Origin of the sequence: Ensifer sp. Root423 (genome assembly GCF_001426275.1) — a bacterium.
Classification (GTDB): Bacteria; Pseudomonadota; Alphaproteobacteria; order Rhizobiales; family Rhizobiaceae; genus Ensifer; species Ensifer adhaerens.
Map to the genome: position 1 here is coordinate 225,617 of NZ_LMEG01000045.1, position 43,321 is coordinate 268,937.

A 43,321-nucleotide genomic window follows, 5' to 3' on the forward strand; every position below is an offset into this window, starting at 1 on the left:
ATCGAGGACTTCAAGCGGCCCGACCGCATCGTCATCGGCCTTTCGGGCGACGACGCGCGGGCACGGGACGTGATGACCGAGGTCTATCGTCCGCTCTATCTCAACCAGTCGCCGCTGGTCTTCACCTCGCGCCGCACGTCCGAGCTGATCAAATATGCCGGCAATGCGTTCCTCGCGATGAAGATCACCTTCATCAACGAGATGGCGGATCTCTGCGAGCGGGTCGGTGCCAATGTCCAGGATGTCGCCCGCGGCATCGGCCTCGATGGCCGAATTGGCTCGAAATTCCTGCATGCCGGTCCAGGTTACGGCGGATCGTGCTTCCCGAAGGACACCCTGGCGCTGGTGAAGACCGCGCAGGATTATGACAGCCCGGTGCGACTGGTCGAGACGACGGTGGCCGTCAACGACAACCGCAAGCGGGCCATGGGCCGCAAGGTCATCGCAGCGGCCGGCGGGGACGTGCGCGGCCGCAAGATCGCGATCCTCGGCCTCACTTTCAAGCCCAACACCGACGACATGCGCGACAGCCCGGCGATCGTGGTCGTCCAGACGCTGCAGGACGCTGGCGCCCATGTCATCGGCTATGATCCGGAGGGCATGGAAAACGCGAAGAAGGTGATCGACGGGATCGACTACGCCGGCGACCCCTACGAGGCCGCCAACGAAGCCGATGCGCTGGTCATCGTTACCGAATGGAACGAGTTCCGGGCGCTTGATTTCCGCCGGCTCAAGACCGTGATGAAGACACCCATTCTCGTCGACCTCAGGAACATTTACCGCGAGGACGAGGTGGTGAAGCACGGCTTCAGCTATTCGAGCGTCGGCCGGTCGCTCTGACAGGAGCGGCTGCGCCCGCTCAGCCCCAAGAAGCTAGGCTTTCGGTATCGGCAAGGGTGGCAGGGTTTCCCAGCTCTTGCCGGCGAGGATGACGCAGCTTCGCCCATTGACGTCGGTGACGATCAGCGTCCAGCTGCCGTTGTCGGCAGCGTAGATCTCCATGATCGCCTGCTGGTTGATCAGCGCGGTTGCCGCCTGCTTCTCTTGATATTGCCGCGTCAGAAACGCGATCACTTCGGACCGGTCGGCACAATTGACCGGAGCCTGGGAGATCGCGGGAACGGGACGCGCCGCCACGCCCGCCGCCAAGAGGGCGACCAATGCCAGGCCGCGGATCGCACTGCCCACCATCACCGAACTCCTTTCACCGGACGCCCGGCGAAGGAGTTTGCGTTGACCTTTCCGTCGCCGGCCGGCTGCGGCATGGGCACAATATGTCCGCGCCGCCCTGCGGTCAGTATGGTGGAAAGGCCGGATTATTACAATTAGCTAATTTATAGAGCATGCGGCCGCAGGCGCCGGATGCGCCCGCGGCGAAGGCCTGCCCTATTTGCGCTTCATCGCTTCCATCAGCGCCGCACCGAAGGCGCCCTGAGCCGGTTGCTTCGGCTTCTGCTGGCGCGGGGCGGGACCACGATTGTTGTTGCCGCCCGGCGCGCCCGACCGCGGCTCGCGGCCCGTCTCGGCGCCACCATCCTTGCGCATGGTGAGGCCGATCCGCTTGCGCGGAACATCGACCTCCGTGACACGAACGGTCACCACATCGCCGGCCTTTACCACCTCATGCGGATCCTTGACGAAGCGGTCCGCGAGCTGGGACACGTGCACGAGGCCGTCCTGGTGCACGCCGATGTCGACGAAGGCGCCGAAGGCGGCGACATTGGTCACGGTGCCCTCGAGCTGCATGCCGACCTTCAGGTCCTTGATGTCGTCGATACCGTCGGCGAAGGTCGCGGTCTTGAAGCTCGGGCGCGGGTCGCGACCGGGCTTTTCCAGTTCCGCAAGGATGTCCTTGACCGTTGGCAAGCCGAAGCGCTCGTCGACGAAAACCTTCGGATCGAGGCTCTTCAGCGCGACGCTGTCGCCCATCAGCGCACGTACGTCGCGACCACAGGCAGCAACGATCTTCTTGGCGACACCATAGGCCTCCGGGTGGACCGACGAGGCGTCGAGCGGCTCTTTGCCGTTGGGAATGCGCAGGAAGCCCGCGCACTGCTCGAAGGTGCGCGCGCCGAGCCGTGGCACGTTCAACAGTTCCTTGCGGCTCGCAAACGGGCCGGTCGCATCGCGATGAGCGACGATCGCCTCGGCGGAGGATTTGCCGAGGCCTGAAACGCGCGCCAGCAGCGGCGCAGAAGCCGTGTTGACGTCGACGCCGACGGCATTCACCGCGTCTTCCACCACCGCATCCAGCGAACGGCTGAGCTTCGACTGGTCGACATCGTGCTGGTACTGGCCGACGCCGATCGACTTCGGCTCGATCTTCACGAGTTCGGCCAACGGATCCTGCAGGCGGCGGGCGATCGAGACCGCACCGCGCAGCGAAACGTCAAGACCCGGGAATTCCAGGGCGGCGGTTTCGGAAGCCGAGTAAACCGAGGCGCCGGCCTCGGAAACGATGACCTTGGTCGGCTTCGGCGCCGGGAGCTGCGAGAGCATGTCGGTCACGAGCTTTTCGGTTTCGCGGCTGCCGGTGCCGTTGCCGATGGCGATCAGCTCCACCTTGTGCTTGCGAATGAGCGAAGCGAGTTCCGCCTGGGTGCCACGGACATCGTTCTTCGGCGGAAACGGGTAGACGGTTGTGGTTTCGAGCAACTTGCCGGTGCCGTCGACGATGGCGACCTTGACGCCGGTGCGGATGCCCGGATCAAGCCCCATGGTCGCCCGCGATCCCGCAGGTGCGGCCAGCAGCAGATCCTTGAGGTTGCGGGCAAAGACGTGGATCGCCTCTTCCTCGGCGCGCTCACGCAGTTCGCGCATGAGATCGAGCGACAGCGACATGGAGAGCTTCACGCGCCAGGTCCAGCCGATTATCTCGGCAAGCCACTTGTCGCCCGGCAGGTGGCCACCGACATTGTAGGCGGCGGCGATCATGCGCTCGACCGGCTTGACCGGCGAGGTATCGTCCTGGTCGACGACGATATCGACGGACAGCACCTCTTCGTTCCAGCCGCGCAGCATGGCCAGCGCGCGATGGCCTGGCGTCGTCGCCCAGCGCTCGGAATGATCGAAGTAGTCGGAGAACTTGGCACCGGCCTCCTGCTTGCCGTCGACGACCTTGGCGCGCAGGAAGGCGGCCCCCTTCATGTGGTTGCGCAGGCGGCCGAGCAGATCGGCATTCTCCGTCATGCCTTCGGCGATGATATCGCGCGCACCATCGAGCGCCGTCTTCACATCGGCCACCTCTGCAGTCAGGAAGGCCGCGGCGCGGTCGGCAGGTGCTATGGAGCGATCAGCAAGGATCGCTTCTGCCAGAGGCCCGAGGCCACGCTCGCGGGCGATTTCCGCCTTGGTGCGGCGCTTTGGCTTATAGGGCAGATAGATGTCCTCGAGTTCGGCCTTGGTTTCGACGGCGGCGATCTTGGCTTCGAGTTCGGCGGTCAGCTTGTCCTGGCCGCGGATCGATTCGAGGATCGATGCACGGCGCGCCTCGAGTTCGCGCAGATAGGTCAGCCGTTCCGAAAGCATACGCAGCTGCGTATCGTCGAGCCCGCCCGTCACTTCCTTGCGGTAACGCGCGATGAACGGCACCGTGGCGCCCTCGTCGAGCAACTCGACCGCCGCAACGACCTGCGAAGGTGTCGCCTTGATTTCGCTGGCGATGATGGCGGCGATGGGTTTTGCAGGGCTGGCCATATGGGAATTCCGTCTTTGCTGTTGATCGGCGACCATAAAGGCGCAGACCTTGAAGGCCAAGTGAAGGCCTTCAGCGGAAAACCGGAACTCCACAGAAGATGGATCGACCGCCCCGCTTTCAGGCGGGACGGCCGATGGTTCAGCACGCCATGGCGGCAGGCTCGACATGCTCCTGCTCGGGCACGACGTCCCAGGTGTTGACTGGCTCGAGCGGCGGCCGGCGCTTTTCGAACTCGATCAATTGCCGCTCCCTCTCCTCGATATAGCCGCGCGAGGCCGGGACGGCACCGAGAGACGGTGAGATCTGCAGCTGGAAGATGAAGTGCTTGTCGTAGAGGAAGGCCGTCTCAGACGCAGCCAGATAGAACTCCCACATGCGGAAGAACCGCTCGTCATAGAGCTTGATCGCCTCTTCGCGCCGGGCGACGAAACGCTCGCGCCAGGCTTTCAACGTCCAGGCATAGTGCATCGGCAGGATTTCGACATCCTTCACCAGCAGCCGCGTGCGCTCGACGGAAGGCAGGACCTCCGAAATCGCCGGGATATAGCCGCCGGGGAAGATGTACTTCTCGATCCACGGGTTGGTGGCCCAGGGCTTGTAGATCTGGCCGATCGAATGTAGCAGCATGACGCCGTCGGGCTTCAACAGCGCGTTCATCTTGTCGAAAAAGTTGCCGTAGTTGCCGATGCCGACATGCTCGAACATGCCGACCGAGACGATGCGGTCGAACTGCCGGCCCTGCAAAGTGCGGTAGTCCTGCAGTTCGAAGCGGACCCGATCGGAGAGCCCACGCCTGGCGGCACGATCCCGCGAGACCTTCAGCTGCTCTTCGCTGAGCGTGATGCCGGTGACCTCAACGCCCGAGGATTCGGCCAGATACATGGCCATGCCGCCCCAGCCGGAGCCGACCTCCAGCACCTTCTGGCCCGGCTCCAGCAGGAGCTTTGCCGCGATATGCCGTTTTTTGGCGAGCTGCGCGGCATCGAGCGATATGCCCTGCGGTTGAAAATAGGCGCAGGAATATTGCCAGTCCTCGTCGAGGAACAGGTCGAAAAGCTTGCGATCAAGGTCGTAGTGATGGGCGACGTTGTGCCGGTTACGATTGACCGGGATTCGGCTCAGCAATTGCTGACGCAACACATGCCACAGGCCGGTCATCGTGTTGGTGGCATTGGCCGCGTTCTCGATGCCGTTTTCCTTGACGATCGAGAGCACATCAAAGATGTCGCCCTTCTCGATGACGACACGCCCGTCCATATACATTTCACCGAAACGAAGACCGGGATCACGAACGATCGCCGCCTCCGCCTCCGCATCGATGATGCGGATTGATGCCGGCTTTCCGCTGCCGTCACCCAGGATCACTTTTTCACCGGAAGAAAATACAACCGTCAGGTTACCGTTGCGCACCAGACGGCGAAGCAATGTCAACAATGCTGCATTCATATCCCACCCCTACCAGAGCTACCGAACGTGTCCTGGTGCATGAGAGATGCGAAGGGTCGGCTCTTTCGGGGCTTCAGGAGTGGTTGCGCGGGGCGCATCGGGAACAGGCGCCAGCGCGTCCGGAAGCGGCGAGAACCGGCACGGGCGTAGCCTCACGGGTATCCGGCGGGCACATCGCCGCGAATTCGTCAGGCAGCCGCCATCGGGCTCCTATCCATCAGAACTCAAAATAAGGTAGGAAGCTTCGATCGATTGACAATGGGTTCTTTATGGCCCCTCATAAATTTGTTTCCTTAGCAAATGCTGAGAAACAAACCTAGATTTCAGCGACGCCTAGACCGGGTAGACGCGCGCGGTCATGGGGCCGGTCAAAATCGAGCAGCGGGCCTGCCGGAACGATGCGCGTCGGGTTGATGTGGACGATGCCATAGTAGCCGCGCTTGATATGGTCGATGCGTACGCTCTCGCGGATACCTGGCCACTGGTAGATCTCGCGGAGGTAATTCGACAGCGCCGGATAATCCTCGATCCGGCGGATGTTGCATTTGAACGCCCCGTGATAGGCCGCGTCGAAGCGAACGAGGGTGACGAAGAGGCGGATGTCGGCCTCGGTCAGGTGCTCGCCGGCGAGGTAACGATTGTCCGCAAGGTGGGCCTCCAGTTCGTCGAGCATGCCAAAGAGGCTTGCCACCGCCTCGTCATAGGCGCCCTGGGTCTTGGCGAAGCCGGATCGATAGACGCCGTTGTTGACACGCTCGTAAATCGGGCCGTTCCAACGGTCGATCTCGGCACGCAACGCCTCGGGGTAGAAGTCGAGCCGGTTGCCGGTGAGCCCATCGAAGGCCGAGTTCAAGATGCGGATGATATCGGCGGACTCGTTGTTGACGATCCGCCCTTCGCGCATGTCCCAGAGCACGGGAACAGAGACCTTACCGGTGTAGGTCGGATCGCTCGCCACATAGAGCTCGTGATGGAAGCGGATCTTGCCGACGCGCGCGCCGGCATCGACAGGCTCGTCATAGACCCAGCCATCTTCGCCCAGTTCCGGATTGGAAACGGTCAAGCCGACAATGTCCTGCAAGCCCTTGAGATTGCGGAAGGCGATCGTACGCGAGGCCCAAGGGCAGAGATAGGAAACGAACAGGCGGAAGCGCCCGGCCTCGGCTGGCAAGGCCTCCTGCCCTTCCGGGCCCGGCCTGCCATCGGGCGTGATCCAGCGATGAAACCGCGTCGGCTCGCGATGGAACGCGCCGCCCTTCATCTCGCTCGCCGCAACGTCGCCCTTGACCCATTTTCCCTCGACGAGCTGCGGCATCTCTTTCTCCTGGATCGCAAGTCTGGACGGCTACCTCTCACGGGGCCCGGACCACGGTCAACCGCGCGCGCGGGTGACACATTGTTCGCAATCCGCGACACGCACGCACGCGATACGTGCAAAACAACATCGTCGCGCCACAATGTCGGGCAATCCCGATTCCCAGAGGAGAATCAGGATGAAGAAAGCGCTTGCCATTTTCGTGCTGTTTGTCGCGGTCGTGTGGTTGCTGAACACATCGTTGTTCGTCGCGCCGCCGGCGGGCACCGCAAAACTGCTTGCCCACCGGGGCATGCATCAAACCTATCCGAAGGACAACGTCGGCAGGGACACGTGTACGGCAACGATCATCAGGACGCCGGAGCATCCCTATCTCGAAAACACGATCGCCTCGATGCAGGCCGCCTTCGACGCCGGCGCAGATGTCGTCGAACTCGACGTGCATCTGACGCCCGACAGACAGTTCGCCGTCTTCCACGACTGGACGCTCGATTGCCGGACCGAGGCCAAGGGCGTCACCGAGGAAACGCCGATGACGGCGCTGAAGTCTCTCGACATCGGCTATGGCTACACGGCGGACGGAGGCAAGACCTTCCCGTTCCGCGGCAAGGGCGTCGGCCAGATGCCGACGCTCGAGGAGGTGCTGGCCGCCCTGCCCGACCGCAAGTTCCTGATCAACTTCAAGAGCCGGCGCGCCGAGGAAGGCGCTGAACTCGCAACGCGTGTCGACGCGCAACCGCAATGGCGGGAGGCCGTGTTCGGCGTCTATGGCGGCGAGGAGCCGACCCGCGAGACGCTGAAACGCCTGCAAGGGATGCGAGGCTACGACCGGACGTCGACGATGGCGTGCCTGACCCGTTATCTCGGCTACGGCTGGAGCGGCCTGATGCCGGACGCGTGCAAGAACACGTTTGTGATCGTGCCCGGCAATTATGCGCCGCTTCTCTGGGGCTGGCCCGACCGTTTCGCTGCACGGATGAAGGCGGCCGGGAGCGAGATCATCCTGCTCGGTCCCTATGGCGGCGGCGATTTCACCACCGGCATCGACACGATGCAGGATCTGGAAATGGTGCCGCCAGGGTTCTCCGGCTACATCTGGACCAACCGGATCGAGATGATCGGCCCGGCGCTCGCAAAGCGGCAGGTCGCTGACGCCGGTACGAACTGACACAGGCGGCCGACTTGCCTGCGGCAAGCTTCGACCCTATGGCTTTGAGCAACCGTCGAAGCTGGCCGCAACGGCGGTCTCAACACCGCGGAAGGCAAGCGTATGAACGTCACGATCTACCACAACCCCGCCTGCGGCACCTCGCGCAACACGCTGGCGATGATCCGCAACGCCGGTATCGAGCCGACGGTGATCGAGTATCTGCAGGCCCCGCCGTCGCGGCAGGCGCTGGAAAAGATGATTGCCGATGCCGGCCTGACGGTGCGGGACGCACTCCGCGAGAAAGGCACGCCCTATGCGGAACTCGGGCTTGGCGAGCCCACGGTCAGCGACGAACGGCTGATCGACGCAATGATGGCCCACCCGATCCTCATCAACCGCCCCTTCGTGGTGACGCCGATCGGAACGCGGCTCTGCCGTCCATCCGAACGGGTGCTCGACATCCTGCCGGACACGCACAAGGGCCCGTTCTCGAAGGAGGACGGCGAACCGGTTCTCGATGCAAAAGGAAAGCTGATAGCGGGCGCCTGAGGCCGCCTGCGTTTGATACGGCACCCGTTTCAACGGGTGCCGTAAAACATCACACCAAACGGTGTGCGTGCGGCCTTATCGCGGAAATTCCAGACCCATTTCGCGGAAGCGCTCGGGGTCGTCGCCCCAGTTTTCGCGTACCTTGACGAACAGGAACAGGTGCACCGGCTGCTCAAGGATCTCGGAGATCTCCTTGCGCGATGCGGTCGAGATCGCCTTGATCGCATCGCCGCCCTTGCCAAGCGCGATCTTCTTCTGGCTCTCGCGCTCGACATAGATCACCTGCTCGATGCGCACCGAGCCGTCCTTGCGCTCTTCCCACTTCTCGGTTTCGACATGCGAGGCATAGGGAAGTTCCTGGTGCAGCCGCAAGAAGAGCTTTTCGCGGGTGATTTCAGCGGCAAGCTGGCGCATCGGCAGATCGGAGATCTGGTCTTCCGGATAGTACCAGGGGCCTTCCGGCAGCGTCTCAGCCAGGTAATCCATCAGATCCGTGCAGCCCGAGCCGTTCAGCGCCGAGATCATGAAGGTGCGCTCGAACTTGATCGTCTCGTTGGCGGCAGCCGCCAGCTTCAAGAGGTCTTCGGGACGCACCTGGTCGATCTTGTTCAGCACCAGGATCTTCGGCTGGTGCACTTCCTTCAGCCCCTCGAGGATCGCTTCCGCATCACCCTTCAGGCCGCGTTCGCTGTCGATCAGGAACATGATCACGTCCGCATCCTTGGCGCCGCCCCAGGCGGTCGTGACCATGGCGCGGTCGAGCCGGCGGCGCGGCTTGAAGATGCCGGGCGTGTCCATGAAAACGATCTGGGCGTTGTCATGAATGGCAATGCCACGCACGATCGCGCGCGTCGTCTGCACCTTGTGGCTGACGATCGAAACCTTGGCACCGACGAGGCGGTTGACCAGGGTCGACTTGCCTGCGTTGGTCGCTCCGATCATCGCCACGAAGCCCGAGTGGGTCGGCGCGCCTTCGGCGGCCGTATCTTTTTCCATGTCCGTCATGTTTTCCGTCAATTTCCGGCGGAACTCTTCCGCCACACGCCTTCGCGTTCCAACAATTTCGTCGCGGCCACCTGCTCGGCTCCGCGCTTGGATCTGTCCGTTCCGGTCTCCGGCGCGACACCCGTAACTTCGACGGTTACCGTGAAGCGGGGGTCGTGGTCGGGGCCGGAGCGCTCATCCGTCCGGTAGGCCGGCGCGATGCCGAACTTGGCATGCGCCCATTCCTGCAATTCGGTCTTTGCATCGCGGCGCGCCCCATCGGCACGCACCGCGCGATCTTTCCAATGGCGCAGCACGAAGCCGCGGGCAGCTTCGAGACCGCCGTCGAGATAGATGGCGGCGATCAGCGACTCTACCACATCCGCCCGCACATTCATCATCGCCTTGCCGGTTATCTTCTTGACGTCCGAGCCTGTGCGGATGAATTGGTGCAACTCCAGGTCGTCGGCGACCTTGGCGCAGCTTTCGGCGCTGACGAGCTGGTTTAGTCGGACCGAAAGCTCGCCCTCATTGGCATCGCGAAAGGTCTGGAACAGAAGCTCCGCCACGCAAAGCCCGAGCACCCGGTCACCCAGGAATTCGAGGCGCTGATAGTTGGAACCCTTGGCGCTTCGCGCGCTGGAATGGGTGAGCGCCCGATCAAGGCGCTCCTTCTCCGTGAACTGATAACCGATCACGGCCTCAAGCTTTACCCGATCCTCCGCGCCCAGCGACCGCGACTTCATCATTCGACCGCCTTGAACAGACGGTCGTAGCGCAGGTTCGTCGGCCACTTCCACACTTCGCGGAACGAGGTGTCGTGACCGAGCGAGAAGAAGATCATGCTGGCGCGGCCGACGAGGTTTTCGGCAGGCACGAAGCCGACGTCGAAGCGGCTGTCAGCCGAGTTGTCGCGGTTGTCGCCCATCATGAAGTAATGGCCGGCGGGCACGATGAATTCGCGGGTATTGTCGCCGCGCGCATCCGGGAACTGGTCAAGCGTGTCATAGGAGACGCCATTGTCCATCGTTTCGCGGAAAACCGGAACGTCGCCGCCGGTGTCGTACTGGTCGTCGGCGCGGAAGCCGCCATCCGGCGTGCGCTCGACCGGCTTGTCGTTGATGTAGAGGGTGCTGTTGCGCACCTGGATGCGGTCGCCCGGCAGGCCGACGAGGCGCTTGATGTAGTCGATATCCGGGTTCGGCGGGAAGCGAAAGACGACGATATCGCCGCGCTTCGGCTCACTTGCGAAGATGCGGCCGGAGAACAGATCGGGCGAAAGCGGCAGCGAGTACTTGGAGAAGCCGTAGGCGAACTTGTTGACGAAGATGTAGTCGCCAACCAGCAGCGTCGGCATCATCGAGCCGGACGGAATGGTGAAGGGCTGAAAGAGAACCGTACGGATGACCAAGGCCAGGAGCAATGCCTGGATGACGACCTTCACGTTCTCCCAGAGGCCGCTCTGCTTCGCTTCTGTCTTTTCTGCCACGCTACTGTGTTCCTTTATCATCGCAACGCCCGCGCGGGCCTGCTCTCAACTTTTGTCCGTACTCTCGGTCCGGCTTTGGACTGCGCGCAATCCCGGTCTCATATGCTGCAAACCGCCGCCCCTTCAATCGGTCAGGGCCGGTTTTTCCAGCGGAATGCTCTAAACCGTTCCCTCAATCGGGGCAACGGGCAGCGCCTCGATAATCACGAAGGCCTGGGCCAGTGGAAAATCATCGGTAATCGTCAGATGAATGGCGGCGCGATGATGCGGCGGCAACATCTGCTCCAGACGCGCGGCGGCACCGCCGGTCAGGTTCATTGTCGGCTTGCCGCCCGGCAAATTGATGACCCCCATGTCCTTCCAGAAGACGCCCTGCGCGAGGCCTGTGCCGAGCGCCTTGGAACAGGCTTCCTTGGCGGCGAAGCGCTTGGCGTAGGATGCCGCGCGGTTCTTCCGCCCTTCGGACTTGGCGATCTCGATTTCGGTGAAACAGCGCTGAACGAAGCGCTCGCCGAAGCGGGAAAGCGAGTTTTCGATCCGCCTGATATCGATCAGATCGCTGCCTATGCCTATGATCATGAAGAGGATCCGAGCTCTTTGGTGCGTGCCCGGCGGCGCTTTTGGAAGAGCCGGGCCGCCTGGTAGGCCGCAATATAGGAAAGGACGGCGCCGCCTGCCGCGAGCGGCAATGAGCCGACCAGCATCGGCTTGAACACCGGACCCCAAAGGGCCGGAAGGTCGAGGTGCTCGACCATGCGCATGACGTCGGCCGAGCTCGCAGCGTGTGCGCTCTCGACGCCGAGGATTGCCGTCCCGAGTTCGTAGGACGCCGTCAGGATCATCGGGATCGTGACGGGATTGGCGAGCGCGGTCGTGATCGCCGCCGCCACGAGATTGCCCGAGAACAGGAAAGCGAGCGCAACCGCTATAAGGATGTGCAGACCGAAAAACGGCGTGAAGGACGAAGCGGCACCCGCCGCCACGCCGACGGCAATCGAATGCGGTGTCGATGAAAGGCGCAACACACGCAGCGTCACATAACGCAGGCCGCGTGCAAAACCCTTGCGCGGCCAAACGAGGGACCGCAGCCTTTCGGAAATCGTAACCGGTTTTCTGCGCCTGAATAACATATGCCGTCATGACCGCGTCTTGAAGCCGTCAGCCGGCACAAGACCGCGCGTCCGCCTGTTTTCTGGCCGCAAGATAGGCGTCCTGCCTGTCGCTTGCAACCCGCACAGGCGCCGCGCGCATGTCGCAGGCGAGCCATCCACCGAACGCATGGCTCGGCATCCCGCCAGAAGACGGGACGCAGCGGGCTTAGTAGTTACGGAACAGGCCGCGATCGATCTGGCGCTGGCGGTACTCGAGGTCGATACGGTCGACCGAGTTATTGAGATAGGCGAGCTCGCGCTCTTCCTGAGTGGGGACGCGCAGAGCGCGGGTGATCTTCTTCAACTGACTAAACATGGCAAACCTCTTTGTTTACCTCCCGACCGAGAAGATAGTTTAGAGGTCCCTGTTCCACCAGACACAGGAAATAGCGGCAGCCATGCGCTGATGGCATGGCTTGCCATTTCGCCCCGCGCAGGCTGCCTGTTTTGCAGGCATTTGCGCAAGGCGCGGCCAGTCGGCTCATTCGAACAGGCGCTTCACCATGGACACGCTCGGCAATTCCTTGAGCTGCGTGATCAGGTGGTTGAGCTGGCGCAGGTCCCAGACTTCGAGGTCGAACTGCAGTTCGCTGAAGTCCGCAGCCACGCGCCCCATCGACAAAGTCCGGATGTTGACGTCGCTGGTGGCGATCGCCTGAGCCACCTCGGCCAGCGTCCCCGGCTCGTTCAGGGCGCTGATCGCGATGCGGGCGATGAAGCGGCTGCTGTTGGCCTCGTCCAGATCCCAGCGCACGTCGATCCAGCGCTCCGGCTCGTCATCGAACTTCTGCAGGATCGGCGACTGGATCGGGTAGATGGTGATCCCCTTGTCCTTCTCCATGATGCCGACGATGCGGTCGCCCGGGATGGCCCCGGCCGGGCTGAAATGAACCTCGGCATTGCCCGAGAGACCGCGGATCGGCAGGGCCTCCGGCCCCTCGACCTGGGCGACACCGTTGGCATCCTTGCCGCGGCCCGGCAACTTGAACACCATGCCGGCGGCACTGCGCATATTGAACCAGCCGTCGTCGGCACTGGGCTTCACCGTGACCCGCTCGTCCTGATGATCCGGGAAGACCGCACGCAGCACGTCGAGCGAGGAAAGCTCGCCACGGCCAACGGAGGCGATGGCGTCCTCGACTTCCTTCTGACCGAGCCGATGCAGCGCCGGCTTCAGCGCCTCGCGCGAAAAGCTCTTGCCGGCGCGCTCGAAGGTGCGCTCAAGAATGCGATAGCCGAGGCCGGCATATTGCTTGCGGATGGCCGCACGCGTCGCGCGGCGGATCGCCGAGCGCGCCTTGCCGGTAACGACGATTTCTTCCCAGGCCGGCGGCGGCACCTGGATGCCCGAGCGGATGATCTCCACTTCGTCGCCATTATTGAGGCGGGTGACCAGCGGCATGATACGGCCGTTGATCTTGGCGCCGACGCAGGTGTCGCCAATATTTGTGTGAACGGCATAGGCAAAGTCGATTGGCGTCGCGCCGCGCGGCAGTGCGATCAACTGGCCCTTGGGCGTGAAGCAGAATACCTGATCCTGGAAAAGTTCGAGCTTGGTGTGCTCCAGGAACTCTTCCGGGTTGTCGCCTTCCGCGAGCGATTCGATCGTGCGCCGGAGCCAGGAATAGGCGTTCGACGTCGGCGACAGGGCCGCATCTGCCGACGCACCCTCCTTGCCCTCCCTGTCCTTGTAGAGCGAGTGCGCCGCGATACCGTATTCGGCGATGTCGTTCATGCGTCGGGTGCGGATCTGTAGCTCGATGCGCTGGCGGGAAGGGCCGACGATGGTGGTGTGGATCGACTGGTAGTCGTTCTGCTTCGGTGTCGAGATGTAATCCTTGAAGCGGCCCGGGACGACGCGCCAGCGCGTATGGACGATGCCGAGCGCCCGGTAGCAGGACGGGATATCGTCGACGATGATGCGGAAGCCCCAGACGTCGGACAGCTGCTCGAAGGACAGCGACTTCGACTGCATCTTGCGGAAGACCGAATAGGGCTTCTTCTGCCGACCCTTCACCTGCGCTGCCTTCAGGCCCTCGGCCTGAAGCAGCTCGCGAAGCTCGTCCTCGATCTTCTTGATCAGGCCCTCGTTGCGCTCGGACAATTCCTCCAGTCGCCGGGTGACCGTTTCGAAGGCCTCGGGATTGATATGGCGGAACGAGAGGTTTTCGAGCTCCTCACGCATGTCTTGCATACCCATGCGGCCGGCGAGCGGCGCGTAGATATCCATGGTCTCTTCGGAGATGCGGGCGCGCTTTTCCGCCGACATGTGGTCGAGCGTGCGCATGTTGTGCAGCCGGTCGGCGAGCTTCACAAGCAAAACCCGCACATCGTCCGAAATGGCGAGCAGCAGCTTGCGCAGGTTCTCCGCCTGCTTGGCCTTCTTGGTGACGAGATCGAGCTTCTTGATCTTCGTCAGTCCTTCGACGAGCGCGCCGATATCCTCGCCGAAGAGATCGTCGATTTCCTGCCGTGTGGCCGTCGTGTCCTCGATCGTGTCGTGCAGAAGAGCAACGGCGATGGTCGACTCGTCGAGACGCATCTCGGTCAGGATCGCCGCCACCTCCAGAGGATGGGATATGTAGGGATCGCCGCTTGCCCGCTTCTGCTGGCCATGCTTCTGCATCGCATAGACGTAAGCCTTGTTGAGCAAGGCTTCATTGACGTCGGGCTTGTACTTCTGCACGCGCTCAACGAGCTCGTATTGGCGCATCATTCGCTGGCGATCCTCTAGATCATGATGATTTCAGGTCCCATCGACCTAAAATCATAAACGTGATCGTTCTCCTAATTTAGAGCGGGATGCGGGCGGAAAACCGCAAACAGTTTCCTTTTCTCGCTCTAGAAGAAATCAATAAAAAAGTGCGCCAATCATACGAGTGGCGCACTGCTTTGAAAACACGTGGGAACGGGCGTTCCGCGACGGATCTCAGTAGTCGTCGCTCTTTTCCGGCGGCACCAGACCTTCGATACCGGCAAGCAGCTCTTCTTCCGACATGCGGTCGAAGGTGATGGCTTCCGGCTGATCTTCGTCTTCGGCGACTTCGGTAAACGTCGTCTCGGCATCGGTCTGAAGCAGCGAAGCCGGATCGGGCTCGGGCTCGTCCACTTCGACATGCTTCTGCAGCGAGTGGATCAGGTCTTCCTTGAGGTCGCCGGGAGACAGGGTCTCGTCTGCAATCTCGCGGAGCGCGACGACGGGGTTTTTGTCGTTGTCGCGATCGATGGTGATGGCGGCGCCCTGAGAAATCAGGCGCGCGCGGTGGCTGGCAAGCAGAACGAGTTCGAAACGGTTATCGACCTTGTCGATGCAATCTTCGACGGTGACGCGGGCCATTGCCTGTCCTTTTGGGCTCGAAGCGCGGCGGCATCGCCGCTGCACGGATTGACAACACGAAACCGGAGCAGTCGCCTGACGGCGCCTCATCGGGTCCGATTTCTGGAATTAAGCGCCCGGATACAATCAAAACAAGGCAAGTTCAAGTTTTTCCTTCAAGGGACGCTCACGTAACGTCACACTTCGTGATAAAATGAGATGCGAATGAGTTGGAGACGTCGCTCACACATTACGGTTGTATTTTCTGGCCATAAATAAAGCCCCTGATGGAAAAAGCGACCCAGAGATGTGGACGATCTATAGCAACTGCTAAAACTAGCTATATTCGCGAGCGCGCGGCTGGAATAATGCAATACATAAGCTACATTATTTGCCATATCAGCAATTATTAATGTAATCGACTTACTTTTGCGCACCCGCCGGCAGGCGGCCTTTGATGCGCCGCGATTGAAAAAGGAAAGACGATGTTCGACCCCCGCGAAAAAATCGCACTCTTTATCGACGGCGCGAATCTTTATGCGGCATCGAAAAGCCTCGGCTTCGACATCGACTATCGTAAGCTCCTGAAAGCATTCCAGAAGCGCGGCTATCTGCTGCGCGCCTACTACTACACGGCCCTCATCGAGGATCAGGAATACTCTTCAATCCGCCCGCTCATCGATTGGCTAGACTATAACGGTTACAAGGTCGTGACGAAGCCGGCCAAGGAATTCACCGACTCGCTCGGCCGCCGCAAGATCAAGGGCAATATGGATATCGAACTGGCGATCGATGCCATGGAACAGTCCGAAACCGTCGATCACCTCGTCATCTTCTCCGGCGATGGCGATTTCACCACGCTGGTTGAAGCCCTGCAGCGCAGGGGGCGCAAGGTTTCTGTCGTTTCGACCATGTCGACGCAGCCGCCCATGATTGCCGACGACCTGCGCCGCCAGGCCGACCACTTTATCGATCTTGCGACGCTGCGTGCCGAAATCGGCCGCGAACCGTCCGAACGTACCCCGCGACACAACACCGAGCCGGTGGCCGATCCGGTCGAGATCTGAGGCGTTCATTCGAACGCAAGGCGCGTGATCGCGATTGCGCGAGCGCCGCTTGAACCACTCCGCGTCAACGGCGTCGATCGTTGAGTTCTCTCAATAAATATCAAGAATTGCAGGCAGGGCTTTCAGCGCGCCGTGGCCGACAGCTGCGTTGCATCGGCCGTCTTTGTCGGATGCAACGCAAAGCGATTTTTCTTAGCCGCGGTCCTTCAGCAGGCGGCTTTTCTGCCGGTTCCAGTCGCGTTCTTTCGAGCTCTCCCGCTTGTCGTGCAGCTTCTTGCCCTTGCCGAGCGCCAGCTCCAACTTGGCGCGGCCGCGATCGTTGAAGTAGATCTTCAGCGGGATCAGCGACATGCCTTCGCGGTTGACGGCGCCCTGCAACCGGTTGACCTCGCGCTTCGACAGGAGCAGTTTCCGCCGCCGCCGCGTTTCATGATTGAAACGGTTCGCCTGCAGATATTCCGGCAGATAGGAGTTGATCAGCCAGATCTCGCCGCCCTCGTCCGTCGCATAGGATTCGGCAATGTTGGCCTTGCCTTCGCGCAACGACTTGACCTCGGTGCCGGTCAAAACCAGACCGGCCTCGTAGGTGTCGACGATCTCGTAGTTGAAGCGGGCCTTACGGTTTTCCGCCACAACCTTGTTGACCGTGCGCTGGCTTCCTTTGGGTGCCATCAGTTCGTCAATCCTGCATGTCTGAGTGCTGCATCGATCGCAGACTCGGTTGCCGGCTCGAGCGTCGGCAACAGCGGCGAGCGCACGGTGCGGCTCATACGGCCGAGGCGGTTCAACGCATACTTGGCGCCGCAGAGACCCGGCTCCATGAAGATCGCCTTGTGCAACGGCATCAACTTGTCCTGATAGGCAAGCGCCTTGGCATAATCGCCGGCAAGCGTCGCTTGCTGGAACTCGGCGCAAAGGCGTGGCGCAACGTTTGCCGTGACCGAAATGCAACCAACGCCGCCATGGGCGTTGAAGCCGAGCGCGGTTGCGTCTTCGCCCGAAAGCTGGACGAACTCCGGACCACAGGCCATGCGCTGCTCGGAGACGCGCTCGATCTTGCCGGTGGCATCCTTGACGCCGATGATGTTGGCGTAAGCCTTGCTGAGCGCCGCCATGGTCTCGACACTCATATCCACGACCGAGCGGCCGGGGATGTTGTAGATGACGATCGGCAGCTTCACGCTCTCGGCGATCGCGGCATAGTGCGCGAAGAGGCCCTTCTGCGTCGGCTTGTTGTAGTAGGGCGTAACCACGAGGATCGCATCCGCGCCAGCCTTTTCGGCGTGCTGTGCAAGCTCGATCGCTTCCGTCGTGTTGTTGGAGCCGGCGCCGGCGATAACAGGCACGCGCTTGGCAGCCGCTTCGATGCAGAGCTCGACCACCTTCTTGTGCTCATCATGTGAAAGGGTCGGAGACTCGCCGGTGGTGCCAACGGGCACCAAGCCATGGCTGCCTTCTTTTATCTGCCATTCCACATGCGCGACGAAACCATCCGCATCCACCGCGCCGGTGGCGGTGAACGGTGTTACGAGAGCGGGAATGGAACCCTTGAACATGCACAACTCCTGACGGCGTAAAAGCGAAGTCTGCACTCATGCTTTGGCCGTAATCGACGGTTAAAAAACTGCCGCACCATAATCATGTGAGGTGGCTGCGGCAAGCGTTGTAACACGGCATTTCACGCCGGTTTTCATGCAAAAGCTTGATGTTTGGCCTGCATAATCACGACCGCCCAACCAGGGCGAGAGCGGGTTTGGCGCAATTGTTACGATCGATACTGGCCGCCCGTCTTGTCATCGGGCAATCTGGCGGCGGATGAATGTTGGACACGGGGAACACGGGGTTCTTGATGCGCGGGTCAATATATCTGCCTGTCGCCGCCATCATCGGCGCGGTGCTTCTGGCAGCGCCAACGGGCAACGCAGAAACCCTTGACCGCATACCGGTTCCGACACGCAAGCCCGCGCTCTTGGACAAGGCGGCCCCCATTGCCGCGAGCGAAACCACGAATGCCATAGCGACGGCTGCCGGACCCGTCAGCAGCGATCTCAAGACGGGGCTCGATGCTCTGTCCAACAAGCAGCCGGCCGCAGCGATTGCCGTACGCGACGCGATGACCGAAGGCACGCTCGACCGGCACATATTGACCTGGGCGATCGCCGTTTCCGGCCAGCGGGGCGTACCTTCCTTTGAAATCGCCGATGCCCAACGGGAATTGCAGGGATGGCCGGGGCTGAAATCGCTGCGCGCCAACTCCGAGCGAGCGCTCTATCGAGAGAACCCGCCGGCAGCCGATGTACTCGCCGCCTTCGGCAACACGCAGCCGGAAACGACGGAAGGCTCCCTCATTCTTGCGCGTGCTCTCGTCGCCACCGGAAAAGCCGACATAGCCGCCAAGAACCTGCGTGCGATCTGGCAACGCGACACGCTCGACAAGGACATCGAGACCAAGATCCTTGACGAGTTTTCCGGCCTCTTGACCACAGACAATCATCAGCGCCGCATGGTGCTGCTTCTCTATCGCAACCGCGCCGAGCAGGCCGAACGGTTCGGCGACCTTGGAAAAGCTCAATCGCTTTATCGCGCCTGGGCGGCGGTCAGCCGTGGCAGCGACAAGGCGCCGGCCCTCATCGCAGCGGTCGATCCCGCCTGGCGCAAGGACGCAGCCTATCTCTTCATTCAGATCGAGTACCTGCGCAAACAGAAGAAATACGAGGAAGCAGCGAAGCTCCTTGCGCGCATGCCCAAGGACAAGGGCGCCCTGGTCAACCCTGGCGAATGGTGGGTCGAGCAACGCGTCGTCAGCCGCGGGCTGCTCGACAGCGGCGATTTTCGAGGCGCCTATCGGATCGCCGCCGGCCATCTCGCGACCGAGGCGACCGATATTATCGACGCCGAGTTTCATGCCGGGTGGTATGCCCTGCGCGGCATGGAGGACCCGGCGACCGCAGCGCGTCACTTCCGCCGCATTCTGGAAGTGTCGAGCCGTCCCCTCTCCGCTTCGCGCGCTTGGTACTGGCTTGGGCGCTCGGCCGAGGCCGGCGGACCGGGTGACGCCAACGAATATTTCGCAAACGCAGCCCGCTACCCCGGAACATTCTACGGGCAACTCGCAGCCGCCCGGCTGGGTCGCAAGACGCTGAACGTCGCCTACCCCGCCCCGACGGCAGAGGACCGATCACGGTTCGAAAACCGCGAAGCGGTGCGCGCCATCACTCGGCTTGAAGGCACAGGCCACACCTGGCGCGCCGACAGCATCTACCGGGCGCTTGCCGACGAACTGACGAGCCCCGGCGAACTGGCGCTGCTTTCCGCCCGAGCGGAAAAAACCGGCAATCACCAGCTCTCGCTCCAGGTCGGCAAGATTGCCTTTGGCCGCGGAATCGATGTTGCAGCGCTTGCGTTTCCCGTGGGCGTGATCCCGTCAAGCGCCAATATCGACGGGTCCGGCAAGGCACTCGCCTATGCGATCGCGCGCCAGGAAAGCGCCTTCAACCCGGGCGCCATCTCCACCGCCAACGCCCGCGGTCTGTTGCAGTTGATGCCGGGAACGGCCAAGGGCGTCGCTAGCCGCTACGGCCTTGCCTACTCGCAGGACCGGCTGACGAGCGACGCCGGCTACAACGCCACGCTCGGCGCCCACTATCTCGGCGAACAGATCAGCAGTTTCGGCGGCTCCTACATCCTCACCTTTATCGCCTACAATGCCGGCCCGCGCCGCGTTCCGGAATGGCTCGACCGCTACGGCGACCCGCGCGGCAAGCCGATCGACGAAGTCGTCGATTGGATCGAACGCATTCCGTTTCAGGAAACGCGCAACTATGTCCAACGGGTGATGGAGAACTATCAGGTCTACAAATCGAGGCTCGGGCAAAAAGCCGATATCGTCGAAGACCTGAGAATGGGACGGCAATAGCCGGCCTCAGCCGCGATCAAATAATTGTGATCAGCGTCAACGGCACAAACCGCGCCTTCAACCATTTCCTTTCTAAAGCCAGACTTTTCCGAAGGAAATGGTGAACGTTATGAAGACCTTGACAATCGTCGCCCTTTCGCTGGCGAGCGCCTTGAGCAGCGTGCCGCCCGCCGGCGCGTTCCCGAGCGCTCCGCCAATCGTCTCCGCGACGACCAATGTCCAACAGGTTCAATTCTCCTACGAGCGCGGCGAAGAACGCAAGAGCCGATCCAGTTGCGCCGTTCCCTATTGCGAACTTCGCGGGCGACATGGCTATTATCGGGATCGCGACTACCGCGACTATAATCGCAGCGGGTATTACCGCGACAGGTACTATCGGGATCGATATCGCCGCCACTATGACCACGACGACAACGACGTCGGGGCGGTGATCGGCGGACTGGCCGCAGGCGCGATCATCGGCGGTCTGTTGAGCCAACCGCGATATTACAACAACCCGAGATACTACAACGGACCAAGAGCCGTCAGCGGCAATGCACACCAGCGTTGGTGCTATGCGCGCTATCGTTCCTATAGGGCCTGGGACAACAGCTATCAGCCCTATGGCGGCCCGCGACGCCAATGTAGCTCGCCCTATTGAGCTAAAAAGTTGTTGAGCAGAACGCTGCCAACGCAAGGGGAAAAGTCACATCTGTTGGATATCGCCAGCCACGCTCGGGCCGCCGAACAGCTATGTCGGCCCGAACAACTTGCCCCTCACCTTCAAACGGATAGATTTTAGCTGTCCGAGAGGGAGCAGCATGGGCCAAGGCATATTCCACGAGCATAACTTCCGTAGTTCCGATGGGCTGCTGCTCTACGCAAGAAGCTACGGCCCTCCCCCTTCGCCATCCGCGGCAACACCGATCATTTGCCTGCCAGGCCTCACCCGCAACAGCCGGGACTTTCACGAACTCGCAAGCTTTCTTTCGACGTCACGGGGCATTCCCGTCATCGCACTGGATTATCGGGGGCGCGGCAACTCGGAACGCGACGCCGATAAGAGCCACTACACGGTGGCCGTCGAAACGACCGATGTGATAACGGCCTGCGCTCACTTTGCGGTCGAAAAAGCAATCTTTATCGGCACATCGCGAGGTGGCCTGATCCTCCACAACCTCGTCGATCGCGCCCCTTCGTTGATTGCAGCCGCAGTGCTCAACGATATCGGGCCTGTGATCGAAATTGAAGGTCTGCTTGCGATCCGGGATTACCTCAACTCCAGCGCCGCTTCGCCAAGCTGGGCGAAGGCACCCGGCTACCTGAGGACACTGCACGGCGGCGACTTTCCAGTCTTAAGCGACGGCGACTGGTCGGACATGGCCAAAGCGATTTTTCGCGACGAGGACGGCATCCCGGTTCCCGATTTCGATCCAGCAATCGCGCAGTCCCTGCGCGGATTGACACGCGAAACACCATTGCCCGATCTGTGGACACCCTTTGACGCCATGAGCCAAGTCTCCCTGATGATCGTCAGGGGCGAGCATTCGCGGCTTCTTTCAGAGACGACAGTGCGCGAAATGCGCCGACGACATAATGCGATGACCGCCTTCATCGCGCCTGGCCAGGGCCATGCGCCGCTGCTTCATCTGGACGGTCCACGCGACGCCATCACCGCATTTCTAAACGACCTCGCGCGCTCGCGCTGACCCAAGGAAGCCGCGCCGACGCGGTCTTTACTCCCTGATCTCCTCAAGCACGATGATGCAAGTGCAGGACCAAAATTCATGGTGCCATACCAAAACGAAAAAACCCGGCTCGAAAGCCGGGTTTCTCTCTTCTGACCGAGGTCAGACGATCTTAGAAGTCGCGCTGCAGGCGGACGAAGCCGAATACCTGATCCTGTTCGCCGTCAGCATCTTCGTACTGAACCGACACGCGGGTCGCGAGACCTTCGGTGATCTTGTAGTCGAGCGTGACGCCAGCGCGCCATGCGTCGTCACCGCTGAAGTCGGTGAGCGAGCCGTGGCTCAGGTTGTCGAAGTACTGAACGCCGGGGGTGATGGCCAGCTTGTCGGTCGCGTTGAAGCGGTACGACGCAGCAACGGTCCACTCAGACTTTTCCCAGTAAGCGTTCGGGTTCGAAGCCCAGATACCAGCAACCTGGAAGACGCCCGGGCCGAGGTCAGCCGAGAGCAGAGCGCGGATTGCGCCTTCTTCGAGTTCAGAGTCGTAACCGCCGAGCAGGTCGAAGGAAACGCCGCCGAGCGAAGCCGAAACGATACCGGAAACGCCAACACCGTTCGACTTGGTCGAGGTGCCTTCGAGTTCGTCAACCGAGAGACCGGCCTGGAACGAACCGCCGTCGTAGAGGTAGGCGATCGAGTTGAATTCGGTGAAGTTGCCGAGCGAGTCGGTTTCGCCGTTCAGGCCCTTATCCCACCAGTTGTAGAAGAAGCCGGCCTTGAGGCCACCGAGCTGGATGTAGGCTTCGTCAACGTCGATGAAGCTGTCGCCGATGTCGGTGTCGTTGTCAGCGTTGAACTCAGCAGCGAAGAAGCCGGTGAGCGTGCCGTACTCGGTGTCGCTCTTGGCGTCAAACGAGATGTAAGCGCGGGAGAAAACGTCCCAGTCCGACGTGGACTGACCGCCCAGGTTGCCCTGGTTGTAACGGCTGTCAGCAGCGTCTTCACCGAACGAACCCTGAACACGGATGAAGCCGCCGATCTTGAGGCAGGTTTCGGTGCCCGGGATGTAGAAGTAGCCAGTGCCGAAAGCGTCGCAAACGCGAACGTATTCCATGGGCTCCGGCTCTGCTGCGACGATAGCGTCGGCTGCCTGAGCGCCGGAAACTGCTGCGAGAGCTGCAGCGGAGCCGAGAAGAAGGCTCTTGATGTTCATTTCTGACCTCCAGTCAAAAGTTTCAAACGGGTCTGGGTATTTTGCTGAAGGACAGCTTTCCCTGCCCCATCCCCAACGTTCAAGAAGTCGGACGATCAACCGCCCTTGCTTCCGGAGTTGAAAATACAAGACCGGATCACCGGCGCAACGTCCAACTAGCGAGTTCACGTCCTTTGCATCGCCCTTCGCCGAGGCCTGTTGCTGAAACGACACAAAATCGCCGCAGACCCCCGCAGAAAATTAACAAAGCATTAAGAAAACCCTTTAGCGACGGGGGGTTAGCATAAGGAAGGTGGGGGTCGCCTGTTTCAGAAAGAGGCAGAAACCCGCCCAAAACAGGGGAAAAGCTGGACGCGAACCCCGTTTCAGATGTCCAGTGAATGCCTAAAACAGCATTCGCTCCAAGAAAGCGCTTGGTGGAGAAAGGATGGCGGCCTGAGGAATCAGCAGAATCAACGCAGAGATTCGGCAAACGCCCCGACCAGGTGATTCTGAACGATGCAAAGATCAGCACCGCGCAGCACCAAGAATGCACGGGCGCCCCTGGCGACGACTGCCGCAACGGCTCACGAACCACAATAAATGAAATTCAGTCGAGAGATAGCCGAAACCAAATGCTCGCTCGAAGGGCGGGGCGCAAAGGACATGGGGCTATTTGGGACAATGGCGGAGAAGAAGGGATTCGAACCCTCGATACCGTTTCCGGTATACTCCCTTAGCAGGGGAGCGCCTTCGACCACTCGGCCACCTCTCCGTTAGCGCCTGACTAGTGTCACTCAGCGGCCAATGCAAGATTTTTTTGTCGGTTTCCGGGAAATCCTCGCATTTTCATGTGGGCCGATCGGCAACCCCCGTCGTGCCGCGTCGTGTTCGCCCTCATCTCCGCAGGCAAGATCAGCGTACGCAGCCATGTGATTCCACATCGGCGCATCGCCTGCTGCTTACGATTTGCGCGCGAGGCGCTCGATCGCCTGTTGGGTCGCCGCGCCGAACTCGCCGTCGACCGGACCACCATAATACCCGCGGTCCTTCAGCAGGTTCTGCATTTCCTTGCGGAATGCGGGCGTGAAATTGTTGGGCTGGCTCTTCAGTTCATCGAGTTTCGCCGGATCGCCGCCCTCGACGCTGGCTGCAGCCCAGCGAACCGCCTCCTTCGCGTCCGCCTTGGTGCCGAGGCCGTAATCATAGAGGCGACTGAGGTTGCCCATCGCATAGGCGCTGCCGGCGTTGGCCGCCATCTCATACCAGGTGCGCGCCTGCACATAGTCCTGCGCGACACCATTGCCGATATCGTAGAACCAGCCGAGCAGCGCCATGGAATAGGAATCACCCACGTTGGCCGCCTTCTCGTACCAGATCTTGGCTTCCGGGTAGCTCTGCTCAGTCCCCAGTCCGTTCTGATAGGCCCAACCGAGCGACGACATCGCGTTGGCGTCGCCGCTTTCGGCGGCCTTCTTATACCAGGCGAGCGATTGTTGGAGGTCTTTCGGCAGGCCAAGGCCTTCGCGATAGAACCAGCCCATCGTCGCCATGGCATTGGCATAGCCCTGATTGGCCGCCAGTTCATACCACCGGGCGGCTTCCGCATAGTCCTGCGCGATGCCGTCATAGCCCTCGCGATAGAGCCAGCCGAGCGAGGCCTGCCCATAGGCATTGCCGGCGCGGGCCGCCTGGTCGAACATGCGCTTGCCCTCGTCGACGTCCACCGGCCCATCGGTCCCGTAGACCGAGAACCAGGCGAGATTGGTCAACGCATACATGTTACCGCCGTCGGCCGCCTTTCGGTAGTTGCGCCGCGCTTCGACATAATTCCGCCCGGCGTCCTGCGCGCGCCCCAACATATTGACGAGCATCATATCGTCAGGGTTTTCGTTGACGGCCTGGGCACAGGCGGTGAGCGCCCTTTCGGCGTCGAGCTTCAGGAAATTGACCCCGAGGAAACCGGGCATCGACTGCGGCTCGCCGGCAAGCAGATAGCAATCGCGCGAAGCCTGGGTGTCCTTGCCGGTCGGCGAGACGTTGAGGCCCTTCTGCGGCTCGAGGGCTGCAATCTGCTGCTCGGCCTCCGCCTTGTGCTTGCTGTCAGGGTAGCGCTCGATGAAGCGCGTCAGCGCCGCCGCATCGGTCGACTGCTTCAAGGCGTCCCAGGCAATCTCGTCCGGCGTCACGCTCGATGTCTGCTCGGCTTCGCTCAAGAGCTTCAGCTTCTTTTCCGCGAGCATCTTATAGACCGGGTCCGAACCATGCTTGGCCAGGAAGGCGGTCAACAGGTCCTTGTCCGCGAGATCGCGGATGTTCTGCCAGTCGGCAGCCGCCTCGGATTGGCTGTTGGGCGACAACTGTCCGCCATTATTGGTGACGGTGATGTTCACCTCTTTGATGTTGAGAAAGATCTGGGCGCCGCCGAGCGAGCCGTAGACGAAAGGCTCCTGGCCGCGATTGGTTACCGACACCACCTCGTCGCGAACCTTTCCAAGCGCGATGCGGACATCGACGCCCGGTTCCGTCAGATACTTGGCGAGTGCCGTGGCGAAGGGGCTGTTCTTGCCCTCCCCGTCGAGCGCGACCGTGCCGGCCTTCGAGGCGAAGGCGACGAGCAGATCGGCCGATTCGGGCTCGACGCGCGCCAGTCCGCGCGAAACGGCCCTGGTCGAGATCGAACGCGTCATGCTCTGCTCGAAAGGATTGTTGCGACAGGCGTCGAGAATCACCAGCTTGAGCTTGGTCGCGCCTTCGAGCGAACGCTGAACTCGATCGAGGCCGATCGCCTCGTCCTCGATATCCTTGTCAGTCTTCAGTTGCGCGTCGACGGGAAGCAGGAAGTTCTCGCCATTCATCTCCATGCCATGGCCTGAGTAATAGACGATCGCAACTTCGGCACCGGTCGCGAGATCCTCGAAGTCGCGCAGCGCCTTGACCATCTCCTGGCGACCGACGTCGTGCACCGTCGTCACCGAATCGAACCCGGCATCCTCGAACGAAGCCTTCATCAGTTCGACGTCGTTGGCGGGGTTGTTGAGCGGCGACGTCGCTTCATATTTCTCATTGCCGATCAGCAGCGCGACGCGTTTTGCCGCCCATGCCCCTGATGGCATCGACACAAGCAGCGCCACACAGACGATCGAAAGCGGCAGCCACCGCCGCGCAAGCCCCAAGGCCATGTTATTCCCTCCAGCACCCATCATCGTCTTCCGCCTTGCCCAGCGTGAACGACAGACGATGCCTCGCCCGATTACCCTCGGAGGCGGCCGTCGGCGCCCCGGTCATGTCTAATGAAAGTATTACGTATGAGGTTGGGGCTTTCAATGTGCGCGCATGCCAAATTTAGCGACGACGCCTGCCGATGGCACAAGGTTTAAGCAAGGCGGCGTGCTTAGCTCAATCACGGGGGGCGCGGCGAGTCCGCCAAGAACACCACAGATCCGCCGAGGGCTGCGCTGATACGGAGCTTGCCATGTCGATGAAAATGCATGTCGCCGAGGTAAAGCCAGGCCAGCTCGCCACGACCCACCAGCATTATTTCATCGAGCGGCCGTGCAGGATCCTCGTCATTGGGCAGCACCTGAAAGCCAAGACAAAGTATCGGTGCCTGCTGCGCCATATCTCTATTGCCGGCGCGATGCTCGACTTCAATGCGACGATCCCGCTGCCGAAGCACTTCTTCCTCGAGATCGAGGGCTTCAAGGAAGAAATCGGTTGCTCTGAGGTTTACCGTGAGAGCGCGGAACTCGGGGTGCGTTTCAACATGCTGCTTTCGGCAGATTTCCTGAGACGCCTGATCCGCATGCAGTTTTCCAGCGGCGGACTTTGATCTCCTCAAATCAAGCGAGCCCCGACATTAGATTTCGAGCCCCGACATTAGATTTTTAGTGATCGATTTCAGGGGATTGCAAGTTTCTTCTGCAAGACTGATTCTAGCATCGGTAGAAATCGTCCACCGATATGATGTGGGACAAATGAATTGTCCGGGGTCCACGAATGCGGTCAAAGGTTGATCGTGCCGTGCGACCCGGCACTGGCGGAGAAAGACGCATGCAGAACCAGACCATGTATTCCTGCGTCCCCTCGCCATTTTACGAGCGGCGCTACGAGCGTTTCAACATCGGCCATGCGGGCACGCTGACCGCCGTGCAGCCGGGGCTCGGAAGCGTCTCGGTCCGGTCCTGCCGGATGATCGACATATCGCGCGGCGGCGCGAGCTTTGCCGTCGACACCAATATCGGTCTGCCGCAACATTATTATCTGCACATCGTCGGCACTTCGCTTCGGATCGGCTGTGCAGAGGTCTATCGCAACGGCGAGCGCATCGGCGTCCAGTTCATCAAGCCGATCGAGCAGACCTTGCTGCGCGAAATCATCCGGCAGGAGTTCTTCACCGGGCAAGTCAAAAACGCAAAGCCGCGGCGATAGGCCAGCCACAAAACGAAAGGCGGCAGATTCCCGCAGCTTTTCTTTCGGGAACGATTCCGAATTGCCAAAGCATGCGATAAGTTCCCCCGTACGTCATCCGAACGGGGCCTTATCTTCAGCATGTCCGCATTCTCTCGCTTCACGCCGCTCATCCAATCCCTACCGTCCACCATCCCCTTTGTCGGGCCGGAGGCGATCGAACGCCAGCGCGGGCGCGCGATCGCGGCGCGCATCGGCGCCAATGAAAGCGGCTTCGGTCCGGCGGAGAGCGTGCTTTCAGCGATGAGAGAGGCAGCCAGCGGAACCTGGAAATATGCTGACCCGGAAAATCACGATCTGAAACAAGCGCTTGCAGCCCATCTCGGAACCAACCCGGCCAATCTCGCGATCGGCGAAGGCATCGACGGCTTGCTCGGCCAGATCGTCCGCATGGTGATCGAGCCGGGCATGCCGGTCGTCACCTCGCTCGGGGCTTACCCCACCTTCAATTACCACGTCGTCGGCCATGGCGGCCGGCTCGTCACAGTGCCCTATGCGGGGGACCGGGAAGACCTCGATGGGTTACTGGCAGCCGTGAAGCAGGAAAATGCGCCGCTCGTCTATTTCGCCAATCCCGACAATCCGATGGGAAGCTGGTGGTCGGCCGAACGCATTGTCGAGTTCGCGAGGGGCCTGCCCGAAACGACGCTGTTCATTCTGGATGAAGCCTACTGTGAAACCGCACCGGCCGAAGCGCTACCACCGATCGACGCCCTGATCGACATGCCGAACGTGGTGCGCACGCGCACGTTCTCGAAGGCCTACGGGCTTGCGGGTTCGCGTGTCGGCTATGTGGTCACCACGCCGGGCACGGCCCAGGCTTTCGACAAGATCCGCAACCATTTCGGCATGAACCGGATCGGCGTCGCCGCGGCAATCGCAGCGCTTGCGGACGAGGTGTATCTGAAGGAAGTGACGGCCAAGATTGCGGCGTCGCGGCAGCGAATTGCTGCTATCGCCACGCAAAATGGCCTTGCCCCGCTCGTCTCAGCCACCAACTTCGTGGCCGTCGATTGTGGCCGGGACGCGGTCTATGCCCGCGCGATCGTCGATACCTTGATGAGCGACCACGGCATCTTCATAAGAATGCCGGGGGTGGCGCCGCTCAATCGCTGCATCCGGATCAGCACCGGACCGGAGACGGAGATGGCCCTGCTCGAAGCGGCTATGCCCGCGGTCCTGAAGAAACTCGCCTGACCCCTTTTCTCAAGGCCCAGCTTGCGGCGCCGTCGGGCGCCGCCCGTCCGATCAGTGAACCGTCATCCATTCGCGAGCTGCGCGCAGCGCCGCTGCGAGGTCCGGCTTACTCATCGTCATCGCCAGGTCGGCGCGCAGATCGACGGCGCGGTCGCAACCCTTGATCGCCGCGATGTTCAGCCACTTGTGGGCGGCGACGAGATCGACCGGGCGACCGTGGCCGGTCGCGTAGGCCAGACCCATGTCGCAAAAGACTTCCGCCTGGTTGTCACCACCCATCGCGGCATCCGAAGCAATCTGCATATCAAAGCGTGCCATTGTCGTGTCCCTGTCTTGCCTGGTTGGTTTTTCCGAAGCAGCCCGCCCGTTTGGGGCGGACCATGCTCCAGATCAGCACTTGTTTTGGTCCCTGTTCGACCTTGCCTCTTTGCGGGCCTTTCCGAAGCGCGCCGTCTTTTTTGCGGTGTCGTCCTCGGTGGTTTTTCGGAGCGTTTCGTTCCGCTCGTCTTATGGCTTCACTATGCCTGACGGGCTTCAATGGGCGCTTAAAATGCATGCTTAATTTGCGACAAACAAAGTTCAAACGCTTGGTAAACTTGAGTTTTTGTTAAACATCGGAAGGCTTGAAATCCGGCGCATTCGCCTCAAAATTTACGAAAAATTCAATCGACGATTTCAACCAAACGCTAACCACGAAAAGATCGGCGCCAGCAAAGTCCGCGCAATTCCTTGCGCAAGAAGCGCTCAAAACCGCCCAGGAAAAAGCGGCAAAGGCCGCGATTCGGCTGGTTTACCTTTACGTGCGCGTAAGCTATCTTGCCCGCGGCGGTGAGGAGACTGCCTTTTCATACGAGGACATCTTGAGCTGCCGGCGGAGCGGACCACGCCGGCAGCCTCAATCTGGAGGACACGAATGCTACGTACATTGCTCATCACCGCGACGCTGGCTCTCGGCATTGCCGGAACCGCCGCGGCGGCGGAACCGATCCTAGGCAACTGGAAGACGGCGAGCGGCGCCACGGCGGAAATCGCCCCCTGCGGCGGCGCCTTTTGCATCACGCTGAAGACCGGCAAGCATGCCGGCAAGCGCATCGGCAACCTTTCGGGCACCGATGGCAGCTACTCGGGCGAGATTACCGATCCGGACACCGACAAGACCTATAGCGGCTCGGGCGCTGTCAACGGCAATTCGCTGAAGATGAAGGGCTGCGTGCTGAAGGTGCTGTGCAAGTCGCAGACATGGACCCGTCTCTAACAGAGCCGGCGCGGCAGAAATCGCCGCTACGATTACGACGATGAAAGGGCAGCCGATGGCTGCCCTTTTTTATGGGCGCGAAGGATCTGCCGAGCGGCCTTTCGCCGGCGCCCTCAACCGGCCTTTTGAAATGGCCCGAGCATACGCCTTCCGTTTCGACGGACAGTGCCACCGGGGTCGGCCGGCTCTCGGCTCCGTGGGCGTACAACCGAAGATGAACGCCAGATGAACGGACATCTCAGCATCAATTCAGTTTGGGTATGCGAAAACACACTCAATCGATTTGAACCTGCCTCCAAACAACGGACAGAACCATGGATATCCTCGCTCGGCGCCTCACCATCATCAGCCTTCTGATGGTCGTTTTCGCTGTCACTCTTGCAGCTGCAGTCAGCGCTGACACCGAACGTCGCCGCAGCAACACCTATCTCGGTTCGCTGACCGATTGCACCGCCCACACGGCACAGTACTGCCAGGCCAAGCTCTAACGCAGCCAGGCAGGCTAAGTTCCAGAGCCTCAACTGAAGCCGATCACTTCGTGGTCTGATGGAGAGACGAACATGCTGGCAGCACTTTCGACTTCAGCCTTTCTGTCGCTGCGCGTCCTGGCGCTCGCCAGCCTGCTGATGGCGCCGGTCGGGGCGCTCGCCTACTCCAAGGCCAGCGGCACGGGCATCGGCAAGCAGGGCGCGGGCCTTGTCCTCTTCGTCACCCTGCAGCGCCAGGCCATGACCTGACGGATCGTTGCGGATCGGAACTACGAGCTGAAAGGGGCGCACATTGCGCCCTTTTGTTTTAACCGGCTTGCGCATCGGCGAGCCGCTTTCCTATCCTTGGTTTTCCAGAGGATTCGTCTCAGCCAAGGCCACCAGACCCGAACCGATGCCCGCCTATCTCATCTATGCCCTCGCCGCCCTTGCAGAAATTGCCGGCTGCTTTGCCTTCTGGGCCTGGCTGAAGCTCGACAAGTCTGCGCTCTGGCTTGTTCCCGGAATCGTCTCGCTGGCGCTCTTTGCCTGGCTGCTGACCTTGATCGACAGCCCCGCGGCCGGCCGCGCCTATGCGGCCTATGGCGGCGTGTATATCGCCGCATCGCTCATCTGGCTCTGGCTGGCGGAAGGCGTCAGACCGGACCGCTGGGATCTTGCCGGCATGACGGTTGCGCTGATCGGCAGTGCGATCATCCTCGCCGGCCCGCGTTGAGCAACGGGCCTCAAATCGCCCCGCGGTTGTGCGTGCCGCCATCTTGTCGTTTGCTTGTCAGAAGCCGCAGCCTATAATGCGACATGAACAAGCGAATCTCTTCACACTCCGTCCTTTCCACAGCAACGCCCGAGCCTTTCGAGCCGCAGTATTTCGATGATCCTGCGGCCGCAGTCGATTGCCTCGAGGCGCTTTACGAGCGCAATACCCGGTTCCTCTGCGAGGCGTTCGAGGGGCTGGGCAAGGGCGGCAAGCCGTTGACCCGTTATCGCGCCTGCTACCCGCAGGTCAGCATCGAGACGAGCAGCTTCGGCCATGTCGATTCCCGTCTTTCCTATGGTTATGTCAGCGCGCCCGGCGTCTATACGACGACGATCACGCGGCCAAAACTCTTCCGGCACTATCTGAAGGAACAGCTCGGGTTGTTGACGCGCAACCACGGTCTCGGCATCACGGTCTCGGAATCGGCCACCCCGATCCCCTTGCATTTCGCCTTCGGCGAAAGCGCCTATGTCGAGGCATCGGCCGCCAATGCCATCGACATCCCCTTGCGCGACCTGTTCGACGCGCCTGATCTGACGACCACGGACGATGAGATCGCCAACGGTTCCTACGAACCAGGTCCGGGCGAACCGTCGCCGCTTGCCCCGTTCACGGCGCAGCGCATCGACTATTCGCTGGCGCGCCTCAGCCACTACACGGCGACGAGCGCCAATCATTTCCAGAACTTCGTGCTCTTCACCAACTACCAGTTCTATATAGACGAATTCTGCGCTTGGGCCCGCCAGCAGATGGCGGAAGGCGGCAACGGCTACACAGCCTTCGTCGAGCCCGGAAACATCATTACGCCCGCCGGGGCCGACAAGCCGGAGACGGACTTTACCCTTCCGCGGTTGCCGCAGATGCCGGCCTATCACCTGAAGAAGAAGGGCCACGGCGGCATCACCATGGTCAACATCGGTGTCGGCCCGTCCAACGCCAAGACGATCACCGACCATATCGCCGTGTTGCGCCCGCACGTCTGGCTGATGCTCGGCCACTGCGCCGGCTTGCGCAACAGCCAGCGGCTCGGCGACTACGTGCTTGCCCATGCCTATATGCGCGAGGATCACGTGCTCGACGACGACCTGCCGGTCTGGATCCCGCTGCCGGCGCTCGCCGAAGTGCAGGTGGCGCTGCAGGATGCCGTGGCCGAAGTGACCGGTTATCGGGACTACGATCTCAAGCAGATCATGCGCACCGGGACCGTCGCCACCATCGACAACCGCAACTGGGAGCTTCGCGACCAGCGCGGCCCGGTCAAGCGCCTGTCGCAGGCGCGCGCCATCGCGCTCGACATGGAATCGGCAACGATCGCCGCCAACGGCTTCCGTTTCCGCGTGCCCTATGGAACGCTGTTGTGCGTCTCCGACAAGCCGCTGCATGGCGAACTGAAGCTGCCGGGCATGGCAACGGCCTTCTACAAGACGCAGGTCAGCCAGCATCTGAAGATCGGCATCCTGGCGCTGCAGAAGCTCGCGGCGATGCCGCCGGAAAAGCTGCATTCGCGCAAGCTCAGAAGCTTCTACGAGACCTCGTTCCAGTAGAGGTCAAAACGTCGCTAGGACATTGCCCCACGGCACGGCGCTCTAGCGACGTTTCCCCAAAACCATCGACAACAGCGTGCCCGCGACTGCGGACACGATGATCAGGAGATGCGCGTTGACGCCGGCCGTCGCCAGCAGTTCGAGGCCCGCCCGGCCGGCGGGGGCGCCGAAGGAAACGGCACCGGCCGCAATCGCTGCCGGATAGGTGCCGACGCCAGCCGGCGCATGCATCGGCAGCACCGAAGAAAGCTCGCCTCCGAGCGCGCCGCCAAAACAGGCCGCAAGCGGCGCAACTCCCATGAACGCCAGCACCCAGGCGAGCACGATTACCTTGACGGCCCAGTTGAGGATGGTCATGCCCCAGGCGCGCAGGAACGCAGCCACGGTGCCCGGCAGGCCCGCCTCCAATTCCTCGACGACCGGCTCGAACTTTGCCGGCAGGAGCCTGCGCGCCAGCGCGATTGCGTGGTCCTTCAAGAGAAAGAAGAGAAGCGGCGAGGCAAGCGCCGCAAACCAGACGAGCCAGAGCCCGATCGACCCTCTGCCGAAGACCAATCCGACGACGGCCACGACGAGGAGCGCATGCAGGTCGAGCAGGCGCATGACCAGAAGAGCGGCCGTCCCCCTGGCGAGCGGGACAGAAAACTCCGAACGCATCAGGAGAGGAAAGCTGGTCTCGCCGGCCCGAAACGGCAGCATGATGTTCAGGAGATTGTGGACCTGGGTGACCCGAAAGAGCGGCAGGAAACGCCCCGACGTTTCGCTCGGGAAGTAATCGTAGATGCGATAGCAGCGAATGAAGTAGGTCGCGATGAGCAGCAAGAGGGCCGCAGATGCGGCACCAACGCCGATTTCGGACCACTGGCGCAAGAGCGCCGACCAGCCCCAGAACCACTCAACGAAGGCCGCGTAGGCCGCAATGGCGCCCGCCGACAGCAATGTCATCCGGTTGCGGACGAGCCAGGATCGCCGGTCAGGCTCGCAATCCGATGTCATCAGGCCTCGATTTCCCGTGTTGAAGGGCAAGATTGAACGTTGGTTATCACCGATAACTGTGCAAGAAAACGATTATGTAAGCAGTCCAATTCTTGCGGCAGCGTGAGCGCCGTATGTATGAGCGGTTCCCATGCATCCCATAGAGCTATCCGTCGTCATTCCCGTATTCAACGAAGAAGACAGCATTCAGCCGCTGATTACGCGGGTCCGCGATGCGCTGGCGAATTTTCCGTCCCCTTGGGAACTGATCCTCGTCGACGACGGCAGCACCGATCGAACGCTTGTGAATGCAAGAAAGGCCCTTTCCGATCCCGGCATCGACCTCAAGATCGTTGAACTGCAAAAGAACTTCGGACAGACGGCCGCGATGCAGGCGGGCATCGATGCCGCCACCGGCCGCCTGATCGCCACGCTCGACGGCGACCTGCAGAACGACCCGGCCGATATTCCCGAGATGGTCACAGCGATCGAGGAGCGTCAGCTCGACCTGCTCGTCGGCTGGCGAAAGAACCGGCAGGATGGCCTGCTCCTTCGAAAAATCCCGTCCTGGTGCGCCAATCGCCTGATCGGCAAGATCACCGGCGTCCGGCTTCATGACTATGGCTGCAGCCTGAAGGTCTATCGCGCGTCCGTCATCAAGCAGGTGAAGCTGATGGGCGAAATGCATCGCTTCATCCCCGCCTGGGTCGCAGGCGTCGTGCCGAGCAGCCGCATCGGCGAAATGCCGGTCACCCACCACGCACGGCAGCATGGCCAATCCAAGTACGGGATCTCCAGAACCTTCCGGGTGATTCTCGATCTTTTGTCGGTGCTGTTCTTCATGCGTTACAAGGCGCGCCCGGGACACTTCTTCGGTTCGATCGGCCTTGCGACGGGGGCGCTCAGCGCCCTGATCCTCCTCTATCTCGGCTTCGACAAGTTCGTGCTCGGCAACGATATCGGAACCCGCCCGATGCTGATCGTCGGCGTGATGTTGTTCCTGTCGTCGGTTCAGCTCATCACCACGGGCATTCTCGCGGAAATGATGGCGCGCACCTATTTCAGCGACGACGGCACGACGAACTATATCGTCCGGCAGGTCTTCGTGCGGGACCAGACAGATGCTTGAGGCCGTCAACCGCCGGCCAAACCTGATCCTTGCGCTGATTGCGGGCTACTTCCTGCTTTGCATCGCACTGAGGCTTTCCGCTTCGACTTCGCTGGAGATCGACGAATCCGAGCAGGCCTATGTCTCGCAGTTCCTGATGCTCGGCTACGGCTCGCAACCGCCTTTCTACAATTGGCTGCAATACGGGCTGACCTCGCTGTTCGGCCCGTCAGTGGCGACGATGACCGTACTCAAGAACGGCCTATTGTTCCTCTGTTGTCTCTTCTTCGGCCTTGCATCCCGCGAGGTTCTCGGCGACCGGCGCCTTGCAGCCATCACGACAATGGGCGTCCTCGCTCTGCCGCCGATCTTCCTGCTTGCCCAGCGCGACCTCTCGCACACGGTCGCCGCGCTATTTGCCGTTTCGCTCTTCCTGTACGCATTCCTGCGGACGATGAGCCGACCGACCTTCTTTGCCTACGCTCTTACAGGCGTCGCCGTCGGGATCGGCGTCATCTCAAAGTACAACTTCGTGATCGTTCCGGTCGCGGCGATCGTCGCGATCCTGCCCGAACCGAAACTTCGCGCCCGGCTCTTCGACTGGCGCATCCTTGTCGCAATCGCAGTCTGCGCGCTGATTGCCCTGCCGCACGGCACCTGGGTCCTGCAAAATATCGGCGCCGCGTCGAGCAATACCTTCAAGGAAATGGGAACGGGGCAGGAAGCCGGTTTCGTGTCGAAGGCGTTGAAGGCGATCGTCGCGCTCTTTGCCTCGACGCTTCGCGGCTCAGCGATCATCCTCGCCGTCTTCGCCCTCGTGTTTCGCAAGGACCTGCCGGCGATCTGGCGCGCCGACAGCCTCTGGGCTCGGGTCGTCGGGCGCATGCTGGTCCTCTGTCTCGGCGCCGTTCTCGTCATCATGCTGGTCACCGGCGCCACCCATATGCGGGAAAAGTGGCTGGTTCTCTTCCTCGTCCTGCTGCCGCTCTATCTGGCCCTCAAGGTCGAGGCGTCCGGCGTTGACACCACACGTAGCGTCCGGCCCGTCGCCCTCTTTATCGGCTTCGTCATCGTGACCACGCTGGTCGTGGTGTCTACCCGCGCAGTCGTGCGCCCTTGGTTCGGCAAGGTTTCGAGACTGAGCATTCCCTACAGCACCCTCGTCGACACCGTCGTTCAGCAGCACGGACACGAACCGGCGATGGTTCTGGCCACCAACAAGCAGGTGGCCGGCAATCTGCGAACGCGCCTGCACGGGGCCAAGGTCTACGTGCCCGGCAACAACAGCAGCCCGGCGATCGGTCAGCTGGCCGGGCCGCTTCTCGTTGTCTGGACCAACGACGGCAAGGCCGATGCAGCGCCACCGGCGCCACTCGTCGATGTCCTCAAATCCTTCGGCGTGCCGGAAACGCACTTGCAGCCGCAGCAACTCGCCCTGCCCTATCTCCACGGCACGCTCGAGGATCGCTACAGTTTCGGCTACTTCTGGATCGACGATCCGTCGCGATCCGCGCCGACGAGCAGCTTGAGCTCGCCAGGGTGAATGCGAAGCGCGACGTCGCGGCCCATGGGCAGAAGTTCGCCGTCGATGACGCAGTTGATCTTTCGTTCGACCTTCGGAAAATGCAGATCGAGGGCATGACCGCTCATGGCGGTAATCAGCGGACTGTCGCGAAACTTGCCGCGCATTACATCGAGCGCGAGCTTGGCGACACCCGGCGGACTCAGCGGCGGCGCCGTGTAAAAGCCGAGATGGCCGGCGGTCACGTCGTCCGCATACATCAGCGTGTCGCGGCCGAACGGATTGTTGGAAACCGAGACCGCCGAGACATGACGGCTCTCCTTGTGACCATCGACATCGAACTCGATCTCGAAATCCGGAGGATTGAGAATCACTCCGATTGCGGCGCGGGTGCTGGCGGCGATCTTTCCCGCTCTTGAGCGAAAGCTGTAGGATTCGCGGTAGCGCACCATGCGCGCATGCAGCCCCATGGAGAATTGATGCACGAACGCACGGCCATCGGCGCTGCCGATGTCACCGTCGATAATCACGCCATTCGCCAGCACTTCCGGCACTTTCCAGATATCGAGCGGCAGCTTCAGCGTGCGGGCAAAAAGATTCATCGTTCCGGCGGGAACGACGCCGAGCGGCATGCGGTTCTTCCAGGCGACGCCGGCGGCGGCCGAAATCGTGCCGTCACCTCCGCCGGCAAGAATGGCGTCGAGGTCGTCGCGACGGCAGGTCCGCTCCAACGCCTCTTGCATCTCGTTTCCGGAAACCGCTGCAATCTCGATCTGGTGGCCTGCGGCCTGGAAGACGTCTTCGACCTTCTGGCCATAGGCGGCCATGTCCGTCGTGCGGAACGTTCCGCCGTCGCGATTGAAGATTGCCTTGATTTTCATGAACGGCTCGTCGGCTCCATTGCCGCGGCAATGCGGCTCACCGCGATCAAATAAGCGCGATTGCGGCCAATTCCAGAACCTTACCGAAACTTAACGGGAGCGCCGGTCGTTCGTCCGCTCCATCACGACCAGCACAACAGAAGCCGAGTGTCACAGCAATGCAGCGATCAGCGCGGTTCGGGCAACTTCAGCGGCCCGCCTGTCTTGATCGAGCGGATGGCGAAATTGGACCGGATGTCGGTGACGCCGGGCAAGGCCAACAGCGTCTCGGTCAAGAGTTTCTCATAGGCAGGCAGATCCTCGACGACGACCTCGGCGAGGAAATCGGCATTGCCGGAGATCAGGAAGCAGGAGACCACCTCGGGGATGGCGAGCAGCGCCTCCTGCTGCTGCTGTGCGTTCTCGCGGCTATGGCGCCCAACCTTGATTTCGACGAAGACCGTCAGCCCGAGACCGGCTTCCTTACGATCGATGTCGGCCCTGTAGCCGCGCAGGATGCCGGATTTTTCCAGGTTGCGGATGCGCCGCAGGCAGGGCGACGGCGAAAGATTGACCTTTTCGGCAATCTCGACGTTCGTTGCGCGCGCGTCCTGCTGAAGGATTCTAAGGATGGCGAGGTCGAATTTATCGAGGCTTGGCATTTTTATGAACTTCAGTTGTTGTTATTGGCACATTGTTGCTGACGATAGTCTATTTCAGGCACAAATCGCAAGGACATGCCCCGCTATCAGGGCGTAATCTCCTTCCAGACCCAAAAGCCTCTCAGGTATCCAATTCGGGAAGGAAATTCAAATGGTTGCGCTCGCTCTCGATCGCGGCAATACGACGCCTGTCGCCGCCGGCTATGCCGGCGCCTTCGTAACCGTCCTCATCTGGGCGGGCTGGATACTGGCGACCCGCCACTCGGCCGGCACCGCGCTTGGCACGATCGACCTCGGGCTGATCCGCTACGGCGTGCCGGCGATCCTTCTTGCCCCGGTCTGGCTGAAGACCGGACTTCTGCCGCGCAAGCTGCCGCTGCTGTTGCTCGTCCTGATGGTCGCCGGTTCGGGCGCCCTGTTCTTCCAGGTCTCCGCCTTTGCGATCCACTCCGTTCCGGCCTCTTCGGTCGGCGTTCTCCTCGGTGGCTCGATGCCGCTTGCCACCGCGCTCATCGGCATCACGGTCTTCGGCGAGCGGCCGGACCGGATGCGCGTGCTCGGCTTTGCCGCAATCCTTGCCGGCGTCGCCATCCTCCTGACGCGAAGCCTCGGAAGTGCGGCCTCGACCGGCTGGAGCGGCTATGCGCTGCTGCCGACTGCGGCGACCCTCTGGGCGATCTATACCCATGCCTTCCGCCGCTCCGGCCTCAGCCCGCTGCAGGGAAGCGCCCTGATCGCCATCTGGTCGTTCCTCATCCATCTCGGACTTGCCACCTGCTTTGGAACCACCCTTGCCAGCGTTCCGGTCCAGGAGATCGCCTTGCAGGTCACCAGCCAGGGCATCCTGTCCGGCCTCGTCGCCATGGTAGCCTACGGCTTTGCCGTAAAGAGCCTTGGCGGCACCCAGGCGGCCGCCTTCACGGCACTGACACCGGTTCTCGCGATGGTCGGCGGCGCCGTCCTGCTCGGCGAGCAGATCGGCCCCTTCGAGATCCTCGCCGCGGTCGTCACCGCTACCGGCGTCGCGCTTTCGACCGGCATTCTTTCGTCCAAGGCCTGAACGCAAAACTCGTTAAAATGGGAAGGCCCCGGAGGTGTTCGCTCCGGGGCCTTTTTCTGTCTCGACGACAAGCTCAGCCGTGAATGATTTCACGGTGTTTCTGCAGCCGGTGACCGTAGGCCTGGCTGACGCGATCGAAGATGATGGCAATGCCGACGATCGCAAGGCCGTTGAAGATGCCGAGCGTGAAGTACTGGTTGGCAATCGCCTTCAGCACCGGCTGGCCGAGGCCCTGAACACCGATCATCGAGGCGATGACCACCATGGCGAGCGCCATCATGATCGTCTGGTTGATGCCGGCCATGATCGTCGGCAAGGCGAGCGGCATCTGGACGTTCTTGAGCTTCTGCCACGCCGACGAACCGAAGGCATCGGCCGCCTCCAGCACGTCCTTGTCGACGAGGCGAATGCCAAGGTTCGTCAGGCGAATCATCGGCGGGATCGCGTAGATGACAACGGCGATCAGCCCCGGCACCTTGCCGATGCCGAGCAGCATCACGACCGGGATCAAATAGACGAAGCTCGGCATGGTCTGCATCACGTCGAGGATCGGATTGACGATGTTCTGAAACCGATCCGAACGGGACATGACGATGCCGATCGGAATGCCGACGGCGATCGACAGCACGGTGCAGACGAAGATCATCGAGACCGTCTTCATCGTGTCGTCCCACATGTCGAAGTAGCCGATCAGAAGCAGCGTGCCGATGCAGCCGGCGACGATCTTCCAGTTGCGGCTTGCCACCCAGGCGATGAAAGCGATCAAGATCAGGATGATTGGCCAGGGCGTCTTCGTCATGAAGCGCTCCGACTGGATGAGAAAGAATTGCAAGGGCTCGAAGAAGCCTTCGATCGCGTCGCCATAGGCGCGCGTGAAGCCGCGAAATCCCTCGTCGATCGCCTTTTTCAAGGCTCTCAGGCTCTCGTCATCCATGTGTGGAAACTGGGTCAACCAGTCCATTCCATTTCCCCTTCAGATTTCGCCGGCCGCGATTGTTGTTTTGCCTTTGCCGGACCTCGAACGAAGAGGCGGCGCACATGACTGCGCCGCCCGCTGGTTATGACCATCGCGATCAGAGCGCGGCCTTCACCTTTTCGGCGACCTCGGGCGAAACCCACGGGGTCCAGATATCGGGGTTTTCCTGCAGGAAGTGCTTGGCGCCCTCCTCCCCGCTCGCCTGATTGTCGGTCATCCAGGCCATCAGCTTGTTGACCGTGTCGTTGGTCCAGGCGCGCTTGTTGAGGTAATCCATAGCCGGGCCGGCGCGATCGGCGAAGGCCTTGGTCACCAGCGTCTGGACCTTGTCCTTCGGCCAGTCGTTCTTCTTGGGATCCGGGCAATCGGCAACCGTGTTGCAGCGCTTCCATTCGGCCGGATCGGCGGCCACACCATGCTCAAGCTTCACCATCTCGTACTTGCCGAGAAGGGCCGTCGGCGCCCAGTAGTAGCCGACCCAGCCCTGCTTGCGCTCATAGGCCTTGGCGATCGAGCCATCGAGGCCGGCGGCCGAACCGGTATCGACCAGCGTGAAGCCAGCCGTTTCGCCGCCATAGGCTTTATAAAGCTGCGTCGTCACGACCGTGCCGCCCCAGCCCTGCGGGCCGTTGAAGACGGCGCCCTTGCTTGCGTCTTCCGGATCCGGGAATAGTTCCTTATGCTTCAAGGCGTCATCGATCGTCTTGATGTCGGGATTGGCATCGACGATGTATTTCGGCACCCACCAGCCCTGGACGGCGCCATCGGAGAGCGCCACGGCGGCGCCGACGAGCTTGCCCTCCTCGAGGCCGCGATTGACGACATCCGGAAGCAGGTCGACCCAGCCTTCGGGTGCGACATCCGGCTGGCCCTTTTCGATCATCGAGGTGATCGTCGGCACGGTGTCTCCGACCACCAATTCGGCATTGCAGCCGTAGCCTTCCGTCAGGATGATCTTGTCGACACTCGCCAGCACCTCGGCGCTCTGCCAGTTCATGTTGGCGATCGTCACGTCGCCGCATTCGGCGGCCGAAGCTGCGCCGGCGAGGCCAAAGAGGCCCGCGGCCAGGCAAGTCGTTGCAAGAAGCTTCTTCATTTCCGTTCCCTTGTTTTGGCGGTGCATCCCGTCGCACTGCCGATCTCACCGCGGGGATCGACAGCGTCACAGGGCTCGGTCCAACTCAAGACAACAGGGACCGAACGGCCTGCAGATCCGTCGGCTTCAAGCCGATGACATCATGAAAGCTAACGGGCTTTTCCGGCAAGGACTTTCCCATTTGCGTCAACGGGTGCCTTTCCTAATATTTGCGCATCGTTGAAGTGGTCGTCAGGACGTTTTGCTGCGCTGGTAATAGCGCGACACGCGCACCCGGTTTCCGCAGCGCGCCGCCGAGCACCAACGCCGCCGGGCATTGCTGCCGACGAACAGCATCACACAATCCTGCGCCTCGCATTTGCGGATCAGCCTGGCGTCGCCGCCGGCAAGCAACGCCGCAGCGTCCTCGGCGAGGAAACCGGCTAGCTGGACCATGGGCTCCGCCGTTCTTTCGCTGACGAGCCGCGGCGGATCGGTCCAATCGAGACGGCGGACGACCGGTGCTGCCTCCATTGCCGCGTTAAGGCCCTCGATATCCGCGGCCGGAACAGGTTGCCTGTCCATCACATGTGCGATGGCCGACGCCGCATGCGAGCGGACGGCAAGGACTGGCGCGAGATCGTCGGCGTCGGCCGCACCGATGCTGGCAAACGCGACATCCGACATGCGAGGCCCCTCCAACGCCAGCCAATGCGCGAGCCCGCCATCGGCCGCGAAGAGATCGACACGGCCGCTCGCGGTCAAAGGGCGAGTGTTGACGAGATCGAGAGCAAGGGGCTCTCCGACGAAAGGAACCAGATCCATGCAGGCCTCACATAATGCATAATTTCGATATTGACGCATTAGGCTTTCTGGCGCAATTCTAATGCATAAATATTACCAATAGGAGTGTTAAATGAGCAGGCATAGCATTCCATCGATCCGCCACCGGTTCATCGAGGCCGGAGGCGTCCGCGTCTTCTACCGCGAGAGCGTGCCGACCGGAGCGCCGGCCGATTTCCCGACAATCCTGCTTCTGCACGGCTTCCCCTCGTCTTCCCACCAGTACCGGCGGCTAATGGACGCGCTTGGCAGCGACTACCGTCTGATCGCGCCTGACTATCCGGGCTTCGGGCATAGCGACGCGCCGACCTCGACGAACGAAGGCGGCAGTTTCGTCTACAGTTTCGACAAGCTGGCGGATGTCATGGAAGCGTTCGTGGATGCGCTCGCGCTGAAATGCTTCGTCCTCTACGCCTTCGATTTCGGCGCGCCCGTCGGGTTTCGTCTTGCAAGCAGAAAGCCCGAGCGCATTGCCGGGCTGATCGTCCAGAACGGCAATGCCTATCTGGAGGGGCTTTCCGACATTGCCCGCGACTTCATTGCGCTCAAATCCGAGGACGAAGGCGCTGAAGAGCAGGTGCGACAGTTGCTGACCTTGGAGATGACCCGTGCGCAATATGTCGGCGGGACGAAGGATCCGGACCTGGTCGCACCTGACGGCTGGACCATGGATCAGCACTTCCTCGATCGCCCGGATCGCCGCCAGCCGCAGATCGATCTTGCCTTCGACTACAAGAGCAACCTTGCCCGCTACGGCGAATGGCAAGAGTGGCTGCGCCGCGAACGGCCGCCGACCCTGATCACCTGGGGCCGTAACGATCCCTTCTTCACAGAGAAGGGCGCTCGCGCCTTCCTCACCGACCTTCCTGAGGCCGAGCTCCACCTGTTCGATACCGGCCACTTCGCGCTGGAAGAAAACCTGCCGGAGATCGCACCGCTGATTGCCGATTTCGTTGATCGCATCTGGGCGAAGGCATGAAACGACAAAGGCGCCGTGGCCAATGGCCGCCGGCGCCTTTGTAAACCTCAATGGCCGCGGATCTAAGACCGCCTCCCGAACTCACATGTTCGGATAGACCGGGCCTTCGCCACCCTGCGGCGGCACCCAGTTGATGTTCTGGTTCGGGTCCTTGATGTCGCAGGTCTTGCAGTGCACGCAGTTCTGGGCGTTGATGACGAAGACGTCCTTCCCGTCCTTCTCCACCCATTCGTAGACGCCGGCCGGACAGTAGCGCGTCGACGGACCGGCATAGACGTCATGCTCGGAGCGCTTCTGCAGCTCCATATCCTTNGTCCTTCTCCACCCATTCGTAGACGCCGGCCGGACAGTAGCGCGTCGACGGACCGGCATAGACGTCATGCTCGGAGCGCTTCTGCAGCTCCATATCCTTCACCTGCAAGTGAACCGGCTGGTCTTCCTCGTGGTTGGTGTTCGACAGGAACACCGACGACAGCCGGTCGAAGGTCAGGACCCCATCCGGCTTCGGATAGTCGATCTTCTGGTGCTGCGCTGCGGGTTCGAGCGACTGCGCGTCGGTCTTTCCGTGCTTCAGCGTGCCGAAGAAGGAGAAGCCGAACAGCTGGTTGGTC

Annotated in this window: 43 protein-coding genes, 1 tRNA gene and 1 pseudogene (1 of these 45 only partly in view); 19 read left to right on the forward strand and 26 right to left on the reverse strand. The window is 61.5% G+C overall.

The features are described from left to right. Window positions 1-840, forward strand: partial view of a UDP-glucose 6-dehydrogenase gene (gene rkpK / locus ASD01_RS29725; RefSeq protein ID WP_034804094.1) — the 3' portion only. 474 nt of this gene lie to the left of the window's left edge; the window shows 840 of its 1,314 coding nt (coding positions 475-1,314); the start codon falls outside the window, past its left edge; the stop codon is at window positions 838-840. A 33-nt stretch (window positions 841-873) separates the two neighbouring features. Here the strand turns inward: rkpK and ASD01_RS29730 are convergent, their stop codons facing one another. The 4 genes from ASD01_RS29730 to ASD01_RS29745 form a co-directional block, all read right to left on the reverse strand. Continuing rightward, entirely contained in the window at window positions 874-1,191 is a 318-nt protein-coding gene (locus tag ASD01_RS29730; RefSeq protein WP_034804097.1) for a hypothetical protein, read from the reverse strand. Between the two features lie 195 nt (window positions 1,192-1,386). Next, entirely contained in the window at window positions 1,387-3,696 is a 2,310-nt protein-coding gene (locus tag ASD01_RS29735) for a Tex family protein (RefSeq protein WP_034804319.1), read from the reverse strand. Between the two features lie 139 nt (window positions 3,697-3,835). After that, on the reverse strand, window positions 3,836-5,143 hold the full coding sequence (locus ASD01_RS29740; RefSeq protein WP_051659668.1) for an SAM-dependent methyltransferase: 1,308 nt from the start codon (window positions 5,141-5,143) through the stop codon (window positions 3,836-3,838). A 316-nt stretch (window positions 5,144-5,459) separates the two neighbouring features. Beyond that, window positions 5,460-6,458 carry a glutathione S-transferase family protein gene (locus ASD01_RS29745; RefSeq protein ID WP_034804100.1) on the reverse strand — a complete coding sequence of 333 codons (999 nt, stop codon included), beginning with the start codon at window positions 6,456-6,458 and terminating at the stop codon, window positions 5,460-5,462. Between the two features lie 178 nt (window positions 6,459-6,636). On the opposite strand from ASD01_RS29745, the gene ASD01_RS29750 reads away from it, so the two are divergent. Together ASD01_RS29750 and arsC are read left to right on the forward strand one after the other, a co-directional pair. Further along, on the forward strand, window positions 6,637-7,626 hold the full coding sequence (locus ASD01_RS29750; RefSeq protein WP_034804103.1) for a glycerophosphodiester phosphodiesterase family protein: 990 nt from the start codon (window positions 6,637-6,639) through the stop codon (window positions 7,624-7,626). A gap of 102 nt (window positions 7,627-7,728) precedes the next feature. Beyond that, the gene (gene arsC, locus ASD01_RS29755) at window positions 7,729-8,157 is read left to right on the forward strand and encodes an arsenate reductase (glutaredoxin) (RefSeq protein WP_034804105.1); all 429 of its coding nucleotides are present in this window, start codon (window positions 7,729-7,731) and stop codon (window positions 8,155-8,157) included. A gap of 75 nt (window positions 8,158-8,232) precedes the next feature. On the opposite strand, the gene era is transcribed toward arsC, so the two are convergent. The 8 genes from era to rpoZ form a co-directional block, all read right to left on the reverse strand. Then, a complete protein-coding gene (gene era / locus ASD01_RS29760) occupies window positions 8,233-9,162 on the reverse strand; it encodes a GTPase Era (RefSeq protein ID WP_034804323.1) in 930 nt (309 codons plus the stop codon). A gap of 8 nt (window positions 9,163-9,170) precedes the next feature. Next, window positions 9,171-9,887 (reverse strand): ribonuclease III, encoded by a 717-nt coding sequence (rnc, locus tag ASD01_RS29765; RefSeq protein ID WP_090294803.1) that lies wholly within the window; start codon window positions 9,885-9,887, stop codon window positions 9,171-9,173. Further along, window positions 9,887-10,630 (reverse strand): signal peptidase I, encoded by a 744-nt coding sequence (gene lepB / locus ASD01_RS29770; protein ID WP_034804110.1) that lies wholly within the window; start codon window positions 10,628-10,630, stop codon window positions 9,887-9,889. Before lepB ends, rnc begins: the two co-directional genes overlap by 1 nt. 159 nt (window positions 10,631-10,789) lie before the next feature. Next, complete coding sequence (acpS, locus tag ASD01_RS29775) at window positions 10,790-11,209, reverse strand: holo-ACP synthase (RefSeq protein ID WP_034804122.1); 420 nt, start codon at window positions 11,207-11,209, stop codon at window positions 10,790-10,792. After that, window positions 11,206-11,760, reverse strand: coding sequence for a DUF2062 domain-containing protein (locus ASD01_RS29780; protein ID WP_034804125.1), 555 nt, complete (start codon window positions 11,758-11,760; stop codon window positions 11,206-11,208). Before ASD01_RS29780 ends, acpS begins: the two co-directional genes overlap by 4 nt. 187 nt (window positions 11,761-11,947) lie before the next feature. Further along, a complete protein-coding gene (locus ASD01_RS35055) occupies window positions 11,948-12,097 on the reverse strand; it encodes a DUF3563 family protein (RefSeq protein WP_064816984.1) in 150 nt (49 codons plus the stop codon). 165 nt (window positions 12,098-12,262) lie between these two features. Then, window positions 12,263-14,497, reverse strand: a complete 2,235-nt coding sequence (locus ASD01_RS29785; protein ID WP_034804141.1) for a RelA/SpoT family protein — start codon at window positions 14,495-14,497, stop codon at window positions 12,263-12,265. Window positions 14,498-14,710: 213 nt separating this feature from the next. Continuing rightward, window positions 14,711-15,118 (reverse strand): DNA-directed RNA polymerase subunit omega, encoded by a 408-nt coding sequence (gene rpoZ, locus ASD01_RS29790; protein ID WP_034804144.1) that lies wholly within the window; start codon window positions 15,116-15,118, stop codon window positions 14,711-14,713. A gap of 464 nt (window positions 15,119-15,582) precedes the next feature. Here rpoZ and ASD01_RS29795 point away from each other — a divergent pair, with 464 nt between their 5' ends. Next, the gene (locus ASD01_RS29795) at window positions 15,583-16,164 is read left to right on the forward strand and encodes a LabA-like NYN domain-containing protein (protein WP_034804147.1); all 582 of its coding nucleotides are present in this window, start codon (window positions 15,583-15,585) and stop codon (window positions 16,162-16,164) included. Window positions 16,165-16,356: 192 nt separating this feature from the next. Here ASD01_RS29795 and smpB read toward each other — a convergent pair whose 3' ends face one another. Both smpB and dapA read right to left on the reverse strand, forming a co-directional pair. After that, window positions 16,357-16,836, reverse strand: coding sequence for an SsrA-binding protein SmpB (gene smpB, locus ASD01_RS29800; protein ID WP_034804150.1), 480 nt, complete (start codon window positions 16,834-16,836; stop codon window positions 16,357-16,359). Beyond that, on the reverse strand, window positions 16,836-17,720 hold the full coding sequence (gene dapA, locus ASD01_RS29805; RefSeq protein ID WP_034804162.1) for a 4-hydroxy-tetrahydrodipicolinate synthase: 885 nt from the start codon (window positions 17,718-17,720) through the stop codon (window positions 16,836-16,838). The genes smpB and dapA overlap by 1 nt, the downstream gene beginning before the upstream one ends. A 293-nt stretch (window positions 17,721-18,013) precedes the next feature. Between dapA and ASD01_RS29810 the strand changes: the two genes are divergently transcribed. The 3 genes from ASD01_RS29810 (at window position 18,014) to ASD01_RS29820 (ending at window position 21,768) form a co-directional block, all read left to right on the forward strand. Continuing rightward, window positions 18,014-20,080, forward strand: coding sequence for a lytic transglycosylase domain-containing protein (locus ASD01_RS29810; RefSeq protein ID WP_034804164.1), 2,067 nt, complete (start codon window positions 18,014-18,016; stop codon window positions 20,078-20,080). Window positions 20,081-20,189: 109 nt separating this feature from the next. Next, on the forward strand, window positions 20,190-20,720 hold the full coding sequence (locus tag ASD01_RS29815) for a BA14K family protein (RefSeq protein ID WP_060644858.1): 531 nt from the start codon (window positions 20,190-20,192) through the stop codon (window positions 20,718-20,720). A 160-nt stretch (window positions 20,721-20,880) separates the two neighbouring features. Continuing rightward, on the forward strand, window positions 20,881-21,768 hold the full coding sequence (locus ASD01_RS29820) for an alpha/beta fold hydrolase (protein WP_034804166.1): 888 nt from the start codon (window positions 20,881-20,883) through the stop codon (window positions 21,766-21,768). Window positions 21,769-21,919: 151 nt separating this feature from the next. Here the strand turns inward: ASD01_RS29820 and ASD01_RS29825 are convergent, their stop codons facing one another. The 3 genes from ASD01_RS29825 to ASD01_RS29835 all read right to left on the reverse strand — a co-directional run bounded on the left by ASD01_RS29825 (window position 21,920) and on the right by ASD01_RS29835 (window position 26,121). Further along, on the reverse strand, window positions 21,920-22,960 hold the full coding sequence (locus tag ASD01_RS29825) for a porin (protein ID WP_034804167.1): 1,041 nt from the start codon (window positions 22,958-22,960) through the stop codon (window positions 21,920-21,922). A 664-nt stretch (window positions 22,961-23,624) separates the two neighbouring features. Continuing rightward, window positions 23,625-23,714, reverse strand: a tRNA-Ser gene (locus ASD01_RS29830). A gap of 187 nt (window positions 23,715-23,901) precedes the next feature. Continuing rightward, window positions 23,902-26,121 (reverse strand): caspase family protein, encoded by a 2,220-nt coding sequence (locus tag ASD01_RS29835; RefSeq protein WP_051659669.1) that lies wholly within the window; start codon window positions 26,119-26,121, stop codon window positions 23,902-23,904. A 293-nt stretch (window positions 26,122-26,414) separates the two neighbouring features. Here ASD01_RS29835 and ASD01_RS29840 point away from each other — a divergent pair, with 293 nt between their 5' ends. The 3 genes from ASD01_RS29840 (at window position 26,415) to ASD01_RS29850 (ending at window position 28,606) form a co-directional block, all read left to right on the forward strand. Continuing rightward, window positions 26,415-26,771 (forward strand): hypothetical protein, encoded by a 357-nt coding sequence (locus tag ASD01_RS29840; RefSeq protein ID WP_034804168.1) that lies wholly within the window; start codon window positions 26,415-26,417, stop codon window positions 26,769-26,771. 221 nt (window positions 26,772-26,992) lie between these two features. Further along, window positions 26,993-27,370 (forward strand): PilZ domain-containing protein, encoded by a 378-nt coding sequence (locus ASD01_RS29845; RefSeq protein WP_034804171.1) that lies wholly within the window; start codon window positions 26,993-26,995, stop codon window positions 27,368-27,370. Window positions 27,371-27,490: 120 nt separating this feature from the next. Beyond that, a complete protein-coding gene (locus ASD01_RS29850; RefSeq protein ID WP_034804174.1) occupies window positions 27,491-28,606 on the forward strand; it encodes a pyridoxal phosphate-dependent aminotransferase in 1,116 nt (371 codons plus the stop codon). Window positions 28,607-28,657: 51 nt separating this feature from the next. On the opposite strand, the gene ASD01_RS29855 is transcribed toward ASD01_RS29850, so the two are convergent. Continuing rightward, the gene (locus tag ASD01_RS29855; protein ID WP_034804178.1) at window positions 28,658-28,924 is read right to left on the reverse strand and encodes a sel1 repeat family protein; all 267 of its coding nucleotides are present in this window, start codon (window positions 28,922-28,924) and stop codon (window positions 28,658-28,660) included. 595 nt (window positions 28,925-29,519) lie between these two features. Here ASD01_RS29855 and ASD01_RS29860 point away from each other — a divergent pair. From ASD01_RS29860 to ASD01_RS29870, 5 genes are all read left to right on the forward strand, one after another. Further along, the gene (locus ASD01_RS29860) at window positions 29,520-29,861 is read left to right on the forward strand and encodes a DUF2147 domain-containing protein (protein ID WP_034804181.1); all 342 of its coding nucleotides are present in this window, start codon (window positions 29,520-29,522) and stop codon (window positions 29,859-29,861) included. A gap of 314 nt (window positions 29,862-30,175) precedes the next feature. Further along, window positions 30,176-30,349, forward strand: a complete 174-nt coding sequence (locus ASD01_RS36295; RefSeq protein WP_034804185.1) for a hypothetical protein — start codon at window positions 30,176-30,178, stop codon at window positions 30,347-30,349. 72 nt (window positions 30,350-30,421) lie between these two features. Then, complete coding sequence (locus ASD01_RS35840) at window positions 30,422-30,598, forward strand: hypothetical protein (protein ID WP_162251053.1); 177 nt, start codon at window positions 30,422-30,424, stop codon at window positions 30,596-30,598. Between the two features lie 145 nt (window positions 30,599-30,743). Beyond that, a complete protein-coding gene (locus ASD01_RS29865; protein WP_034804329.1) occupies window positions 30,744-31,064 on the forward strand; it encodes a YnfA family protein in 321 nt (106 codons plus the stop codon). Between the two features lie 83 nt (window positions 31,065-31,147). Further along, the gene (locus ASD01_RS29870; protein WP_034804189.1) at window positions 31,148-32,650 is read left to right on the forward strand and encodes an AMP nucleosidase; all 1,503 of its coding nucleotides are present in this window, start codon (window positions 31,148-31,150) and stop codon (window positions 32,648-32,650) included. 42 nt (window positions 32,651-32,692) lie between these two features. Here the strand turns inward: ASD01_RS29870 and ASD01_RS29875 are convergent, their stop codons facing one another. Next, window positions 32,693-33,646 (reverse strand): lysylphosphatidylglycerol synthase domain-containing protein, encoded by a 954-nt coding sequence (locus tag ASD01_RS29875; protein ID WP_034804192.1) that lies wholly within the window; start codon window positions 33,644-33,646, stop codon window positions 32,693-32,695. Between the two features lie 130 nt (window positions 33,647-33,776). On the opposite strand from ASD01_RS29875, the gene ASD01_RS29880 reads away from it, so the two are divergent. Together ASD01_RS29880 and ASD01_RS29885 are read left to right on the forward strand one after the other, a co-directional pair. Beyond that, window positions 33,777-34,754: a glycosyltransferase family 2 protein gene (locus ASD01_RS29880; protein ID WP_034804195.1), complete on the forward strand. Its 978-nt coding sequence runs from the start codon at window positions 33,777-33,779 to the stop codon at window positions 34,752-34,754. Beyond that, window positions 34,747-36,276 (forward strand): ArnT family glycosyltransferase, encoded by a 1,530-nt coding sequence (locus ASD01_RS29885; RefSeq protein WP_051659670.1) that lies wholly within the window; start codon window positions 34,747-34,749, stop codon window positions 36,274-36,276. Before ASD01_RS29880 ends, ASD01_RS29885 begins: the two co-directional genes overlap by 8 nt. On the opposite strand, the gene ASD01_RS29890 is transcribed toward ASD01_RS29885, so the two are convergent. Beyond that, window positions 36,213-37,136 (reverse strand): diacylglycerol/lipid kinase family protein, encoded by a 924-nt coding sequence (locus ASD01_RS29890; RefSeq protein ID WP_034804210.1) that lies wholly within the window; start codon window positions 37,134-37,136, stop codon window positions 36,213-36,215. The two genes, ASD01_RS29885 and ASD01_RS29890, sit on opposite strands and share 64 nt — an antisense overlap. A 167-nt stretch (window positions 37,137-37,303) precedes the next feature. Continuing rightward, window positions 37,304-37,777, reverse strand: coding sequence for an Lrp/AsnC family transcriptional regulator (locus tag ASD01_RS29895; RefSeq protein WP_034804213.1), 474 nt, complete (start codon window positions 37,775-37,777; stop codon window positions 37,304-37,306). A gap of 151 nt (window positions 37,778-37,928) precedes the next feature. On the opposite strand from ASD01_RS29895, the gene ASD01_RS29900 reads away from it, so the two are divergent. Further along, window positions 37,929-38,837, forward strand: a complete 909-nt coding sequence (locus ASD01_RS29900; RefSeq protein WP_034804216.1) for a DMT family transporter — start codon at window positions 37,929-37,931, stop codon at window positions 38,835-38,837. A gap of 73 nt (window positions 38,838-38,910) precedes the next feature. Here ASD01_RS29900 and ASD01_RS29905 read toward each other — a convergent pair whose 3' ends face one another. From ASD01_RS29905 to ASD01_RS29915, 3 genes are all read right to left on the reverse strand, one after another. After that, entirely contained in the window at window positions 38,911-39,798 is an 888-nt protein-coding gene (locus ASD01_RS29905; protein ID WP_060529822.1) for an ABC transporter permease, read from the reverse strand. 112 nt (window positions 39,799-39,910) lie between these two features. Next, the gene (locus tag ASD01_RS29910) at window positions 39,911-40,909 is read right to left on the reverse strand and encodes an ABC transporter substrate-binding protein (RefSeq protein WP_034804335.1); all 999 of its coding nucleotides are present in this window, start codon (window positions 40,907-40,909) and stop codon (window positions 39,911-39,913) included. 231 nt (window positions 40,910-41,140) lie between these two features. After that, window positions 41,141-41,713: a CGNR zinc finger domain-containing protein gene (locus ASD01_RS29915; RefSeq protein ID WP_034804222.1), complete on the reverse strand. Its 573-nt coding sequence runs from the start codon at window positions 41,711-41,713 to the stop codon at window positions 41,141-41,143. Between the two features lie 91 nt (window positions 41,714-41,804). On the opposite strand from ASD01_RS29915, the gene ASD01_RS29920 reads away from it, so the two are divergent. After that, window positions 41,805-42,710, forward strand: a complete 906-nt coding sequence (locus tag ASD01_RS29920; protein WP_034804224.1) for an alpha/beta fold hydrolase — start codon at window positions 41,805-41,807, stop codon at window positions 42,708-42,710. An 81-nt stretch (window positions 42,711-42,791) separates the two neighbouring features. On the opposite strand, the gene ASD01_RS37035 is transcribed toward ASD01_RS29920, so the two are convergent. After that, a partial coding sequence (locus ASD01_RS37035) for a 4Fe-4S dicluster domain-containing protein (RefSeq protein ID WP_244495316.1) occupies window positions 42,792-43,022 on the reverse strand: 231 nt, incomplete at its 5' end. Window position 43,023: 1 nt separating this feature from the next. Next, a pseudogene (locus tag ASD01_RS37040) lies at window positions 43,024-43,321 on the reverse strand (4Fe-4S dicluster domain-containing protein); the annotation flags it as partial.

Coding starts and splice junctions, on each gene's coding strand:
- ASD01_RS29880 (WP_034804195.1), top strand. CDS start 33,777: ATGCATCCCATAGAGCTATCCGTCGTCATTCCCGTATTCAACGAAGAA.
- ASD01_RS35840 (WP_162251053.1), top strand. CDS start 30,422: ATGCTGGCAGCACTTTCGACTTCAGCCTTTCTGTCGCTGCGCGTCCTG.
- ASD01_RS29825 (WP_034804167.1), bottom strand. CDS start 22,960: ATGAACATCAAGAGCCTTCTTCTCGGCTCCGCTGCAGCTCTCGCAGCA.
- ASD01_RS29820 (WP_034804166.1), top strand. CDS start 20,881: ATGGGCCAAGGCATATTCCACGAGCATAACTTCCGTAGTTCCGATGGG.
- ASD01_RS29915 (WP_034804222.1), bottom strand. CDS start 41,713: ATGGATCTGGTTCCTTTCGTCGGAGAGCCCCTTGCTCTCGATCTCGTC.
- ASD01_RS29875 (WP_034804192.1), bottom strand. CDS start 33,646: ATGACATCGGATTGCGAGCCTGACCGGCGATCCTGGCTCGTCCGCAAC.
- ASD01_RS29845 (WP_034804171.1), top strand. CDS start 26,993: ATGCAGAACCAGACCATGTATTCCTGCGTCCCCTCGCCATTTTACGAG.
- ASD01_RS29850 (WP_034804174.1), top strand. CDS start 27,491: ATGTCCGCATTCTCTCGCTTCACGCCGCTCATCCAATCCCTACCGTCC.
- ASD01_RS29865 (WP_034804329.1), top strand. CDS start 30,744: ATGCCCGCCTATCTCATCTATGCCCTCGCCGCCCTTGCAGAAATTGCC.
- ASD01_RS29885 (WP_051659670.1), top strand. CDS start 34,747: ATGCTTGAGGCCGTCAACCGCCGGCCAAACCTGATCCTTGCGCTGATT.
- rpoZ (WP_034804144.1), bottom strand. CDS start 15,118: ATGGCCCGCGTCACCGTCGAAGATTGCATCGACAAGGTCGATAACCGT.
- rnc (WP_090294803.1), bottom strand. CDS start 9,887: ATGAAGTCGCGGTCGCTGGGCGCGGAGGATCGGGTAAAGCTTGAGGCC.
- ASD01_RS29910 (WP_034804335.1), bottom strand. CDS start 40,909: ATGAAGAAGCTTCTTGCAACGACTTGCCTGGCCGCGGGCCTCTTTGGC.
- ASD01_RS29835 (WP_051659669.1), bottom strand. CDS start 26,121: ATGGCCTTGGGGCTTGCGCGGCGGTGGCTGCCGCTTTCGATCGTCTGT.
- ASD01_RS36295 (WP_034804185.1), top strand. CDS start 30,176: ATGGATATCCTCGCTCGGCGCCTCACCATCATCAGCCTTCTGATGGTC.
- ASD01_RS29745 (WP_034804100.1), bottom strand. CDS start 6,458: ATGCCGCAGCTCGTCGAGGGAAAATGGGTCAAGGGCGACGTTGCGGCG.
- ASD01_RS35055 (WP_064816984.1), bottom strand. CDS start 12,097: ATGTTTAGTCAGTTGAAGAAGATCACCCGCGCTCTGCGCGTCCCCACT.
- ASD01_RS29905 (WP_060529822.1), bottom strand. CDS start 39,798: ATGGACTGGTTGACCCAGTTTCCACACATGGATGACGAGAGCCTGAGA.
- ASD01_RS29735 (WP_034804319.1), bottom strand. CDS start 3,696: ATGGCCAGCCCTGCAAAACCCATCGCCGCCATCATCGCCAGCGAAATC.
- ASD01_RS29780 (WP_034804125.1), bottom strand. CDS start 11,760: ATGTTATTCAGGCGCAGAAAACCGGTTACGATTTCCGAAAGGCTGCGG.
- ASD01_RS29730 (WP_034804097.1), bottom strand. CDS start 1,191: ATGGTGGGCAGTGCGATCCGCGGCCTGGCATTGGTCGCCCTCTTGGCG.
- ASD01_RS29895 (WP_034804213.1), bottom strand. CDS start 37,777: ATGCCAAGCCTCGATAAATTCGACCTCGCCATCCTTAGAATCCTTCAG.
- ASD01_RS29785 (WP_034804141.1), bottom strand. CDS start 14,497: ATGATGCGCCAATACGAGCTCGTTGAGCGCGTGCAGAAGTACAAGCCC.
- smpB (WP_034804150.1), bottom strand. CDS start 16,836: ATGGCACCCAAAGGAAGCCAGCGCACGGTCAACAAGGTTGTGGCGGAA.
- ASD01_RS29870 (WP_034804189.1), top strand. CDS start 31,148: ATGAACAAGCGAATCTCTTCACACTCCGTCCTTTCCACAGCAACGCCC.
- dapA (WP_034804162.1), bottom strand. CDS start 17,720: ATGTTCAAGGGTTCCATTCCCGCTCTCGTAACACCGTTCACCGCCACC.
- ASD01_RS29810 (WP_034804164.1), top strand. CDS start 18,014: ATGCGCGGGTCAATATATCTGCCTGTCGCCGCCATCATCGGCGCGGTG.
- ASD01_RS29860 (WP_034804181.1), top strand. CDS start 29,520: ATGCTACGTACATTGCTCATCACCGCGACGCTGGCTCTCGGCATTGCC.
- arsC (WP_034804105.1), top strand. CDS start 7,729: ATGAACGTCACGATCTACCACAACCCCGCCTGCGGCACCTCGCGCAAC.
- ASD01_RS29750 (WP_034804103.1), top strand. CDS start 6,637: ATGAAGAAAGCGCTTGCCATTTTCGTGCTGTTTGTCGCGGTCGTGTGG.
- acpS (WP_034804122.1), bottom strand. CDS start 11,209: ATGATCATAGGCATAGGCAGCGATCTGATCGATATCAGGCGGATCGAA.
- ASD01_RS29920 (WP_034804224.1), top strand. CDS start 41,805: ATGAGCAGGCATAGCATTCCATCGATCCGCCACCGGTTCATCGAGGCC.
- ASD01_RS29815 (WP_060644858.1), top strand. CDS start 20,190: ATGAAGACCTTGACAATCGTCGCCCTTTCGCTGGCGAGCGCCTTGAGC.
- ASD01_RS29890 (WP_034804210.1), bottom strand. CDS start 37,136: ATGAAAATCAAGGCAATCTTCAATCGCGACGGCGGAACGTTCCGCACG.
- era (WP_034804323.1), bottom strand. CDS start 9,162: ATGACGGACATGGAAAAAGATACGGCCGCCGAAGGCGCGCCGACCCAC.
- ASD01_RS29900 (WP_034804216.1), top strand. CDS start 37,929: ATGGTTGCGCTCGCTCTCGATCGCGGCAATACGACGCCTGTCGCCGCC.
- ASD01_RS29840 (WP_034804168.1), top strand. CDS start 26,415: ATGTCGATGAAAATGCATGTCGCCGAGGTAAAGCCAGGCCAGCTCGCC.
- ASD01_RS29740 (WP_051659668.1), bottom strand. CDS start 5,143: ATGAATGCAGCATTGTTGACATTGCTTCGCCGTCTGGTGCGCAACGGT.
- ASD01_RS29795 (WP_034804147.1), top strand. CDS start 15,583: ATGTTCGACCCCCGCGAAAAAATCGCACTCTTTATCGACGGCGCGAAT.
- ASD01_RS29855 (WP_034804178.1), bottom strand. CDS start 28,924: ATGGCACGCTTTGATATGCAGATTGCTTCGGATGCCGCGATGGGTGGT.